Origin of the sequence: Halomonas alkalisoli, from assembly GCF_021412585.1 — a bacterium.
Lineage (GTDB): Bacteria > Pseudomonadota > Gammaproteobacteria > Pseudomonadales > Halomonadaceae > Halomonas > Halomonas alkalisoli.
The window spans coordinates 1-57671 of sequence record NZ_JAKCMI010000047.1; the positions used below are offsets into that span (position 1 = coordinate 1).

Annotated in this window: 54 protein-coding genes and 2 pseudogenes (1 of these 56 running past the window's edge); 7 read left to right on the forward strand and 49 right to left on the reverse strand. The window is 56.3% G+C overall.

The features are described from left to right. The 4 genes from LY622_RS22080 to LY622_RS22095 form a co-directional block, all read left to right on the forward strand. On the forward strand, positions 1 to 327 hold a 327-nt coding region (locus tag LY622_RS22080), incomplete at its 5' end, for an integrase core domain-containing protein (RefSeq protein WP_234289114.1). Positions 328 to 1190: 863 nt separating this feature from the next. Then, on the forward strand, positions 1191 to 1874 hold the full coding sequence (locus LY622_RS22085; RefSeq protein ID WP_234292893.1) for a sulfite exporter TauE/SafE family protein: 684 nt from the start codon (positions 1191 to 1193) through the stop codon (positions 1872 to 1874). Between the two features lie 84 nt (positions 1875 to 1958). Continuing rightward, positions 1959 to 3284: a short-chain fatty acid transporter gene (locus LY622_RS22090; RefSeq protein ID WP_234292895.1), complete on the forward strand. Its 1326-nt coding sequence runs from the start codon at positions 1959 to 1961 to the stop codon at positions 3282 to 3284. Between the two features lie 47 nt (positions 3285 to 3331). Continuing rightward, positions 3332 to 4741: an amidase gene (locus tag LY622_RS22095; protein ID WP_234292896.1), complete on the forward strand. Its 1410-nt coding sequence runs from the start codon at positions 3332 to 3334 to the stop codon at positions 4739 to 4741. 90 nt (positions 4742 to 4831) lie between these two features. Here LY622_RS22095 and LY622_RS22100 read toward each other — a convergent pair whose 3' ends face one another. The 4 genes and pseudogenes from LY622_RS22100 to istA all read right to left on the reverse strand — a co-directional run. Beyond that, positions 4832 to 6145 (reverse strand): helix-turn-helix domain-containing protein, encoded by a 1314-nt coding sequence (locus LY622_RS22100; RefSeq protein ID WP_234292898.1) that lies wholly within the window; start codon positions 6143 to 6145, stop codon positions 4832 to 4834. Positions 6146 to 6485: 340 nt separating this feature from the next. Next, positions 6486 to 6764: pseudogene (locus LY622_RS22105) on the reverse strand (IS3 family transposase); the annotation flags it as partial. A 16-nt stretch (positions 6765 to 6780) separates the two neighbouring features. After that, on the reverse strand, positions 6781 to 7860 hold the full coding sequence (locus LY622_RS22110) for an IS110 family RNA-guided transposase (protein ID WP_234292900.1): 1080 nt from the start codon (positions 7858 to 7860) through the stop codon (positions 6781 to 6783). Between the two features lie 282 nt (positions 7861 to 8142). After that, positions 8143 to 9188: pseudogene (gene istA, locus LY622_RS22115) on the reverse strand (IS21 family transposase); the annotation flags it as partial. 1113 nt (positions 9189 to 10301) lie between these two features. Between istA and LY622_RS22120 the strand changes: the two are divergent. Beyond that, positions 10302 to 10553, forward strand: a complete 252-nt coding sequence (locus tag LY622_RS22120; protein ID WP_234292902.1) for a hypothetical protein — start codon at positions 10302 to 10304, stop codon at positions 10551 to 10553. Positions 10554 to 10669: 116 nt separating this feature from the next. Further along, positions 10670 to 11317 carry a hypothetical protein gene (locus LY622_RS22125; protein WP_234292903.1) on the forward strand — a complete coding sequence of 216 codons (648 nt, stop codon included), beginning with the start codon at positions 10670 to 10672 and terminating at the stop codon, positions 11315 to 11317. 203 nt (positions 11318 to 11520) lie between these two features. Here the strand turns inward: LY622_RS22125 and LY622_RS22130 are convergent, their stop codons facing one another. The 11 genes from LY622_RS22130 to LY622_RS22180 form a co-directional block, all read right to left on the reverse strand. Then, complete coding sequence (locus LY622_RS22130) at positions 11521 to 12783, reverse strand: reverse transcriptase domain-containing protein (protein WP_234292905.1); 1263 nt, start codon at positions 12781 to 12783, stop codon at positions 11521 to 11523. Between the two features lie 913 nt (positions 12784 to 13696). Continuing rightward, the gene (locus tag LY622_RS22135; protein WP_234292908.1) at positions 13697 to 15040 is read right to left on the reverse strand and encodes a GIY-YIG nuclease family protein; all 1344 of its coding nucleotides are present in this window, start codon (positions 15038 to 15040) and stop codon (positions 13697 to 13699) included. Next, positions 15037 to 17118 (reverse strand): DEAD/DEAH box helicase, encoded by a 2082-nt coding sequence (locus tag LY622_RS22140; RefSeq protein WP_234292910.1) that lies wholly within the window; start codon positions 17116 to 17118, stop codon positions 15037 to 15039. The genes LY622_RS22135 and LY622_RS22140 overlap by 4 nt, the downstream gene beginning before the upstream one ends. Before the next feature lie 3 nt (positions 17119 to 17121). Next, positions 17122 to 19860, reverse strand: a complete 2739-nt coding sequence (locus LY622_RS22145) for a DNA methyltransferase (protein WP_234292912.1) — start codon at positions 19858 to 19860, stop codon at positions 17122 to 17124. Between the two features lie 171 nt (positions 19861 to 20031). Then, entirely contained in the window at positions 20032 to 22125 is a 2094-nt protein-coding gene (locus tag LY622_RS22150; protein ID WP_234292914.1) for a DUF262 and DUF1524 domain-containing protein, read from the reverse strand. A gap of 179 nt (positions 22126 to 22304) precedes the next feature. Further along, a complete protein-coding gene (locus tag LY622_RS22155; RefSeq protein WP_234292915.1) occupies positions 22305 to 22718 on the reverse strand; it encodes a hypothetical protein in 414 nt (137 codons plus the stop codon). Between the two features lie 64 nt (positions 22719 to 22782). Further along, on the reverse strand, positions 22783 to 24942 hold the full coding sequence (locus LY622_RS22160) for a hypothetical protein (protein ID WP_234292917.1): 2160 nt from the start codon (positions 24940 to 24942) through the stop codon (positions 22783 to 22785). After that, positions 24939 to 26537 carry a site-specific integrase gene (locus LY622_RS22165; RefSeq protein ID WP_234292919.1) on the reverse strand — a complete coding sequence of 533 codons (1599 nt, stop codon included), beginning with the start codon at positions 26535 to 26537 and terminating at the stop codon, positions 24939 to 24941. The genes LY622_RS22160 and LY622_RS22165 overlap by 4 nt, the downstream gene beginning before the upstream one ends. Continuing rightward, the gene (locus tag LY622_RS22170; protein WP_234292921.1) at positions 26534 to 27856 is read right to left on the reverse strand and encodes a site-specific integrase; all 1323 of its coding nucleotides are present in this window, start codon (positions 27854 to 27856) and stop codon (positions 26534 to 26536) included. Before LY622_RS22170 ends, LY622_RS22165 begins: the two co-directional genes overlap by 4 nt. A 137-nt stretch (positions 27857 to 27993) precedes the next feature. Continuing rightward, positions 27994 to 28602, reverse strand: coding sequence for a single-stranded DNA-binding protein (gene ssb / locus LY622_RS22175; RefSeq protein ID WP_234292923.1), 609 nt, complete (start codon positions 28600 to 28602; stop codon positions 27994 to 27996). 79 nt (positions 28603 to 28681) lie between these two features. Next, positions 28682 to 30073: an MFS transporter gene (locus LY622_RS22180; protein ID WP_234292925.1), complete on the reverse strand. Its 1392-nt coding sequence runs from the start codon at positions 30071 to 30073 to the stop codon at positions 28682 to 28684. Between the two features lie 162 nt (positions 30074 to 30235). On the opposite strand from LY622_RS22180, the gene uvrA reads away from it, so the two are divergent. Then, positions 30236 to 33097, forward strand: coding sequence for an excinuclease ABC subunit UvrA (gene uvrA, locus LY622_RS22185; RefSeq protein ID WP_234292927.1), 2862 nt, complete (start codon positions 30236 to 30238; stop codon positions 33095 to 33097). 374 nt (positions 33098 to 33471) lie between these two features. On the opposite strand, the gene rplQ is transcribed toward uvrA, so the two are convergent. The 34 genes from rplQ to rpoB all read right to left on the reverse strand — a co-directional run. Next, positions 33472 to 33867 carry a 50S ribosomal protein L17 gene (gene rplQ / locus LY622_RS22190; RefSeq protein ID WP_066443693.1) on the reverse strand — a complete coding sequence of 132 codons (396 nt, stop codon included), beginning with the start codon at positions 33865 to 33867 and terminating at the stop codon, positions 33472 to 33474. A gap of 39 nt (positions 33868 to 33906) precedes the next feature. Beyond that, positions 33907 to 34905 carry a DNA-directed RNA polymerase subunit alpha gene (locus LY622_RS22195; RefSeq protein WP_043518283.1) on the reverse strand — a complete coding sequence of 333 codons (999 nt, stop codon included), beginning with the start codon at positions 34903 to 34905 and terminating at the stop codon, positions 33907 to 33909. A gap of 82 nt (positions 34906 to 34987) precedes the next feature. Further along, positions 34988 to 35608, reverse strand: a complete 621-nt coding sequence (gene rpsD, locus LY622_RS22200) for a 30S ribosomal protein S4 (protein WP_043518281.1) — start codon at positions 35606 to 35608, stop codon at positions 34988 to 34990. Between the two features lie 12 nt (positions 35609 to 35620). Further along, positions 35621 to 36007: a 30S ribosomal protein S11 gene (gene rpsK / locus LY622_RS22205; protein WP_043518279.1), complete on the reverse strand. Its 387-nt coding sequence runs from the start codon at positions 36005 to 36007 to the stop codon at positions 35621 to 35623. Between the two features lie 39 nt (positions 36008 to 36046). After that, a complete protein-coding gene (gene rpsM / locus LY622_RS22210; RefSeq protein ID WP_234281040.1) occupies positions 36047 to 36403 on the reverse strand; it encodes a 30S ribosomal protein S13 in 357 nt (118 codons plus the stop codon). A 121-nt stretch (positions 36404 to 36524) separates the two neighbouring features. Beyond that, positions 36525 to 36638, reverse strand: a complete 114-nt coding sequence (gene rpmJ, locus LY622_RS22215; protein ID WP_009099023.1) for a 50S ribosomal protein L36 — start codon at positions 36636 to 36638, stop codon at positions 36525 to 36527. 51 nt (positions 36639 to 36689) lie between these two features. After that, positions 36690 to 38021, reverse strand: a complete 1332-nt coding sequence (gene secY / locus LY622_RS22220; protein WP_234292929.1) for a preprotein translocase subunit SecY — start codon at positions 38019 to 38021, stop codon at positions 36690 to 36692. After that, the gene (gene rplO / locus LY622_RS22225; RefSeq protein ID WP_234281038.1) at positions 38022 to 38456 is read right to left on the reverse strand and encodes a 50S ribosomal protein L15; all 435 of its coding nucleotides are present in this window, start codon (positions 38454 to 38456) and stop codon (positions 38022 to 38024) included. It abuts the gene before it with no gap. Positions 38457 to 38459: 3 nt separating this feature from the next. Further along, complete coding sequence (gene rpmD, locus LY622_RS22230; RefSeq protein ID WP_066452141.1) at positions 38460 to 38642, reverse strand: 50S ribosomal protein L30; 183 nt, start codon at positions 38640 to 38642, stop codon at positions 38460 to 38462. Positions 38643 to 38647: 5 nt separating this feature from the next. After that, positions 38648 to 39148 carry a 30S ribosomal protein S5 gene (gene rpsE / locus LY622_RS22235; RefSeq protein ID WP_066443679.1) on the reverse strand — a complete coding sequence of 167 codons (501 nt, stop codon included), beginning with the start codon at positions 39146 to 39148 and terminating at the stop codon, positions 38648 to 38650. An 11-nt stretch (positions 39149 to 39159) separates the two neighbouring features. Continuing rightward, positions 39160 to 39510: a 50S ribosomal protein L18 gene (gene rplR, locus LY622_RS22240; protein WP_066443671.1), complete on the reverse strand. Its 351-nt coding sequence runs from the start codon at positions 39508 to 39510 to the stop codon at positions 39160 to 39162. A 9-nt stretch (positions 39511 to 39519) separates the two neighbouring features. Continuing rightward, entirely contained in the window at positions 39520 to 40050 is a 531-nt protein-coding gene (rplF, locus tag LY622_RS22245; RefSeq protein ID WP_234281037.1) for a 50S ribosomal protein L6, read from the reverse strand. Between the two features lie 9 nt (positions 40051 to 40059). Further along, positions 40060 to 40452, reverse strand: coding sequence for a 30S ribosomal protein S8 (gene rpsH, locus LY622_RS22250; protein WP_066443667.1), 393 nt, complete (start codon positions 40450 to 40452; stop codon positions 40060 to 40062). A 32-nt stretch (positions 40453 to 40484) separates the two neighbouring features. Next, on the reverse strand, positions 40485 to 40790 hold the full coding sequence (gene rpsN, locus LY622_RS22255) for a 30S ribosomal protein S14 (RefSeq protein WP_066443658.1): 306 nt from the start codon (positions 40788 to 40790) through the stop codon (positions 40485 to 40487). Positions 40791 to 40800: 10 nt separating this feature from the next. Then, positions 40801 to 41340, reverse strand: a complete 540-nt coding sequence (rplE, locus tag LY622_RS22260; protein WP_234281035.1) for a 50S ribosomal protein L5 — start codon at positions 41338 to 41340, stop codon at positions 40801 to 40803. 18 nt (positions 41341 to 41358) lie between these two features. Continuing rightward, complete coding sequence (rplX, locus tag LY622_RS22265) at positions 41359 to 41676, reverse strand: 50S ribosomal protein L24 (protein ID WP_234281034.1); 318 nt, start codon at positions 41674 to 41676, stop codon at positions 41359 to 41361. 14 nt (positions 41677 to 41690) lie between these two features. Further along, complete coding sequence (gene rplN, locus LY622_RS22270; protein ID WP_008959163.1) at positions 41691 to 42062, reverse strand: 50S ribosomal protein L14; 372 nt, start codon at positions 42060 to 42062, stop codon at positions 41691 to 41693. Between the two features lie 39 nt (positions 42063 to 42101). Further along, complete coding sequence (gene rpsQ, locus LY622_RS22275; protein ID WP_234281033.1) at positions 42102 to 42362, reverse strand: 30S ribosomal protein S17; 261 nt, start codon at positions 42360 to 42362, stop codon at positions 42102 to 42104. Position 42363: 1 nt separating this feature from the next. Next, entirely contained in the window at positions 42364 to 42555 is a 192-nt protein-coding gene (gene rpmC, locus LY622_RS22280; RefSeq protein ID WP_066443645.1) for a 50S ribosomal protein L29, read from the reverse strand. Then, positions 42555 to 42968: a 50S ribosomal protein L16 gene (gene rplP / locus LY622_RS22285; RefSeq protein ID WP_066443642.1), complete on the reverse strand. Its 414-nt coding sequence runs from the start codon at positions 42966 to 42968 to the stop codon at positions 42555 to 42557. Before rplP ends, rpmC begins: the two co-directional genes overlap by 1 nt. A gap of 15 nt (positions 42969 to 42983) precedes the next feature. Next, positions 42984 to 43682: a 30S ribosomal protein S3 gene (gene rpsC, locus LY622_RS22290; RefSeq protein WP_066443639.1), complete on the reverse strand. Its 699-nt coding sequence runs from the start codon at positions 43680 to 43682 to the stop codon at positions 42984 to 42986. An 11-nt stretch (positions 43683 to 43693) separates the two neighbouring features. Continuing rightward, complete coding sequence (gene rplV, locus LY622_RS22295) at positions 43694 to 44026, reverse strand: 50S ribosomal protein L22 (protein WP_018917732.1); 333 nt, start codon at positions 44024 to 44026, stop codon at positions 43694 to 43696. 18 nt (positions 44027 to 44044) lie between these two features. Continuing rightward, a complete protein-coding gene (gene rpsS / locus LY622_RS22300) occupies positions 44045 to 44320 on the reverse strand; it encodes a 30S ribosomal protein S19 (RefSeq protein WP_008959165.1) in 276 nt (91 codons plus the stop codon). Between the two features lie 33 nt (positions 44321 to 44353). Beyond that, positions 44354 to 45184 carry a 50S ribosomal protein L2 gene (rplB, locus tag LY622_RS22305; RefSeq protein ID WP_234281032.1) on the reverse strand — a complete coding sequence of 277 codons (831 nt, stop codon included), beginning with the start codon at positions 45182 to 45184 and terminating at the stop codon, positions 44354 to 44356. A 17-nt stretch (positions 45185 to 45201) separates the two neighbouring features. Further along, positions 45202 to 45498 (reverse strand): 50S ribosomal protein L23, encoded by a 297-nt coding sequence (rplW, locus tag LY622_RS22310; RefSeq protein ID WP_066443635.1) that lies wholly within the window; start codon positions 45496 to 45498, stop codon positions 45202 to 45204. Next, positions 45495 to 46100, reverse strand: coding sequence for a 50S ribosomal protein L4 (gene rplD, locus LY622_RS22315; protein ID WP_043518300.1), 606 nt, complete (start codon positions 46098 to 46100; stop codon positions 45495 to 45497). Before rplD ends, rplW begins: the two co-directional genes overlap by 4 nt. Before the next feature lie 14 nt (positions 46101 to 46114). After that, complete coding sequence (gene rplC, locus LY622_RS22320) at positions 46115 to 46753, reverse strand: 50S ribosomal protein L3 (RefSeq protein ID WP_066443633.1); 639 nt, start codon at positions 46751 to 46753, stop codon at positions 46115 to 46117. 162 nt (positions 46754 to 46915) lie between these two features. Beyond that, on the reverse strand, positions 46916 to 47227 hold the full coding sequence (gene rpsJ, locus LY622_RS22325; RefSeq protein ID WP_016419080.1) for a 30S ribosomal protein S10: 312 nt from the start codon (positions 47225 to 47227) through the stop codon (positions 46916 to 46918). A gap of 164 nt (positions 47228 to 47391) precedes the next feature. Continuing rightward, the gene (tuf, locus tag LY622_RS22330; protein ID WP_066443631.1) at positions 47392 to 48585 is read right to left on the reverse strand and encodes an elongation factor Tu; all 1194 of its coding nucleotides are present in this window, start codon (positions 48583 to 48585) and stop codon (positions 47392 to 47394) included. A 32-nt stretch (positions 48586 to 48617) separates the two neighbouring features. Next, positions 48618 to 50738, reverse strand: coding sequence for an elongation factor G (fusA, locus tag LY622_RS22335; protein ID WP_234292932.1), 2121 nt, complete (start codon positions 50736 to 50738; stop codon positions 48618 to 48620). A 42-nt stretch (positions 50739 to 50780) separates the two neighbouring features. After that, the gene (rpsG, locus tag LY622_RS22340; protein ID WP_114480494.1) at positions 50781 to 51251 is read right to left on the reverse strand and encodes a 30S ribosomal protein S7; all 471 of its coding nucleotides are present in this window, start codon (positions 51249 to 51251) and stop codon (positions 50781 to 50783) included. 125 nt (positions 51252 to 51376) lie between these two features. Further along, positions 51377 to 51751, reverse strand: a complete 375-nt coding sequence (rpsL, locus tag LY622_RS22345) for a 30S ribosomal protein S12 (protein ID WP_010626462.1) — start codon at positions 51749 to 51751, stop codon at positions 51377 to 51379. Positions 51752 to 51899: 148 nt separating this feature from the next. Further along, on the reverse strand, positions 51900 to 56120 hold the full coding sequence (gene rpoC / locus LY622_RS22350; RefSeq protein ID WP_234292933.1) for a DNA-directed RNA polymerase subunit beta': 4221 nt from the start codon (positions 56118 to 56120) through the stop codon (positions 51900 to 51902). Positions 56121 to 56131: 11 nt separating this feature from the next. Beyond that, on the reverse strand, positions 56132 to 57671 hold the 3' portion of the coding sequence (gene rpoB / locus LY622_RS22355; RefSeq protein WP_234281029.1) for a DNA-directed RNA polymerase subunit beta. The gene runs 2540 nt beyond the window's last position; only the last 1540 of its 4080 coding nucleotides appear in the window; its start codon lies off the right edge, out of view; it ends in the stop codon at positions 56132 to 56134.

Here is a 57671-nt window from a genome sequence, read left to right on the forward strand (position 1 = left end):
GAGGCCTTCACAAGCCGGAATCCAGCACCTGACCTGCTGTTCCATACGGATCGCGGCATCGAGTACCGGGCTCACAAGACCCAGGCGCTGCTGAATCATCACCGGGTACGGCACAGCATGAACCGCCCGGGACAATGCACTGATAATGCCGAAGTGGAGTCGTTCTTCAAAACGCTGAAGGGAGAATTGCTGCACGCCACCAGCTTCATGACGTTGCGTCAGTTACGAAAACATATCAGGGGCTATATTGATGGCTACTATAACAGCCATCGGCTGCACAGTGGCCTTGGTTACCGGACTCCGATAGAGTTCGAGGAGATTAACTGATGGGGCGTGTCCACTGTTCTGGGGGAAGTCCACCAGACCAAACCCCAAACTGATGTGAGATATCGTTATGAAGATCTCTGTCACCATCGATGATGATCTGTAACAACAATTCCTGAAGGTAGCTGAGCGGGGACTGGAAAACCCGTCAGACCTCATTCGGAAGGCCATGCAGACATATGTCCGCGTGCAGTCGGCGCGACAACTTGCTGACATGGATGGTAAGGCGCCAGACATGGAGAAAATCCCGCGTCGAGGCGAGGATAGCCATGAAAAATAGGGGGACATTGCCGGATAACTTTGCTGCCACCTCCGCGCCTGGTGCCCTAGACTTTGCCCTCAAGAGCCTCTCGTGCTTATTCACCTCTTGTGATTGATGTACATGTTAATGGCCAAGTAAAGTGACCCAGTAGGGGGTGGGTCCATTTTATTGACCGCTGGTGACTACGTGGAAGCGCCGGTGGGATTTATTCAGCGTTTCCTTAGTGCTCAGCCTGGGCAAACGAGATTTACTGTATAGGAACCCCTAAAAAACGATGGAAAGAAGACCTGGCACGATAATGACGGTGGAAATTATCGAGTTCAGTGAAGTTTGTGTTTAAGTTTTACAAACACTTGTTCGTTACTTTGCTTAATGAGTCTAGCACATGTGTTCATGTAGACGGGAACTGACACTGAAAGCGGAATAGAAAAGAAAGGTTTATTTACCAAACTAATATGCAAGGAGATAAAAGTTAGTTTAAAATATACTTATGGTCCACATAGGGACATTGTCCGATACGTGCAAAGCCTTTATCTTCACCTAAAACCATATTGTATTGGCAACCATAATGATACCGATCGTTCTTTCCTGTGTAATAATTCTCATGGCTTCCACATTGCAAGCAGCAACAGGCTTTGGCTTTTCAGTTCTGGCCACACCACTTCTTTTTTTAATTTTTGAGCCTCATCAAGCCATACAAATTAACATAATAATCTCGCTGATAATATCTTTTACACTGTACCCTGAGCTTAAGAAAAATGTAGATAAGCGCCTGCTTGGCAACCTTATAAAGGGTGCCATAATCGGGACTCCAATCGGGGTTGTACTAATCTTTATGCTCAATGAGGAGATGCTCAAAATATTTGCCGGGGTAGTTATCCTTTCACTTACCTCTGCTGTATTGCTCAAGCTCAACATTCAGCAAAAAGAATCTCGCGACATGATGTCCGGTATGTCCTCGGGTGCATTAACCACAAGCTTAGGCATGCCTGGCCCACCGTTGCTTCTATACTTTTCCAGCACAAACCTAAACAAACACACATTAAGAAGCACGACACTAGTATATTTTATATTTATCTATCTTTTAGGTCTAATAGCTCATGTTTCTACTATTGGTAGCAGCTGGAGCACCTGGATGATTGCAGCAGCACTGACCCCAATGGCATTTGCCGGAATTCTGGCTGGCCGCGTAGCATTCAAGCTGATTAGTCAAAAAACTTTCAAGATGATAAATATTTCTATCTTATTAGCAACAGGAGTATCGCTTATTGCTACATCCTTAAAATGAACCATGTAGAGCACGCATACGCACGATTCAACAACAACACCTATCCGCATCATACAACTACCTTAGTAACAATGAGGCATTACAATGAGAATGATAGCGAACGTTTTCACTCGAGTGGCTGAGAGATATTTACCGGACGCATTTATATTTGTCTTCTTCTTGACCTTCGTTGTATTTATCCTTGGTTTACTTAAAGGATATCAGCCTAATCAGGTATTAGACTTTTGGGGAGATGGCTTCTTTGATATATTGACGTTTACAGCTCAGGCAACCTTGATGCTTGTCACAGGATTTGCACTGGCGCACACCCCAATTGTCAACAAGATGCTAGTCGCTTTTGCCAGAATTCCCAGAAATGAAGTTCAGGTCATCGCCCTAACGACGTTGGTAATGATGGTATGCAGCTGGTTTTCATGGGGCTTCGGTCTAATTGCAGGTGCCATTGTTGCTAGGGAGATGGGCATTGTACACAGGGGTAAGATCCATTACCCTCTAGTAGTTGCCGCCTCCTATGCTGGTTTTATTGTATGGCATGCGGGATACGGTGGCGCTATCCCCACCCTGATCGCAACCGAGGGGCATTTCCTCGAAGGCACCATGGGTGTCATTCCAGTTTCACAAACAATTTTTTCCTTTAACACACTTATCATCTTACTTGCCCTGGTTCTTATCATTCCATTAACAATGGTTATGATGCGTCCACGTGCGAATGAAGCTAGAAGGGACATTCCCGAAAGTGAGGTCAGCTTTGAAGAGAAAAGTCACGTCCCCCTAGTTGATAAGAAATCGCTGACACCTGCTGAGATGATTGAAAACGCAAGGTTTGTTCCCCTGCTACTGGGCATTGTCGGTTGCGTTTGGCTGGTCCAATATTTTGCTACCGGCGGTAGCATAAATCTCAATATCGTAATCATGACATTTTTTGCACTTGGCCTGCTATTCACCCACAGCACTAAGGAATATATTACATATTTTACAGGTGGAGCAAAATCATCTTACGGAATAATTATGCAGTTTCCATTCTATGCAGGAATTATGGGTATCATGATTCATACTGGCTTGGCCGCTGATATTGCATCAATGTTCGTTGCGATTGCTAACGAAAACACTCTACCATTCTGGGGTTTCATTAGTGCAGGTATAGTGAATATGTTTGTTCCCTCAGGGGGTGGCCAATGGGCTGTGCAGGGTCCTATCATGGCCGAAGCGGCGTCACAGCTCAATGCAGATATGTCCAGAGTTGCAATGGGAGTTGCATGGGGTGATGCATGGACAAATATGCTTCAACCCTTTTGGACTCTTCCCCTCCTTGCTATTGCTGGTCTTGGCATTAGAGACATCATGGGCTATACCGCTGTGGTTCTTATCGTGAGTGGTTTCGTGATCGGAGCCGGCCTACTGTTTATTTAAAATATACTGGGAGCCCGACATCGGGCTTCCATATCTGGAGGTTGCTTATGAAATATGGAATTACCGACCTTAGCGTCGTAGAACTTGGTAAACTGATTAAGGAAAAATCTGTTTCTTGTTGTGAAGTTACTGAGGAATTTTTGAGTCGCATAGAAAAAACAAACCCAACGATAAATGCATTTTGTGATGTGTTTTATGACGATGCACTGTTGGAGGCAAAGCTAGCTGATGATGCCATTTCTAACGGTAGTTATCTGACCCCTTTGCACGGAATTCCAATTGGTTTAAAAGATTTAACGCCAATCTCAGGAAGGACAACAACATTTGGCTCTAGACTTTTCAAGACACACAAACCATTAAAAGATGCCATCCTGGTGGAACGCCTCAAGAAATGTGGAGCCATTATTGTCGGAAAGACCAATACCCCTGAGTTTGGGCACAAGGGGATTACTGACAACCTTGTCTTTGGAAAAACAAGAAACCCATGGGATATAAACAAAATTGCCGGGGGTTCTAGTGGCGGTTCAGCCGCCGCTGTAGCAGCAAAGATGGTACCGATAGCTGAAGGAAGCGATGGTGCAGGTTCGATCAGGATTCCCGCAGCCATGTGTGGTGTTGTTGGATTCAAACCTAGTTTCGGCAGAGTCCCAGATGTAGCAGGTCCTTTTTCGAGCACAACCCCTTTTTTTCATAATGGCCCTATTACCCGAACCGTAAGTGACAGCTTAACCTTCTACCGGGCTATTTGCGGAGAGGACTATAGAGATCCATTTTCAATTCCAACACAACGCAATCCACAAAATAAATCATTTAAATCTTTTAAAGGCATCAAGATTGCTTATAGTAAAAGGCTAGATTACTTTCAAGTTTCAGCAGACGTTTCAAAGTGCATTGAAAACTCTATCTCACGACTTACTAGACTTGGGTGTCAGGTTGAAGAAGTAGACCTTGGTTTCGGGTTGGAGGTAGAAGAATGTTTCATGGATTTATGGCGTTTTAAGCTTGCTAGCACCTATGGAGATCTTAGTGAGAGCGAACTTGAACTTTTAGACCCTACAGTCAATCAGCTGATAATTGAAGGAAATAAAATCACTCCAATGGTATACGGGAAGGCAATTATGACTAGGGAAAGAGTATGGAATATTGTCTCCAATCTTTTTCTAGATTATGACTTCCTAGTGTGCCCGACTACTTCTGTACCTGCTTTTGACATCAATAACGGGGCACCCAATGATATTAATGGTGTTAAAATAAACCCACTGATTGGTTGGTTCCTTACATACCCATTTAATTTATCTGGTAACCCAGCTATTTCGTTACCGTCTGGGATGACAAAGTCTGGCCTTCCTGTCGGAATGCAAGTAATAGGAAAGCGTCTAGATGATGATAGGGTTTTAAGATTTGCCGAATTGTTTGAAAAAGAAACCCAATGGGAAACTTGCGATTATAATATTTAAACACCCTGGCAGCTTTTTAGCTGCCAGGTTTTTATATGACGCAAATACCTCGAGGCTTTACACAGCATCTAATAGGACCATGACTGGTACTTACATCCTCAATGAGTATACCCTTCTAGGCCTTCCTTTTCCTATCGGCTGCTCTTGTCCGATCATAACTGCGCATCCAGCAAGCTCTAAGCAACTAATAATTCGCCTTGCACTCCGAGTTGTAATTTGCAACCTCCGTGAAATGTCATTTGCTGTAAAACTGAACTCCTCTCCCCTTGTTGAAAAAGAGACGATTTTATTTATTGTACCAACACCTAGACCTGTTTTTTTTGATAAATCAATAATATACTCACTATCTGTTCTATATGCATAGTCTTTTTTTTCCCACCGCCCCACAGGACCTATTAAATTTCCATCAACACCCATAACATGACATGAAGACTTACCATATTTAATTGAAGTACTTAGGGCCTGTTTAGCTTTTTTCTTAGCATAGTTAATAGACCTGCCGTAGCCAACACCCCAGAATGAACTTATACCACATTTATTGTAAATGATATATCCCATATCGAATTCATCAAAATTCTTTGTGGCCCGATCAATATTTATCTTCCTACATGTAATATGGAGTGAATCCTGGCCTTCGCTCCAATGTGCTTCCCCCTGAATTTTATCAACAAAACGGTTTACTAACTTCCGGAGCGTACCATGAGCTAGATGATGGACGCCCTTGCTAGATTCACCATGATTTATTTTCTCAAATATAACCTGCAATACTGCCACTTCACCTTGGCCAGCCACCTCCGCCTCGTGAACAAGTATAGCTCTTTGAATTCCGTTCCTAATTGATGACTTGGCTGGCACCATTCTCTTTATCGGTGCGCCTAACGTCCTCAACCTCTCATATACTGAGTAAATACTGGTCATCGAAAAGTCGATTTTCCCTCTTTTCCAAAGACTATAATGAAACATTACCACTTCATCAAGGTTATCTCTGTAGTGGCATTCCCAAGAAAATATTTGCTCCGTTCTTATTTCAAGCTCCTTTAGACACTCTTTTATATCTGACTCTGCCGGATGGTCAATGCTAAATCTCAACCCCTTGGCAATCGAAGAAAGATCCACACTATAGAGAAGCGCTTTATAAATTGACACTTCAGTATACTCCACATATAGAATAGGAGCCTCTACTTTAATCCATTTTCGCTCAATGTGATCCTTAAGAATATTGTAAGCCAAAGGTCCGCCAAGTAATATAACATCAAAATCATTTGACTGTACCAAATCAATTACATCTTTCGGTCTATGATAAGTATCAATATTTATTATTACATTTTCGAACAACTGTGAAACACTATTGACCATATCAACAATATCTGGCGTAACAAGACACAGCAAGTTTATTTTGGCCATATGAAGCTCATTCCTAAGGTAACCACTAGTTACTATATTCTCAACTATAATCAACTAATCTGCTGCCGATCAATTCATCTCCTATACACCATAGGGCCATTAACAGCCAGTTCGGAAGATCAATAGTCGATGTCTGGTATATCTTATTGTGGCTTGTAATTTCTAAAAATTCCATTCCCAGATATGCCAGATTCAACATACAATACCAGCTGCCACCGAGTACAAAGCAACAGGTGCCTAGCGCGAAGCGGCTGCGCAGCTGCGCCTGCTTCTTGGCCACCCCCTCATAGCGAACATTCTGGTAGCCTGATCTTACCCAGCATTGGTGGACACCGATCCAAGCGATCATTCGGGCCTCTAAGGCCTCCGGGCTGATCATCCCAATTGCACTGTGCCGGCGCTGCCGGTTGTAGTCCATCCCTATGTACTCGAACACTTGCCGCCGCATGGCATCCCGGGTCTCGTATCGCTCACCATGGATCGCCTACACATTGAGACTGTGGAAGAAGCTCTCGGCACAGGCATTGTCGTAGCAGTTCCCCTTTGCACTCATGCTGCACCGGAGATGGTGCCGGGTCAGCAGCGACTGGTACAACGTCGAGCAATATTGGCTGCCACGGACGCCCTTCTAAGCGTCAAGTGGCAATTTGCGCCTGGTTGATCTCTCGGTGACGATGGCGCAGCACATAGTATACCTCTCGGGCGATATAGCGTTTCAGGCAGCGAAGCGCTTCCAATTTGGAGTGCCCCTCCGCCACTCGACGGGAGACATACCTTTGGGTTGTCGCCTCCAGACGGAGTCGCCCGATGGCGATGATATGCAGCGCACTATTGGCGGCTCGGTCGCCACCCCGATTGAGCCGGTGGCGCTGCGTCTTGCCTAAGGAGGCTGGTATCGGGCTGACGCCACATAGCGCCGCAAAACTCGCTTCTGAACTCAGACGATCCGGATTGTCCCCCGCCGTGATCAGCAACTGGGCAGCCGATTCATAGCCCACCGCCGTTCGCGACACCAGCTCTGGTGCCAGCTCATCGACGATGGCCTTGATCATGACATCAAGATCGGCCACCTCGTCATGCAGCTCCAAGTAGCGGCGGGCAAGGGATTTCAAAGCGATGCGGTAGGCCATTGTGACGTCCCGATATCCACTCATGTCAGGGCGCCATGCGGCCAGCGTTCGGATCAGCTTCATCCGCGACAGGTTGCGCAACTGATCGCGCAGATCCTCTGGTGCGGAGATCACCTGGGTCTGGATCATCTGAAGCGCCACACGGCGAGCTGCCACGGCGGTTTTCCGGCAGACCTTGAGTACGCGCAAGGCCTCGATCATGCCATCACGGGTCTTTGGGGTGACGGTACGGACGCCCGCATAGGCTGCGTGGGCGGCGTTCTCCGCATCAATGGTATCGTTCTTACCACGCTTGCGGCGGACGGTCTTGTCGGGGGTAGTGACCTCCAGGACAGTGATGCCGGTGCGCTGCAAGTAACGCAGCACCCCAGCCCCATAGGTCCCGGTGCACTCGACGCCGATTCGGCTGACTTTACCGAAGCTTCGCATCCAGGCGAGCATGGTCTTGTAGCCATGCCGGGTGGTCGGAAAGCTGGCGGTACCAAGCACGCGGTCATGAGCATCCACGACAGCGGCCACATGTAGATCCTTGTGGGTGTCGACGCCACCGACAATGTCAGGGCGGTCACTGTGCTGCTGAGTCATGACGGCTCTCCAGGCTATCAGTTCAAGGTGGCTTCACCGAGTGCGATAGCCTGGACACGACAGTAACGAGACAGGCAGCGAGCGTCAGGCCCTTCTTGTGTCACATGCATCGACGAGGTGAGCCCTCGCCGCCAGGTGTTCCCGGGTCACCGACAGGTCCGAGGAAAGACACACTACCCGGTCGATCAGAGTGGGGGGCAGGAGACCCGAGAACCCTCACGGCACCAGGTCTTTCAGCATAGGTCGATCGCTGTGTGAGTCAGGTCAACCCTGAAACACCCGGCATCTCTCAGTATTACTGTCGCTATGCACGATGACTCCCTTGGGCATCTTATGGCGCCACAGGGCCATCTTCAGTGCATCGCCGACCAGGTCGGCGGTCATCCGCTCACTCATCGCCCAGCCGACCTGGCGCAGGTCATGATAGCGGGTATCGAAGTCCGTTGCCGGCAGAGTCTGGAGGGCCTCCACCTCGGTGGTAAAGCACTCTGCCGGGGTCTGGCGGAACTGCCGTAGCGGTCGCTGATCGGCCACCCGTTCCAGCCATTGCTAGAGCAGTTGGTTGAGATGGGCACAACTCTCAAACTGCCGGTAGCGCTGGAAGAAGTACTGCTTCACGTAGCCCACCATGCGCTCGGTCTTGCCCTTGGTGCGTGGACGCTGCGGGGGCACGTCTTGGGTGCGAAGCCGTAGTGATTGGCCAGTTGCAGGAAGCCGGCGTTGAAGATCACCCGGTGGTCGCGGTCATGCTTGACCACCGCGGCCTTCTGGTTATCGACCAGCACCGTGCGCGGCACGCCGCCGAAGTAGCGAAAGGCCTGCACCAGCGCCTCATAGGTGTGTTCGGCGTCCTGGCTGGGGGCCGCCCAGGCATGGAATCGCCGTGAATAGCCCAGCGTATTGACCGCAAAATTGACCTTGCAGCGCTCACCGGCCACTACGGTCTCGATCTCGCCCCAGTCGTGTTGCAGTTGAAAGCCGGGCTGGGTCTCGAAGCGCACGGTCTGCTTGCTGGGTCGCAGGGCCCGCTTGGGCTGGACGTACATCCGCACCATGGTGCTGCCACCGGTATAGCCCTGCTCGCGGATCAACTGGAAGATCACCGCAGCGTTCCAGACGTTATCGGCCAACAGCTGATCGATGATCGGCTTGTAGGGATCCAGCTTACTCGCTCGCGGCTTGGCCGGTCATCCCGTTGGCGCCGCCTCGCGGGCCAGGTGGCGCCGCACCGTGCATGCACAACAGCCGATCTGATGAGCGATGTCCACGAGGTGAGCGCCTCGCTGGCGAAGTTGCTTTATCATGAGAAAGTCCTCTCGGCTCAGCATGGTGAGATCTCTTGTAGGCTTCGTCACCAACAAGAGAAGGCCATGCGGGTCGGGGGGACAATCTGTTTTGATGATCTACGGTCTTATAGCTCCGGCGCTGACACCCGTCAACGTCAGTAAAGGTTGTCCAGTTTTCATCAATTCCGATTGTCCGGCATTCATCAGTCTGTACTCAGCCGAACAGGGTCAGGAGCGATGTGGTGTAGGCAACGCACCTGGCTTGGTAAGGCGAGAAGCTGTGCTTCGTGGCGAGCTGGGCGGGCGCCACCGGGATAGAGCCGTGGATCCTCCCTACCCCACGGCCCTATTTTCGCCTTCCGGCAACCATAATGCGCCACGGAGTGCCTCCATTCGCAGATGGGCGCTGGGGCAATGTGGTGTAAGCAACGCACCGGGAGCGCGAGGCAAAGAGCGAGCCATCATGCCACACTGGCCGGGCTCCACCGGGATAGAGCCGTGGATTCTCCCTACCCCACTGCCCAACTTTCGGCTTGCAGTGACCAAAATGCGCCATGGAATACGAAGACGCACCGCAGGGCTCTGGGGCAATGCGGTGTAGGCAATGCACACGGCGGGTGAGGCAGGAGGCAGGAGGCAGGAGGCAGGAGGCAGGAGGCAGGAGGCAGGAGGCAGGCCATCGTGCCGTGTTTCGCGGCACCCAACGGAATTGGGCAGCGGATCCTCCCTACCCCACGACCGAACTAGCAGCTGCCGACAGCAGACCCCTCCATGGCGTACCTCTACACGCAGATTAAGTAGTGGATTCTACCTACCTGTAGAGTCCCGGATGATACGCGCCGAGGCTAGATGCTGGCAAAGTCACTTTTTTCTTGAGTCAGGAATGACCAAGTCTGACCGCTGATAGCTGGCTGCCTGCCTCCCTTACCTCATACTCTCCCTCTCCCAATATAGTTCGATACACAGCTATACATTGCTTTCACCACTATTTCCCTACCACCCCTAATGGAATGCAATATCGCTTGGAAGTCGAAACATAGCCAATACCAGAGCCATCCACCACCTCATCATGACTTTTTAATCATCACACTCAAACTAGTGTTGACTAACTACAAATCGCACAGATATCATATCCTCACAAGACGAGCGAGACACATGCAACTTCAAGAAAGAATAGAAAATGTCATCATTGACAGTCTTTCCGAGCTTGGCATCGATATGCCAATGCCAACCATGTCAGGAAGTGAGGCAAAATCATTTTTGATATCTCTGCTGCACTCCGACTGTAGGGACAATGATTATTGCTCCACGCAAGAGACTGCCTCAATACACAAAGCACTCATTGATCTCGTTAACGCAAGAAATAATTCTGAGATCAATTTTCATAGGAAGCACATGTTTTATTGACATGCTTCCTGCTGCTTAGCCAGATCTCTAAATATGGCAACAAATCCCCCACTACTAACCCATTAACTCTATAACGCAAGTTCTGCACGATTCACTAATGTCACAAGGAGACACTAATGCGCCTTACCAATATCAAATTCGAAGATATGACTGAAGATGTGGAATTCGAGAACCCTTTTTACATCATTTATGCTGATATCTATGACGGCAGAAAACAAATTGGAAGAGTTGAAGCCGACATATTTCGACATTTTTCAAATGAATTAGAATGGCACAGTGATGCCGAATACAGCCATGTGTGCACATGGAGAATGGATCCTGAAACTAGACTCATACTCTCTGACGATATCGATCAAGATTTTATCTGGTCTTCAGAAATCCTCCTCGAGCTTGAGCAACATATTGATGATAAGCTGAACTTGCCTCTCTTGAAGGTATATGCAATCGACCCAGAAATTTATTTTGAACCTGACTGGCACTCCGGATTCGGCTCTTTCTCTGTTCGCGTTCAACGATTTAACAACAGCATAGAAATCAATGGTGTAGATTATGAAATATCACAAGAAGGTCTACATTTTACGGGTGACAACGATGATTCCTATAGAGAAGCACTTGACACCATAAAATCTCATTATGTTTTTTCAGATGAAAAAATGGAGAGCATCAAGCATGAGATCGACAGACAACTAGCAAGCAAACTCAAAGATGGGTATGGCATCAAAAAACTTGAGGATGCTCTTGCTTACCGATCTTCTACGGCCTGAAGCGCAGAGCTAGAATGGTTGATGGCAATAAAATAAGAATCCCCCGACAAAGCCGGGGGGTTACCTTGTTCATTCACAGGAGATACTTCCTTGACATATACCTAAGCTAGCTCATTGAACCATACTGCTGGGTTAATCAAGGCACGTCAAAAACAACCAACGAAGAGGTGAAGATCGCTCCTTGATTTGACCTCCCGGGATCATCACTCCTTAGGAAACACAATGTTTGAAGTTGAAACACCATATATTAAATAAAACTTATCTCTATTCTTTGTGATCTTAGAAAGCCTCGCATGAACCCGATCAAGCTCAAGCGACACCTTCTTATCCACGGCTTCAAAGAAAAATTTATTATTACAAAATCTGTAGCTCATCGCCCACCCAGTGACAGTCCTCCTAATATCTTCAAGGAACTCCGGGTAAGTCATCGGCATTGAAGACCCGCCAACATCCAAAATATCTAAACTCAAAATGAATCGATTGCACTTACTGTTTATATTCTCCAACAACCGGCCCCTGCTAGACGCTGATGGTGACACACTACCATTAGTTATAGAGCACCCAAGAAACTCAAACCCTCCACTATTAACATCCCCCGACGAATACTTCTCTTTCTTTTTATCATCTTGCGAGTACAATTCAAGACCAACTTTCTTCAACTGCTTAATTGCAAGGTCAACAGATCGATGTAGCTCGTCTCGAGACTTAGCCAAAATCAGAATATCATCAAGATACCTTAGGCACTCACAACCTTTATGCTGAATCATTGAGCTATCAAAATCATACAAGTATATATTGGCCATAAGCGGAGATAGTGGCGACCCTTGGCTTATACCCTCTTTTTCATCAGGAAACATCGACAGGGCATCATTTGTTAATGCACTAGAATTTTCAAGCGACACTTCCATTGCTTGTTTGAAGAATTTCACGAAATACTCGTCATCTACTGATGACTCGATGAACCTATCGATTCTACACTTCTTAACTTTTGTAAAAAAACTCGGTATGTCTGACCTGTAGTAATGAACAAAACCACCTTTGAATAGCTCTCTCACTTTATTTATTGCAGCGCTAACTCCACCAAATTCACCAACAGAGTAATCCTTTGGTATCGCACCATAGCTAGAAGGAGTCTTTAAAACATTTTGGATCGCTGGCACATGAGATTGGAGCACATTCAAAATTGCCCTATGAACCACCCTGTCTTCTAATGTGGAGATCACTAGTGGTCGGGAACCACCACTGCCTTTCTGGATGAGAACACCCTTCTGCTTTGAGAACTTAAAGCTCTTTCCGCTCAAGCGAGACTGCAAACTACGAATGGCAGTGCTTGTATTTTCTTCAAACCTATCGAACCCTAGCGGCTTTTCACCGGGCCCTTTTGCTTGGATATTGCTCCTAACACTTTTCCAAGCTGCTTCTAAATTTCGTGTCTTACAAAACTCTTGGTACAGATTAATGCTCATATGCACCCTTCTGGGGTTCGGGGTCTTCCGGTCACTCACCCCGACCACAGCAATTGCTTGCGCTCCCCGGTGCCGCTCGTATCGCGGGACGCAATGCCAGCGACTATCCGGCCAGAGACCTCGATAGAGGCTCCGGTCGCCTGCAATCCTCGGTCACCGATCCGATCTTGCGACTCGGTCACCACGAGCATTGTGGCGAAGAGTACAGCCATACCGATAGCGCGTGTAACTGCCGCTACCAGGTTGGCACGTTTTTGCATGCCATTACGACATCCATCTGCACGAGTCTACCCTCCCAGAAAGCCTGCCAAGAAATGGCGAGACTACCTTTTTAAGGCTCAACGTCAAGCCAAGCCATGAAGAGCGAATGCAGACGGCTAGTGCCGCTGCTGCCAAGGCGCAGTAGGCATGCCGGCTGTCGCAGCCCGACCCATATTTAAGCCCTATCACCGCCCGGAAGCCCCGAAATAAAGGAAGAGCAACGGTCATGTCAAAGCCTGTGGTCGGGAACTGCTTGCGCTCCCCGGTGCCGCTCGTATCGCGGGACGCAATGCCAGCGACTATCCGGCCAGAGACCTCGATAGAGGCTCCGGTCGCCTGCAATCCTCGGTCACCGATCCGATCTTGCGACTCGGTCACCACGAGCATTGTGGCGAAGATACACGCAGTTACCATCCCATGTCCCAGCGGGAAAAGCAATATGCGGCACCCGATCGCAGGTATACGCATGCCCTCGTACCGCCCCTTGGTAGGTATGCTGCTCATAAGCTCAACGGACTTATTTCGCCCGGAGTAGTGGCTAGATTCCACGACGATACTGCGTCACGGTCACTACTGGAATAGCTTTCTATGCCTTATGGTATCTTCGAGAAGATCATCGCCAGCCTAAAAGAATGAAGAACATTCATACTTATCACTTTTTTTTCTTGATCAACCTACCAGTCGTGTTATCCATCCGATACTGCGCGATCGTGCCATCCACAATGCGCTTAACGATCTCGCGCGCAGCCTCCAACTCGACATCAAACCACTCACGCGGCCGGTAGTTGCCCCCGTCACGGCTGTGCAGCAAAACGTTCACGCGCTGGTGATGGAGCATGGCGTGAACAAGGCGCTCGAAGCGTCGAGGATCGAGGTTGTAGCAGTCAAAGGACGCCACGACCTGCACCGGCGCTTCGAGGTAAGTCTGCTGCCGCTCTGCCCCGGTAATACGCTTTTCCAGCTCCTTTTCCGTGTAGCCGATCTTGTGCAGGTTGCGGATGCTTCGTAGCGCCGGGTCTTGGCTGAGTGAGCGAAGGATATAGATCACACCCGTTCGCTTGTCGTGATGCGTGATGCCCTGCATCGAGTCGAAGGTGCTGTCGGGGCGGAGAATGCGCCGCCCGGTCTCATCCTTGTAGAGGGCTCTGGCCAGTGAGCGGAGCAGCAGGTTGGACTCGGTGCCATTGTCGAACACGACCCGTAGACGCGGATTGAACTTGCGCCCTGCGCCGACGCTCTCCTCCCCTACCTGATCGGCGATACACAGCATGCCGTTGAGCACGAACATGTCGCCTTCGTCGATCTGCGACTCCATCTGAAACGGCACCGCCTCGGCATCGCCTTCACGCAGCTCCTCGCGAACCACGTCGAACAGCCCCTCGAAACGGTAAAAGTCATCACAGTGGGTGCGCTGAGCGATCTCATCCGGCATGTCCCGGTCGCTGCTCTCGGGCACATGGGTCAGGTCGAAGATCGACTCAACGCTCTCGTCACCACCACCGAGCAGACCGAGCGTGTCGCTGCCCCAGATGTCATCCAGGGAGGTGACGCTATCCGGTGAGACCGTGGCTTTCTCGGGCGCGGACGAGGTGGCCTCGGAGACGGCGCGAATGTCTCCTCCCTTCCCTGCTCCATCTGCCGTGACAGGCTGATCCTTATCGCCTTCTCCTTGCCCCTCAGCATCGCCCGTAAAGACCTCCAGAAGGCCGAGCGTGTCCCAGGCAGCCAATCCCTCTACCTTGGCAGGATCACTTCTCAGAGCGGCTAACTGGACGGCTAACGTGGCTTCGTTGATATCTTCAACGTCCTTCTGGGGCTCACGCCCATGCTGGGTCACGAATGCTTCGATGCCCTGAAGCGTAGCGACCAGCCGCTGATCGGCACTCGGTGCGGATGGACTGGGCGGTGCCAGCTTCAAAAGCCCCAGTTCATCGGATTCAGTAAAGATGTCGTCCAAAGTGCGCCGCTTTGGCAGCTCTCGGCGAGTTCGGATCATGCCGACGCTCCCCTCATCTTCTCCCGCTTCTTCTGCTGGATGTAGGCCAGCGCTTCGGCGTAGCGCACCTCCATATGGTCATCGCTGTGAATCGAGGGCGGATGCCCCTTCTCCTTGGCGAAGGCGACGATCTTGGGCCACAGCACCACCGCCTCTTCCTCGCTCATTTGGGTGCGATTACTGACCACGGTATCCTGAATTGTCTTGAGGACCGGTGCCGTCAACGCCTTGGAGAGGATCTCGTAGGCCCCCTGGAAGGGGTTGATCTGGTTGATCAGGTCGATGTTGAGATGCTCGATGTTGACGAACTTCTCGCCGATCTTGAGGAACTGGCGATTGCCCTTGGGCTCGTTGTCACCGGACTCTCCACCAAGATCGCGTCCATCCGGGGCAGCACCTGGATCGACAGGCATGCTGTTCTCATCGGTGCCGTCGACCTGGCCGGGCTCATGGATCACGGCACCCTCGGGGAGATCCTCCTCGTTGAACAGGCCTCCTGTGGAACGAGCCCCCATGGTGGTGAGAACGGTCTCCCGCAGCACCTCTCTCTCGCTCTCATCAAGGTCAGGATGCAGCCGCTCAATGACCTTCGGCAGCTCCACCTCGTTGATGACTTCGGGTTCGGTAGTATCCGTCACCGCAGCAGCGGCCACTTCGGGCTTCTGGAGCAGTGCGGCGATGATGTCTTCCTGACCACCGGATTCCAGAATGCCCATCACCTTGTCGGAGACAGGTGACTGAGTGTCTTCAATGATCACGGTGCCCGGTTCGGCCTTCTCGCCCTCACGCATCCTGGAGCGAGGTTTGAACGACACGCTAGGGGCAAGCACCTGCTCCATCAGCAGCGAGACCGTAATCGCCTTGAGCAGGTTGTTGACGCTGACCTTCACGTCCTCGTCGTCGGCGTCTGGCTGTGCGATCAGGTTGGTGAACTGGGCGTGTGTCTTGCCCTCACTGTCACGGGTCGCACGCCCGATGATCTGGACGATCTCGGTCATCGAGTTGCGATAGCCGATGGTCAGCACATGCTCGCAGAAGGGCCAGTCGAAGCCCTCCTTCGCCATGCCCAGGGCGATGATCACGTCGACATCCTCGGGACGCTCGACATTACGTAGATACTCTTGGACGTCCCGGCGGATCGGCGTATCGGTCACCAAATCGGCGACTTTGAGCAGGTGGCCCGAGGGATGACGAACAGTCACGATGCCAGTGCAGCTGTCCTGCACCTCGACGTCACCGAGCGCATCGAGAATATGGTCTACCTCGCCGTATTTGTCCTGGGTGCTCTCGCCGCTGTTGACGTTGGGAATGTGGACGATGGTCTTCTTGTCAGGGTCCAGCACCTCGCGGATCGCGCTGAGGTAGCGGCCTTGGTAGAAGTGATAACCGATGCCCAAGGACTTTAGATAACGGTAGCCGTTGAGCTGCTCGTAGTAGGTGTAGGTCACCTTGTCGAAACGGGCTTCATCGTCAGGCAGCAGGATCGGTGCGGCATCGCCACGGAAGTAGCTGCCGGTCATAGCGACGATGTGGGCGGTGGACCCTTCCATCAGGCTGTCGATCAACCCACCCAGGCGGTTGGCTTCGTCGACGGACACATGGTGGAACTCGTCGATGGCCACTAGGCAGTTGTCGAAGTCGGAGGACTTCAGCTTAGAGAAGGCGTAGCGCAGCGTGGCATGGGTACAAACCAATGTACGGTCGCTGGGATCGGCTAAGAAGCGACAGAAGGCGTCCACCTTGCCTGTGTCGTTACCAGCCCGGCACAGGTCGTTGCGATCCTCGACATGCCAGTCCCAGTGGAAGCCATGCGAGGTAAGATCGGTATCCTTGAACGACGCCCCGATGGACATCTCGGGAACTGCCACGATGGCCTTGCGCAGGCCCAGGCGGTTGAGCTTGTGGAGGGCAAGAAACATAAGCGCCCGAGACTTGCCGGAGGCTGGCGGCGCCTTGAGCAGCAGATACTGGCTATCACGCTTCTCGTAGGCTCGAGCCTGCATCTCACGCATTCCCAGCTCGTTGCTGCTGGCACTCATGCCAGTGCGGGCGTATTCGACCTTGATCAGCTCTGCCATGCCCTAGCCCTCCGTCGTGGCGACTTTGCGAGATGTTGTTCCACCAACCTTGGCCGCTTTCTCGGCCTTAATCAGCTCTTCGTAGCGGGCCAGAAGATACTCTTGACGCTCGGCGGTATCGCGGAACGGACGGTCGCGGTAGAGCTTCTCCACAGCGCGATCCAGTGCTTGATGGGCCTCCAGCAAGTTCTCGGGCATTTTGTCGGGGTCGTAGAGCTGCGCCATCGTGTTTTCAGGATGGGTAGCACGGGCAAGGATCACCGCACGGCCCAGCTTCTCGATTTCTTGACGCTGATGCTCGGATGCTTCGGGCCATGGGAAGGTGTTGTAAACCAACGATGCCGAGTAACGGTAATCGCTTTTCAGACGCCCACCTACCAGTCGCAGCCAATCCATGTGCATCTGAGTGGAGAGAATGGCGAAATCGTAGAGAGTTCCACCTGGAATCATCTGTACCAGGTCTGTAGTGACGACAGTATGATCGAACATCCCAACCGGGGCGTAATTACGCCTTTCAGAAGTTACCCTGGGAACCAATAAATAGGTTCCTTGACGAGGATGTCGGTTTTGACCAAAAAGATGAGGTGTGCCGGCAATTCGTCGGGTGTCGGCCTTTTTGCTAGCGGCGCGCATTTTACGAACTAGCTCAACACGCTCACGAACGGCAGGCACTGCATCAATCACTTCTTGTCCCGCATCCACCAACCACAAGCACCAGCGTTCGTGGCCTTGCAAGAACTCTTTCGAACCCATTAAGCGCTTGATCCAAGAACCAATTTGAGGATCTTCCGAAATCAAGGCCTCTTTTTCCTCCACGCTTAAAATTAAATTTCCTCCATCAACAGGTTTGCTGCCGTTAACCATAGAGCTGGAGCAAAATAAAGGGCGGTTCCGGCTCGCGACAACTGTATTTGAACCTTCAAGAAGAAATGGACTGATATTCCTTACCACTCGCATCCGCCACTCGGCATCTAGTTTCTGGAATAGAAACTTCTCGTTTGGATTTTTTGTTAGCCCAATTATGACGACATGGACACCAGCGTTGGCTTGTGCGCTATTTTTCCAATTGAAGGTTTGGTAAGCAAAGCTGATCTCGACACCAAGCTCTAAGACGAAGGGCCACAGCATTGCCACCTGCTCACCCTGGCAAATTGAGTTAGTCGAAACAAACGCTAAACTTCCATGTGCTCGGATATAGTGCGCACCTTTCCAAAAAAAGCTAGCCACATAGTCAAGATAGCGATGTTTCTTGAAGCCATAGAAGACCTTATCCATATCTTCGTTCTGCTCATCAGAACGGTAGCTAGCACCGCGATAAGGTGGGTTACCGCACACATAGGTCTCGACAGACTCGTCATTAGGGCATACGGTATTCCAACTTAACTGGAGACTATTTCCAAGGATAAGATGTGCTGAATCTTTGAGCGGCAGCATTGGTTCGGAACGACCAAACTCTTCTGCAAAAAGCGTATTCATCTGATGTTCAGCAAGCCACAGTGAAAGTTGCGCCACTTCATGTGCAAAGTCAGCAATTTCAATGCCATAAAACTGGCTGAGACGAATCCCACTCATGAACATCTCTTGCTGTCCGGACACCTCCTGCAAAGCTCGGAACACCGCCATCTCCAACCGGCGAAGCTCCTTGTAGGAGATGATCAGGAAGTTACCCGACCCCATCGCCGGATCGAACACACGAATCCGCGTTAGCCGCTCCAGCAAGGCCTCCAACTTCTTTCGGTTGCCCATTGACTTACGCAGCTCATCGTAGAGCTTGTCAAGGAATAGGGGACGAATCACCTTCAAGATGTTGGGCACGGAGGTGTAGTGCTGCCCCATGGCATCACGACTATCCTCATCCACAACAGCCTGGAACATCGAGCCGAAGATATCCGGATTAACGGCCTCCCACGCGAGCTGACCGCACTCGATCATCATCCGCCGACCCTTGCCGCGAATCTCGGGCACCAGAAGGTCGTCACGGAACAGGCCACCGTTGACGTAAGGGAACTGGGAGATATGAGCAGGCAAGTCTGCCGGTCGCTCGTCCTCCGGCTGGTTCATCACTCGGAAAAGCTGGGCAAGCAACTCCGACAGACCCTCCCCGTTCTCACCGCTGGCCTCGGTGATCACATTGGTGAAGGCATTATTGGGGAAGATCCCGGTGTCATCGGCGAAGTAGCAGAAGAGCAGGCGAGTCAGGAAGACGTTGAGCCCATGCATCTGCTCTGGCGTGCTGAACTCGTTGACCTCCTTCAGACGATCGAACAGCCGACCCATCTTGGCAGCCGCCTTGAGGTCAGCGGACGCCTCCTCGAAGTGCTTCGTGCGCTCCAGGCCGGCCATCGGGGCGAAGAACAAGTATTGTGTGGCCAGCTCGCTGAACCCGACCTCCAGACGCTCAGTCGTTTTGGTATCCAGCGCCGTCAGTTCACGGTAATCAGTCACCACCAGGAAGCGGCACTTGTGCCGAGCAGGCTCGTCCTCGTCAGCAAGCACCTGCAACGCCTCGTGGATGCTCTCCCCCTGCCGCACCGGCATAAAGTAGAGCCAGTTCTTCAGTGCGACGTGACCCTCGTCCTTGCGGCCGGCGACGTTGCGCTGCCCGCCGTTGCGGACCTGTGTGATGGTTGCCTTGGGGAACCCGTAGGCGTCGAGGAAGGCGTAGACGAACTCATCTGCATCGGCATCTGGCCGCGTCGCGGCAGTGAGGATGTCCATGCAATAGGTCTGGTCGAAGGCCATGCGCCCTGTGCTCCCTCCGTGATGGCTCTGGTGGAGCCTGTGACTCGTTATCCCATGAAGCCTACTTAGCTTGAACAAAGATGTCACGAATCAAAGACCCCGCTGACAAAGAAAGGCTGGATAAAAGCCCTAAAAACACCTCAGCTCAGGGGAGCTTTTGTATTATTCTGACTAATCCATTTGCTCCTCCAGAGCTTGCCTTACTAACCCAATCACATAGGGTAGATCGCTCTCTGAAGCCAACCCAACTTCAACCTCCCCATTTCCCCATCTGCCAAGGCCTGCAACATCCCGTCCTAGCCCACGAGGATCCTCAAGGTTAGTGGCAGAAATATTCAAAGAGAGTAATAATCGCTTAGATTTCGGAATCACATCAACAAAGTTTGTCTCAGCCTTGAAAGCAATGTATAGCTTCTTAACGTCTTGATAGACACACGGATCAAGGGCCAAAACCTCTTCGGAAAATTTATCGAAAAGTTCACGTAACGGCCCTACTGCTAATTGGGCATGATCCTCAAGGGCATATTCAGCACTTTCAGTCTGGGCGGGGCTACGGTAGGCGTCCAGAATGTCATCCCCAAGAGCAGGCATCTGCCACACTGATAGAGCCGACTCCGACAGACGAGCTGCACGCTTCTGTATCTCCTCTTGATTCCATGCTTCAAGATGCCGAAGGTCACTATTTAGATGCAGCGGACTATGCGCAAAGCCGATTGGTTTACTGTCTATATCCGTTGCATCCCGCTTATGCAGAAAAGGTTTATCTGAGTACGAGCTGTTATAAGCGGTCAAGGTCAGGTTGCCCAATGTATGCAGGTAGCTCTCCTGAATACTTTGCCATTCGGGCCCCAGTTCTTGTTGCCACTCACGTGACAGCTTAGGATTCTGAGGCATCACATGCTCAACAGTGAATTCGTCGATAAGCACAGTTTCTTTACGACCGTGGTTTTCCAGTCGACGCAGCCAATACCGCAGATTGCGAAAGTGGTAAAGATCTCGCTCACGCAAGGACGTTTGGAATTCACTATTGCTTGGAAAGCGACGATATGACGGCAACAACATAAAGGCTGCCTTAACGCTTTCTAAGTAACGATCCTTTCGCAAGCTATGCGTAAAACGTGCAAATGTCCGGTTCAAAGAATTCGTGGGGATTCCACAGACCGCACGCCGAAAGACGTAACTCTCAATCAACCTTACGATCTTTTCCAGCTCCCAAGTGGAAAGCAGCTGGTTTTGCTTGTAGTCATGGTAGACCTCAAGCAACAGAGGATAGGCAACGTCGACCTTCAGCTCCCTCAAATCTTTGAATGCCTTCTTTAGGTTGGGCTCTGATTCCTTACCCAAGGCCATTGCGCAATAGTGGTTGGCATAGGTATGCACCTCCTTGACCAGGTCACGAATAGAGCCATCGTAACCTGCCGCGTACTTCTTGAAAGCAGCATATACCTTGTTGATATTAGGGATGTCGTTGGTGACCGCCGTAAGGTAGTGGCGCATGAAACTGTCGAAGTGACGGGCATACGCCGCTTGACCGAAGCCATCCTCCATAGCCCGCCAGTAGTGCGTGTACAGAGACTCCTGCTCACTAGGCTCCTGGCCCATTAAGACAAAATTTCGGATGAGGTCGGCCTGGCTAAGGTCCAAACCAGTGGAGTTCATGCTCTCGAAGACAAGCTGAGGGTTGTCTCGTTGCCGTTCCAAGGCAACCGCTACGATCTCCAGCTTGGAGAGGCCTAAATATACGGCATCTAAATGTTCAGGGTTGTTTTCGAACCACTCCTTGAAGAACTCATAGTTCGCAATCACACGAGAGCTGTGCGGATCCGGCATTGGCAGATCATCGATGAGGGAGATCAGTGTAGGCCGATCAATATCTGACAAAACGACCTTGTAAAGCATCTCGCCAGTTTCATTGGGATTGATCAAGAAGCGTCGACGTAGTGCATCAGCCTGATTGGCTGCCTGGCCGTCAACAAGGTGGCGGTAAAGCGCCAAGAGCATCAGCGTAACCGTGGTCAGGCGCTGTTGCCCATCGATCACCATGAGTGGCTCTTGCTTCACGAGAATCGACTGAGCACGCTCAACGTATACGATGGTACCCAGGAAATGGGTGGAGGCCTGCTCATTAATGCCCACGGCCAAGACATCATTGAGCAACTGGCGACACTGGGCCTCGCCCCACGCGTAATTCCGCTGGTAAATAGGGATACGGAACTGCCGTGGTTTCTCCAGCACCTCCATCAGATTGGCTTCAGATGCTTTCATGTGCCCTCCTTTTGCGATACCTTGAAATCTACAGCCTTTCGACAGGAGCTGCCACTGATCTCAACCTAATCGACCTCTTGCCTGGAGGAACACTTCGCGAATGGTCAGGGCACGAGCATTCAGGGATACATAGATATCTGCTGCCAGCCTCCTCATTTATCTTAAGCCACGTCCAAAACTCACTTTGGCGGAAGAGGTTGATCAAAAAACGCAACCTTCTCTTGACTGGCTCGTTCCGACAGCGCCTTTACCGCTTCCTGCCTATCAACAGGTCTTTTTAGGTTGCTAATATTTACCTTTTCATAATATGCATTATATAGCATTTGAATAATTTTCTCTTGCAACATGGAGTTTTCTTTTTTCAATGAGCCAACTTCCGCTTTCAGCTTTTTAACTTGCTCCCTTGCCTCATTTAAAAGCTGATCGTCCACATCTTTTACAGCGCTATTATCTTTTTGATCCCTATAGCGCTCTCTCGCAGCCTCTACCCGTTGCTTTACCTCAGGGTAGTCTTTCATCAAGTTATAGATCGTTCCCTTGCTTAACTTATTAAAGTTTAGCACCTTTGCAACATGAGCCACAAAGGCTTCCATGCTGAATTTTCCCTCCCAGTGATCAATCTCCCTCTTTAGGACCTCAACATCCTTACTCGTGAACTTAGACATTAGAAATACCTATCAAACTAAGAATTGAGTCTGATCCGATAATATCTTGATCCCGAGGCTCACGATCCACGCCACGAGATATCAAGACCCTTTCAACGGGGTCTGGGTCATGCTCAGGCGGAATTGAAACAATCGCTCCATCTGGAACACTCTCATCCTCCAGGATACGAACCACAGTCTCTGCGGTTGTCAACCCAACTGCAAGCTCTTGGATTTTCTTCGATACCTCCTGAAAGTCTTGCCTATGCTTCTCCTCCCAGATATCAGCACCATGTACCTCGCTCTCTACTGCTTTTTTGGCCCTCTCAAACTGGAGTTTTAAAAAGTCTCGATGTTGCTTGAGATTTTCAAGTTTCTTCTCATCCCCTTTCACACACTTATGCTCTTTACATGTTAAACACTGGTGGGCCTTAAGACATGGGCTTTGGGCCCAGTCAGTCGTACAAAACCCATACAAAGTAGATTGCGCAGCACCCACCATCAGTTTGCCTAAGTCAATGAATGCAACTGGTTGGTTCATCCTAACTAGTTCAATGGCAGAAGGACGTTTTTTTAAATTGGCGAGAGCAACAGCGGGGTCAGAACTAAACTCTGGCACCATTACAGTCTTTGATGGCTCACGAATCTCTTCCTTTGTCCGCAAGTCATAGTGCGCGTTTTGTTTAATATCTACACGAGCAGCCCAATGTGCTATGGTCCAATCATCCATACCTGCCCGCTCAGCTACAGTAGACAACCAAACACGAATCTGATGTGAAGTTAATTTTATGTTTTCACCATCATCATTCACCTTGCCCATCCGCTCAAAGATAGAAGGAACTTTTGCAGTGTTCGTAACACGGCCACGTAATTGATCGTTGAGACGGTTGACATCTAAGGTGGCCCAAGAGAAATGGGAGACACTCTTTTGCTTATTAAACTGCTTGTCACAGTGAATAATCAAAGAATCCCATAATGGCTTATCTGAATCACCTGCTTTTGGCTGCTCCATCTCACCCTTAGAAAAACGTTCGCCGAAGTACCTACGTTGAACTTCCTGAGCAAGAGTTTTATAGGTAACATGCCCATTGGCATCTAAGCACTTGTTCACCCATGGGCCGACCTTCCTCCAAGCTGTAGGGCTGTCAACCTTACATTTATCAGACATCGCAATTCCCATTGCCGCACTGACCTGATGCGACGACAAACGCTGACTACGAGGATAATCTTTCGAAGTCAAGCATCCCTCATGATGAAAAAACTCTCCTGGATTGTCATACGCAAATCTAGCAGCCTTCCGTGCTGGCTCACCAATATTAATTAAGCGCCTCACGGCCTCTCGAACAGACGGCTCTAGCAGCTTAGGCACAACTTTCGAGTAAGCACCATAGCCTTTCTTACCATGCCACCTAACGTATAAATTTCCATCACGCTCTATCAAGCAATCAGTCGTAAGTGATGAAAGCTCACCTGCTCGGCTCGGTGCAAACATTAGCATTACAATCACGGAAGACCAAAACACATCCTCTTCAGCCTCTGCCTGTGCAAAACAGTCCGCCAGCGATGTGATTTCATGAAGAGTAGGCAAACGCTTCTCTTGCCACTTAACAGATTCAGAATCCGTCCTAATAGCCTTTGCAAGGGGTTTACGGTGCGGGCTTTTCCATTCAGGCAATCCGGGCACAAAACCTTTATCCCTTATGAATGAATAAATTGATACAAGAGCACCACCCACTTTATATCTAACATCTGGATTGTCGTAGCGAGACATCAAAGCCTTACTTGCTTTTTGCTGTACCACACCATCGACATTTAGTATGTCTGGGATTCCACCGAGACGCTCGTCCAAGAGGGCATCATGAAGGATCTTGAACGCATACATAGGAAAGTTTCCTATTGATGTCGTCTCCCTTATTGTCTGGTTATATCTTACATACGCTTTAACTTGAGAAAGAAACGGCTCCAGGAATGCGTCTTCATCTTTTGGGTAGCTGGGATTTGCCACTCCATGTCGAGTAAACGCAGCAGCACGCTTCCCGGTTCTAGTATGCTTCCAAACCAAATCTTCCCAATTATATATTGCCAACTCATCACGGCAATGGCGTATAAACTCACCTATATTCTGTTGTGCAGACAACTCCGCTTTAGGGACAAAGTGCGCGATAGTGTTCATTGACACTCTCCTTCCTTTCCATCCCTATTCGCAAGCTCACCTTTTCTTATTTCGCAAAGCTCTATCACCTTACGTATTGCCAGTACTAGGCGGTCACTTGAGTGAATAACAAGCTCGCTGCATCCTGCTTCCACCATCTGCTTGCGGCTTTGGAGCACCTCCTCCAGCGCCTCCTCATGAGGAGCATCCACCCATGGTTGAAAACGGCGGCATGTATAACAAGACCTCCAACCGCTTGGGCAAAAATCATAGCTCCCACAGGTACCGACATTTTCCATGCTATTCACTTTGATACGAGCCCTTACATCATCACCACGAACAGCATCATCTTCACTATCTACCAGTGTACCTGCCAGGGCTTGTGCAATAACAGTCAGAGGACCCTCCATCAACTCATTAATCCGGTCCGCTATTTCCGGCGATGTCTCTATATAATGGTTAACGTTCTGGCTGTCACGATGACCTAGGGCATACGCAAGGGCTATACCCGTCAGGCCCATCTTGGCGCAATTTGTGCCATAAGTGTAACGAAAGCGACGCGAAGAAAGTGTAAGCGGCTCTCCCGTGACTTCGGAAATGAGCGGGCACTGGCTAGTATACTCGTAACTGAGCAAGGACCTAAAGGCATGATCAGTCATGTGGAAATAGCTGGGCCTAGCCTTATGTTCTTCCATGAAAAGATGCTTTGAAGCCCCAGTTTTTTTGATAAATCGCTTAATCATAACCCAGCTTGGGAATAGCGGCATCTCTCGAGCTTCACTTTTTGTCAATGGCTTATCGAGGAAAGAGTTTATCTTGTCGATATTCTTATCTCTCAAGTTTGACACAACCAAATAAAGTGGTCTGTTAATCGGCTTGTCGAGAAGCTCTGAACGATAAGACTTAGACCTGCGCTCCTTTGCCATCGGCACTCTTAAAACAAAATTATCAGACACATTATTGTTTTGTTCATCTCGTGACACCAATATATCTTTAGATCTCAGCTTTCTCAGCTGTATAGAACGCTGCCCGGTTGTGGCTAGCAAGTATATTGCAGCATGTGTGTCATAGCTGATTTCTTTTTCACGCAATGCATCAGTTGCCCATTCCAAAATCCATCCCAACTCTGTCGATGTGTATGGTCCACTATATGGGCACCATGTTCTAACAGCTTTTCCTTTTATGTTCCCACGTACTTTTTGCTCTTCCAGCCAGTCGACTACAGCTTCATCTACTCCATCAAAACCCCATTGCTCCCAGTTATAAAGCAGCCCGCGTAATGTACCAAATCGGTACTCATTTTCATGTCCTAGACTTTCTCGCCAAGCTGCTAAGGAAGATATCGATACCTTATCAACACCTTGATCCCTAAGATAGGCTCCAAAGTAATTCTTTAAGTTTTTAACATGATCTACCGAGTGAGTCTCAAGATAACGAGCCAAGCACTTCTTTAACTCTTGCTTATACGGGAAGTTAACAAACGGCTCGCTATTGAAGCTCACGCTCGTTCCTGCATCGATCATCCACTGATCAGAAGACAAGTCAAACTCATATCCATATTTAGTAAAACATAGGCTTGAATTGAAAGCAGCTTTTTCAACTCGGCTAATAGTCACTGGTCACCTCCAATAATCGACATGTCAACATACTCCATCAACTCATCGACACCTTCCATAGTGACCTTATCGACCGCCTCTTTCACATACCTTTTAAGATAAGGTGCCGCACTGCTTTCTCTTGTCCACCCCATTACATCCATCAGAGCACTCTCGCGCTCTCGCTCACTTATAATCTTCATACCTAACTCAGGATTTGCTTTTGCCTGCGCATTATGAGCATCAACTTTCTTATTCCAAATATAAGCGAAAGCATGCCGAAACCCATGGGTTTTCAATCCATGAAACATTTTAAGATCTACTTTCTTGATGCGGCCAACAGCGTTATTCCAATTCACTAGTGATACAGGCTTTCCCCAGTGGTCATCCTTTCTGTGGTTTACAAAGAGCCAATTATGCTTCCGTGATGGTGTGGCGGCTCTTCGATCCTGCATCATATAATCTTCAATCTCTGCTGCCAGCCTCTCACTAATATAAATAGAACGCTCAGTCGTTTTTTGCGCGGGAGGCACGTTGCGCTCATCTATATGAGCATCATTTTTTGATGGCTTTCTGATATGAATCATCGGGGGAGAAGCAAGCAAGTCTAAGTGCCGTGAGTCTGTTCTCAGGCACAACAGCTCACCTATTCGCATCCCTGTTGCAAGGAGAACTTTGAACATCAGGGCATTGCGCTTTCGTGTAATTCCTCGAAAAGGAACCTTCGGGTTATCAGGATTCGACAGCTCTATGAGCTTCAGGAAGACTTTCGGGTGGGGAGCAATACTGAAAGGGTCTAATGCACCACGACTGCTGCTTGTCTTCGGCGTAAGAGCCACTAGGCGATAACGCATCTCATCAATGCATCTACGTACATTATTATTATGTAAGCGATTAGCATTTATGGTTTCAGCCACAAATACTAAAAACTTTGTGATATCACGTAGCCTCTGCACGCAAGTATCGACATCGACTCGTGGTGGCTGCTCGGCTTTTATCAATGATACTAAATTTTTTTTCCTCCTTGGCTTACCCCTATTCTTCTGAAATGTAGAATACCTTTTTATATCAACCCAGCAATACCAACGAAGGTCATTGCACGTCTTATCATCTAAGAACAAGCCTTTCTCAAATTCTGTTATGAAATCACGGCCAGTTTCACGCTCAAAGTCACGTAGATGCCTCAACCGGCTTGTAATGTTTCGAAGCGTATTGAAGGTTGACGCTGGTCTGCATTTGACCGTGATGTAGGCGGTGACCCAAAAATCGGGCACCCCATCCTCATCGAGTAGCGTGGGGAGAGTTTCACCGTGAGAGAGCTTGAGGTTCTTGGTATGCATGAGCTTTTTCTAGTCATTTTTATTAAGTATACATACTCCCCCCTGCATTTCAACAGTTTTTGTTGAGCGTCAAAAAGAAAACCCTGCAAAAGCAGGGCTTTATAAGGCATTCTGGGCATTTATGAGATAAGTTGTCCTTAGAACGGGATCTCGTCGTCGAAATCGTCGAAGCTGCCCGGATCAGGGGCACCATAGTTGCCCTGCTGCTGACCACCCTGCTGTTGGCCGCCTTGCTGCTGACCGGGCTGCTGCTGGCCGGCCTGCTGCGGTGCCGCCGCCGGGGCTGGCCGCGACTGGGGCTGCCCACCGCCATAACCGCCCTGCTGCTGCGGGGCGTTGCCGTAACCACCCTGCTGGGGCGCCTGGGTCTGCGCGCCGAAGCCCGCACCCTGGCCGGGGGCATCCCCGCCACGGGTATCGAGCATCTGCATGTCGTTGACCACGATCTCGGTGGTATAGCGATCCTGACCGTCCTGGCCCTGCCACTTGCGCGTCTGCAGGCGGCCTTCGAGGTAGACCCTTGATCCTTTCTTCAGGTACTGCTGGGCGATCTCGGCCAGTCGGTTGAAGAGCACCACCGAATGCCACTCGGTACGCTCCTGCTTCTGGCCGCTCTGCTTGTCGGTCCACGTGTCGGTAGTGGCGACGCGCAGGTTGGCGACGGGACTGCCGGAAGGCATGAAGCGGACCTCGGGGTCCTGCCCCAGGTTGCCGATGAGAATGACCTTGTTGACGCCACGGGCCATGCTGGACTCCCTATTGGTTGTATACACTCGTTGTCATGAATTCCCGGCGGTGCCCTGTCGGCACCTGCCGAACTGCTGGTCAGTTACCGCGGTCCTGGTCCGGCCGAACCAGACGGGCCAGGGCGTCCCTGTCGAGACGCCGCCGGTCCACCTTAAGATAGGCCAGCCGCTCCTCGGGTACGACCAGTACGTCTTCAACGCCGGCCACCTCGGCGAAGCTCGCCATCAGGGTATCCAGTGCATCGTCCTGCTGGTCTTCATCCAGCTCGATCACTTCGCTCGTGAGGTGGGGTGGCGCCGGCATGCCCAGCATCAGCAGCCACCATATGCCGGCCAGCAGGGCGCTGCCAACGAAGACCGCAGGCAGCCCCCACTGCTGGGCCAGAAAGCCACCCAGCAAGCCACCCAGAAAGGCGCCCAGGAACTGGCTGGTGGAGTAGACGCCCATGGCCGTGCCCTTGGCCCCTGCCGGGGCCAGCTTGCTGAGCATCGACGGCAGCGTCGCCTCGAGTAGATTGAAGGCCGTGAAGAACAGCAGCAGCCAGGCGAACAGCGCCCAGGCGCCGGTACCGATACCGGCCAATCCCGCCAGGCTGACGGCAATGGCCCCGATCGCCAGCAGGCACATGCCCTTCATGCGCTGGCGCTTCTCGGCCAGCACCACCAGCGGCACCATGCAGAGAAAGGCCAGCAGCATGATGCCCAGGTAGGTCAGGCCGTGCCGCTCGACGCCGATGCCCGCCTCGAGCAGACGAAAGGGCACCGCGACGAAGATCGCCATCAGTACCAGGTGCAGGGCGAAGATCGACAGGTCGAGACGCCACAGGTCGGCCCGGGTGAGTATGGCCTTCAGCTGCTGACGGTCGATACCCACATCGCGATGGCGCATGCGGCGGGGCGCCGGCGGCACCAGCTTCCACAGCACCAGGATCCCCACGGCAGCCAGCATGGCGGTAAACCAGAACACCGACGACAGCCCGAAGGACGCCGCCAGCCAGGGGCCGAGCACCATGGCCACCGCGAAGGCCACGCCGATGGAGAGCCCGATGGTGGCCATGGCGGCCGTACGCACCTGCTCCCGAGTCTGGTCCGCCAGCAGCGCCATGATCGCCGCGGCAACGGCACCGCTACCCTGAAGGCAGCGGCCCAGGATCACGCCACCGATGGTATCCGCACCGGCTGCCACCACGCTGCCGAGCAGGAACAGCAGCAGTCCGCCGGCAATCACCGGCTTGCGACCGATACGATCGGAGAGCAGGCCGAAGGGAATCTGCAGTATCGCCTGGGTCAGCCCGTAGACCCCCAGGGCCAGCCCTATCAGTAGTGGCGTGGCGCCGGCCAGCTCATCGGCATAGAGCGCCAGCACCGGCAAGACCATGAACAGCCCCAGCATCCGGGTGGCATACAGGCTCGCCAGGCCGGTGATGGCCCGCCGTTCGGTGGCTAGCAGCAGTCCAGAGACCTTGCGCATAGAGTGACGAGAATCCATGGGTAGGCGGGCTCGAGGCCCTTAGGTGAACCGCCTATTCTATCGGTTCCGGACCACACAGGAAACGTCCCCGCCACAGCCGCTTTGCTGCCCGGTGTACCGCGGACGTATAATCGAGGTTTTGCCGTGCGTCACGAGGTGGGAATGGACAGAATACTGGTCAGGGGTGCCCGCACTCACAACCTCAAGCAGATCGACGTCGACCTGCCCCGGGACAGCTTGATCGTGGTCACAGGGCTCTCCGGCTCCGGCAAGTCATCGCTGGCGTTCGATACGCTCTATGCCGAAGGCCAGCGCCGCTACGTCGAGTCGCTCTCCACCTACGCCCGCCAGTTCCTGTCGATGATGGAAAAGCCCGACGTGGACCATATCGAAGGCCTGTCGCCGGCGATCTCCATCGAGCAGAAGTCCACCTCGCACAACCCGCGCTCCACCGTGGGCACCATCACCGAAATCTACGACTACCTGCGCCTGCTGTTCGCCCGGGCCGGCACACCGCGCTGCCCGGAGCACGGCGAGGAGCTCGAGGCGAGCACCATATCGCAGATGGTCGACCAGGTACTCGCGCTGCCAGAAGGCAGCAAGCTGATGCTGCTGGCCCCGGTGGTCAAGGGGCGCAAGGGCGAGCATCTGCAGCTGATTGCCGAGCTCCGCGCCCAGGGCTTCGTGCGCGCCCTGATCGACGGCCAGGTGCTCGAACTCGACGACATCGCCCCGCTGGACAAGAACAAGAAGCATGACATCAGCGTGGTGGTCGACCGCATCAAGGTTCGCGAGGGTCTTCAGCAGCGGCTGGCGGAATCCTTCGAGACGGCGCTGGGCCTGTCCGACGGCATCGCCATGGTCCACTTCATGGACGGCGAGGCCGACGACATCATCTTCTCGGCGCGCTTCGCCTGCCCGGTATGTGGCTACGCCATCGCCGAACTCGAGCCCCGGATGTTCTCGTTCAACAACCCGGCCGGCGCCTGCCCCAGCTGCGACGGCCTGGGTGTACAGCAGATCTTCGATCCCCACAAGCTGATCAGCCACCCGGAGCTGTCGCTGGCCGAGGGGGTGATCAAGGGCTGGGACCGACGCAGCGTCTACTACTTCAGCCAGCTGCAGGCGGTGGCCAGCCACTACCGCTTTGCCCTGGAGACGCCCTGGCAGGAGCTGGCCCGCCATGAGCGGGACGTGATCCTGCATGGCAGCGGCAGCGACGAGATCGCCTTCAGCTACGTCAACGACCGCGGCCGCAAGGTCACCCGGGAGCACCCATTCGAGGGGGTACTCCCCAACATGCAGCGCCGCTACCGCGAGACGGAATCGAGCATGGTCCGCGAGGAGCTGGCGCGCTATATCGCCGACCAACCCTGTCCCAGCTGCCACGGCTCACGCCTGCGCCTCGAGTCGCGCCACGTCTTCATCGACGAACGCACCCTGCCCCAGATCGTCGAGCTGCCCATCGGCGAGGCCTGGGACTACTTCCGCCAGCTGACGCTGCCCGGTCGCCGCGGCGAGATCGCCGAAAAGATCATCAACGAGATCCATGCCCGGCTGGAGTTCCTGGTCAACGTGGGGCTCGACTATCTCAACCTGGAGCGCAGCGCCGACACCCTCTCGGGTGGCGAAGCCCAGCGTATCCGCCTGGCGAGCCAGATCGGCGCCGGCCTGGTCGGCGTCATGTACATCCTCGACGAGCCCTCCATCGGCCTGCACCAGCGCGACAACGACCGCCTGCTCAAGACGCTGATTCACCTGCGCGACCTGGGCAACACCGTGATCGTGGTGGAGCACGACGAGGATGCCATCCGCGCCGCCGACCACGTGCTGGATATCGGCCCCGGCGCCGGTGTGCACGGCGGGCGGATCGTCGCCCAGGGCACCCCCGAGGATGTCATGGCCAGCCCCGACTCACTGACCGGCCAGTACCTCTCCGGCAAGCGCCGCATCGAGATACCGCCCTGGCGCATCCCCGGCAACCCCGAGAAGCAGCTGCGACTGACCGGTGCCAGCGGCAACAACCTGCACGATGTGACCCTCACCCTGCCACTGGGGCTCTTCATCTGCGTCACCGGCGTCTCCGGGTCGGGCAAGTCGACGCTGATCAACTCGACGCTGATGCCCATTGCCGCCAGGGAGCTGAATCGCGCCACCACCTTGACGCCTTCCGCCTATGAGTCGATCGAGGGACTCGACCAGCTCGACAAGGTGATCGACATCGACCAGAGCCCCATCGGACGCACCCCGCGCTCCAACCCGGCCACCTACACCGGCATCTTCACGCCGATCCGCGAACTCTTCGCCGGCACCCAGGAATCTCGCTCACGGGGCTACAAGCCCGGGCGCTTCTCGTTCAACGTCAAGGGTGGCCGCTGCGAGGCGTGCCAGGGCGAGGGGATGATCAAGGTCGAGATGCACTTCCTGCCGGACATCTACGTCCCCTGCGACGTCTGCAAGGGCAAGCGCTACAACCGCGAGACCCTGGAGATCCACTACAAGGGCAAGAGCATCCACGAAGTGCTGGAGATGACCGTCGAGGAGGCGCTGGAGTTCTTCAGCCCGGTGCCGGCCATCGCCCGCCGCCTGCAGACACTGCTCGACGTGGGGCTCTCCTACATCCGCCTGGGGCAGAGCGCCACCACCCTCTCCGGCGGCGAGGCCCAGCGCGTCAAGCTGGCCCGGGAGCTGGCCAAGCGCGATACTGGCAAGACGCTCTACATCCTCGACGAACCCACCACCGGGCTGCACTTCGAGGATATCCGCCAGCTGCTGACCGTTCTCCACCGCCTGCGCGACCACGGCAACACCATCGTGGTCATCGAGCACAACCTCGACGTGATCAAGACCGCCGACTGGATCGTCGACCTCGGGCCCGAGGGCGGCTCCGGCGGCGGACGCATCATCGCCGAGGGCACCCCTGAGCAGGTGGTGAAGATCGAGGCCTCCCATACCGGGCGCTTCCTCAAGCCCATGCTGGAACGAACCAAGGCCCAGCAGGCCGAGCCGAAAGCCACGGCGTAGGCTGGAAATATGAGAGTGCGCAAAAAAAGGATCTTCACACTTTGGCGTGAAATGGCAAGGGAAGTCATGGCCACGCTGTAGGAGTATCTTCAGATCACGACTGGAGGCCGAAGGACTCCCGGCGGCGTTACCGATGGTCGCGGTTATTGCCAGCGCGGCAGCCGCCGCCGGGCGCCTATCGGCGCCAGTCGCGATGGGAACCAGCGCTCCAACAAGGAGCGCCTGCGTCGCTGTCGTCGAGCCCCCTTCCGCAATGCAGCCTATGCAGAGCAGGTTCACGCCAAAATGCGATGAACCCAAAAAAACCGGCTCCCAAGGGAGCCGGTTTTTGCATTGCTGCTACAGCGTTGCCGGGCCAGGCCCGAAGCCGAGGATCACTCCTCGACGGCAACTTCTTCCTCGGACTCGACGATCGGACGATCGACCAGCTCGACGAAGGCCATCGGCGCGTTGTCGCCGGTGCGGAAACCGCACTTGAGAATACGGACGTAACCGCCCGGACGCTCGGCGTAACGCGGGCCCAGCTCATTGAAGAGCTTGCCGACCGCTTCCTTCGAGCGGGTACGGCTGAAGGCCAGACGACGGTTGGCGACGCTGTCCTGCTTGGCCAGGGTGATCAGCGGCTCGATGACGCGACGCAGCTCCTTGGCCTTGGGCAGGGTTGTCTTGATCACTTCATGTTCGACCAGCGAGACGGACATGTTCTTGAACATGGCCTGGCGGTGCGAGCTGGTACGATTCAGGTGACGACCACTCTTACGATGACGCATGGTTGCTATTCCTTACCAAACTGGGACTCGAGTCGACGCTCACGCAGAGGCCTTGTCGTCCTTCAGGCTTGCCGGAGGCCAATTCTCCAAACGCATGCCCAGGGACAGACCGCGTGCTGCCAACACGTCCTTGATTTCGTTCAAAGACTTCTTGCCGAGGTTCGGCGTCTTCAACAGCTCGACTTCGGTGCGCTGAATCAGATCGCCGATGTAGTAGATATTCTCGGCCTTCAGACAGTTGGCGCTGCGGACGGTCAGCTCGAGATCGTCTACGGGGCGCAGCAGGATGGGATCGATGTGATCCTCTTCCTCCTCGACTTCCTGTTCCTTGTCGGCTTCCAGGTCGACGAACGCTGCCAGCTGCTCCTGCAGGATGGTGGCGCTGCGACGGATCGCTTCCTCGGGGTCCAGGGTGCCGTCGGTCTCAAGATCGATGATCAGCTTGTCGAGATCGGTACGCTGCTCGACACGGGCGGCATCGACCGCATAGGAGACACGGCGCACGGGGCTGAAGGTGGCATCCAGCTGCAGGCGGCCGATGGCACGGGACTCATCGTCGGCGCCGACACGGGCATCCGCCGGCTCGTAGCCGCGACCACGGGCAATCTTCAGCTGCATCTTGAGCTCGGCGCCCTCGTTCACGTGGGCGATGACGTGGTCGGGATTGACGATCTCGACGTCATGGTCAAGAACGATGTCACCCGCTGTCACCACGGCCGGGCCCTGCTTGTTCAGCGAGAGCACCGCCTCGTCACGACTGTGCATGCGGATGGCCACGTCCTTGAGGTTCAGGAGGATCTCGATGACATCTTCCTGAACACCCTCGATCGCGCTGTACTCATGCTCAACACCCGAGATCTCGACTTCCACCACGGCGCAGCCGGGCATGGACGAGAGCAGAATGCGACGCAGCGCATTGCCCAGGGTGTGGCCAAAGCCACGCTCGAAGGGCTCGAGTACGATCTTCGCGTGATGAGCGCTGATCTCTTCGACCTTGATATCGCGCGGACGGAGAAACTCTGTCACTGAACGCTGCATAACTACACCTTTGAGGCTGCCTAACGGTTACTCGGTACTCGTTGCCGGCCCCGAGGGGCCGGCACGACGCGGTCAGCGACGCTTACTTCGAGTACAGCTCGACGATCAGGTTTTCGTTGATGTCGGCAGACAGGTCGCCGCGTTCCGGGATAGCCTTGAAGGTGCCTTCCATCTTCTTCGCGTCCACCTCGATCCAGACCACCTCACCGCGATTGGCGGCGATGGAGAGCGCACTCTGGATGCGCGCCTGGTTCTTGGCTTTCTCGCGAATGGAGACCACGTCACCGGGCTTGACCTGGTAGGACGCCACGTTGACGGTGCGGCCGTTGACGGCGATGGCCTTGTGGCTCACCAGCTGACGTGCTTCAGAGCGGGTGGAACCAAAGCCCATACGGTAGACGACGTTGTCCAGTCGGGTTTCGAGCAGCTGCAGAAGGACTTCGCCAGTAGCGCCGGAGCGACGGGCGGCTTCCTTGTAGTAGCTGCGGAACTGCTTTTCGAGTACGCCATACATGCGACGCACTTTCTGCTTCTCGCGAAGCTGCAAGCCGTAGTCTGAAAGACGTTGACGGCGCTGGCCGTGTACACCCGGGATCTGCTCGGATTTACACTTCTTCTCGAAGGGAGTCACACCGCTCTTCAGAAAGAGGTCGGTGCCTTCACGACGAGACAGTTTGCACTTCGGTCCAATATAACGAGCCATGAATCTGTCTCCTTAAACGCGGCGTTTCTTCGGCGGACGGCAGCCATTGTGGGGAATGGGCGTCGCGTCGGTGATGCTCTGCACGCGGAAGCCGGCAGCGCTCAGAGCGCGCACGGCGGATTCACGGCCAGGACCGGGGCCCTTGACCAGCACGTCGACGTTTTTCACACCATACTCGGCTGCAGCAGTTGCTGCACGTTCGCTTGCCACTTGAGCAGCGAACGGGGTGCTCTTGCGAGAACCACGAAAACCCGAACCACCGGCAGTCGCCCAAGAGAGAGCGTTGCCCTGGCGGTCTGTGATCGTCACGATCGTGTTGTTAAAAGAGGCGTGGATATGCGCGATGGCATCCACTACCTGCTTTTTAACCTTTTTACGGTTGCTACGCGGGTTAGCCATGTTGATGTCGTTTCCTGTCTTTACGCCAGAACGTGCGTGTTACTTGCGAATCGGCTTGCGCGGTCCCTTGCGGGTACGCGCATTGGTCTTGGTACGCTGACCACGCAGCGGAAGACCGCGACGATGACGCAGACCACGATAGCAACCCAGGTCCATGAGACGCTTGATATTGAGCGTCACATCACGACGAAGGTCGCCTTCTACGGTGTACTTGCCGACTTCACTACGCAGGGCATCCACTTCTTCAGAGGAGAGCTCCTGAATCTTTGCAGTCGGCGCGATGCCGGTGGCGACACAAATCTGCTGTGCACGCGTGCGGCCAATCCCGAAGATATAGGTCAGCGAGATCGCCGCATGCTTGTTGTCCGGGATATTGACGCCTGCAATACGGGCCATCAGCTTACTCCGAAATTTGAGCGGCTTGCTCGTTTAGTCACTACAAAAGGCGCAACAGCATACCCCTTTACCCGATGAAGGGCAAGGGGCATGCCGGCACCGCTTTCAACACACGCCAGAATCAACCCTGGCGCTGCTTGTGCCGCGGCTCGATGCAGATGACGCGAACGGCGCCATTGCGACGAATGATCTTGCAGTTACGGCACATTTTCTTTACGGAAGCTCGAACTTTCATCGTTCCTTACTCCAAAATCGGCTCGTGGCGCAGGAGCTCCGGCGATGCGCATCAGCGCATGATGCCGCCGCTGCCATAGCCCTTCAGGTTGGACTTCTTCATCACCGAGTCATACTGGTGCGACATGAGGTGCGACTGCACCTGGGCCATGAAGTCCATGATCACCACGACAATGATCAGCAGCGCGGTACCGCCGAAGAAGAACGGCACGTTCCAGGCCACGATCAGGAACTGGGGCATCAGGGAAACCGCAGCGATGTACATGGCACCGAACAGGGTCAAACGCGTCATGACCTTGTCGACATAGCGAGCAGTCTGTTCACCAGGGCGTATGCCCGGCAGGAAGGCGCCCGACTTCTTGAGATTGTCGGCGACATCCTTGGGGTTGAAGACCAGCGCTGTGTAAAAGAAGCAGAAGAATATCACCGCCGCGCCGAAAAGCAAGATATACAGTGGCTGACCAGGACCGAGGGCCTGGGAAGCGCGCTGCAACCACTCCATGCCGTCGCCGGCTCCAACCCACTGCCCCAGTGACGCGGGGAACAGCAGGATGCTGGAGGCGAAGATGGCCGGAATGACGCCCGCCATGTTCACCTTGAGCGGCAGGTAGCTGCTCTGGCCGGCATACATCTTGTTGCCGACCTGACGACGCGGGTAGTTCACCGTGATTCGGCGCTGGCCGCGCTCGATGAACACCACGAAAGCCACGGTGGCGACACCCAGTACGGAGAGTGCCAGCAGCGGCAGCACGTTCCAGGCACCTTCGTTGCGAGCCAGCTCGAAGGCCTGCCCCACGGCACCCGGAAGCCCGGCGACGATACCGGCGAAGATCAGCAGCGAGATACCATTGCCGATCCCCTTCTCGGTGATCTGCTCACCCAGCCACATCAGGAACACCGCACCGGTCACGAAACTGACAATGGCGGTGAAGTAGAAACTGAAGTCTGCCGTGTAGGCAATGCCCTGGCTCGCCAGCCCCACCGACATGCCGGTGGCCTGGACGAAGGCCAGCACCACCGTGCCGTAGCGGGTGTACTGGCTGATCTTGCGGCGGCCGGCCTCGCCTTCCTTCTTGAGCTGTTCAAGATGGGGCGAGACCGCGGTCAAGAGCTGCATGATGATCGACGCCGAGATGTACGGCATGATCCCCAGCGCCATGATGCTCATGCGCTCCAGCGCACCACCCGAGAACATGTTGAACATGCCCAGGATGGTACCCTGCTGCTCCCTGAACATGGCAGCAAGCTGGTCAGGATTGATACCGGGCACGGGGATATGGGCACCAATACGGTACACCACGATGGCGAGGAGCACGAAGCGCAGACGCGCCCACAGTTCACTCAGACCGCTGCCCATCGCCGGCATGTTTCCTGACTTGGCCATTTAGTCCTCTACCTTGCCACCGGCGGCTTCGATTGCGGCACGGGCACCCTTGGTGACCTTGATGCCGCGCACGGTAACCGCCTTGTTGACGTCGCCGGAAAGGATGATTTTCGCATGCAGCGTGGCATCCTTGAGCACGTTGGCTTCCTTGAGGGTCGCCATGGTGACTTCATCACCCGCGACCTTCGCCAGCTCGCTCAGACGCACCTCTTCGGAGACCAGCGACTTCGCGGAGGTAAAGCCGAACTTGGGCAGGCGCCGCTGCAGCGGCATCTGGCCGCCCTCGAAGCCGGGCTTCACGCTGCCACCGCTACGGGACTTCTGGCCCTTGTGGCCACGGCCACCGGTCTTGCCCAGACCGGAGCCGATGCCACGACCGACACGCTTTTCGGCGTGCTTGGAACCCGGTGCCGGGCTCAGGCTATTGAGTTTCATGGATTACTCTCCCTCAACACGCACAAGGTAATTAACCTTGTGGATCATGCCGCGAACGGCTGGGGTGTCTTCCAGTTCAACCGTATGACCAATGCGACGCAGACCCAGGCCCTTCATGGTGGCCTTGTGCTTGGGCAGTGTGCCGATGGTACTGCGGGTCTGGGTAACCTTGAGTGTTGCTGCCATGGTATTTACCCCGTAATCGCGTCGACAGACAGGCCGCGCTTGGCGGCGATGTCGTCCGGCGACTGCATGGAAGCGAGGCCCTTGACGGTTGCCCGCACCACGTTCACCGGATTGGTGGAGCCGTAGCACTTGGCCAGGACGTCATGGACGCCTGCCAGCTCGAGCACGGAGCGCATGGCACCGCCAGCGATGATCCCGGTACCTTCGGAGGCCGGCTGCATGTACACCTTGGAGGCGCCGTGACGGGCCTTGACCGGGTACTGCAGGGTATGGCCCTTCAGGCTAACCTTGACCATGTTGCGGCGCGCCTGGTCCATGGCCTTCTGGATCGCGACCGGCACTTCACGCGCCTTGCCACGACCGAAGCCCACACGACCATTGCCGTCGCCGACGACGGTCAAGGCGGTAAAGCCGAAGATCCGGCCACCCTTGACCACCTTGGCGACACGGTTGACCTGTACGAGCTTTTCCTGCAGGTCGCCGGTGTTCTGTTCGTTCTTCGCCATCGTAAAACCCTTTAGAATTCCAGGCCGCCTTCACGTGCGGCGTCGGCCAGGGCCTTGACACGGCCGTGGTACTTGAAGCCGGCACGATCGAAGGCTACCTGGGTGATGCCTGCCTGCTTGGCACGTTCGGCAATCAGCGCACCCACCTTGGCGGCGGCGTCCGAGTTACCGGTCGCACCCTCGCGCAGGTCCTTGTCCAGCGTGGAAGCGCTGGCCAGCACCTTGCCACCATCCGGCGAGATAATCTGCGCATAGATGTGACGCGGGGTACGGTTGACGCACAGGCGATACACGCCCAGCTCGCGGATCTTGGCGCGAGCGCGGCGGGCACGACGGAGACGAGATTCTTTCTTCGCGTTCATAACCCTGCCTTACTTCTTCTTGGCTTCTTTGCGACGCACCTGCTCGTCGGCGTACCGTACACCCTTGCCCTTGTAGGGTTCCGGGGGACGGAAGGCGCGGATTTCCGCAGCGACCTGGCCGAGCTTCTGCTTGTCCGCGCTTTTCAGCACGATCACGGTGTTCTTCGGCGTTTCCGCTGAGACACCATCAGGCAGTGTGTAGTCGACCGGGTGCGAGAAGCCCAGTGTCAGGTTGAGCGTCTGGCCCTTGGCCTGGGCACGATAGCCGACGCCGATGATTTCCAGGGACTTGGTGAAGCCCTCGGAGACGCCGGTGACCAGGTTCTGGACCAGTGCGCGTGTGGTGCCGGCCATGGCCCAGGACTTGGCGGTCTTGCTCGGGTTGAAGGTCAGCTGACCCTCTTCCTGAGCGACGACCACGTCCTGGTGAACGGTCATGGACAGCGTGCCCTGGCTGCCCTTGACGGTCAGCTGGTCGCCATCAAGCTTGATGTCGACGCCGGCAGGCACTTTAACCGGATATTTGGCTACGCGGGACATTCCAAACTCCTAGAATACGGTGCAGATGACTTCGCCACCGACGCCCGCCTGGCGAGCGGCACGGTCGGTCATCACGCCCCGGGAGGTGGTGACGATCGCGACACCCATGCCATCCGCCACCTTGGGCAGTGCAGACTTGCCCTTGTACTGGCGCAGAGACGGCTTGGAAACCCGCTGCAGGTGCTCGATGACCGGCCTTCCCTCGAAGTACTTGAGGGTTACGGTCAGCTCGGGCTTGGTGCCTTCAGCCACCGCGAAGTCGGTGATATAGCCCTCTTCCTTCAATACGCGGGCCACCTCGACCTTGAGCTTCGAAGACGGCATGGTGACCGTCTCCTTGGTGGCCATCTGCGCATTGCGGATACGAGTGAACATATCCGCCAGAGTGTCTTGCATGCTCATTTACGTTGCGCTCCTGATGATTCCGTGGCGGCTTACCAACTGGACTTCTTCAGCCCAGGGACTTCGCCACGCATAGCGGCTTCACGCAGCTTGTTGCGGCCCAAGCCGAACTTGTTGTAGTAGCCGTGCGGACGACCGGTGATGCGGCAGCGGTTACGCTGACGTACCGGGCTCGAGTCACGCGGCAACTGCTGCAGCTTGAGCGTTGCGTCGAAGCGCTCTTCTTCAGAAGTGTTCACGTTCTGGATGATCGCCTTGAGCTCGGCGCGCCGGGCCGCATACTTCGCGACCAGCTTGGTGCGCTTGAGCTCACGCTCTACCATGCTCTTCTTTGCCATGATCCAACCCTTATTTCTTGAACGGGAAGTTCAGCGCGCTCAGCAGCGCACGACCTTCGTCGTCGGTGTTGGCAGTGGTGGTGATGGTGACATCCAGACCACGAATCCGGTCGATCTTATCATACTCGATCTCCGGGAAGATGATCTGCTCACGCACACCCATGGAGTAGTTGCCGCGACCGTCGAAGGACTTCGGGTTGAGACCACGGAAGTCACGCACGCGGGGTATCGCGATGTTGACCAGGCGATCGAGGAATTCCCACATGCGCTCACTGCGCAGGGTCACCTTGATGCCGATCGGCCAGCCTTCGCGCACCTTGAAGCCCGCAATGGACTTCCGTGCCTTGGTCACCAACGGCTTCTGACCGGAGAGCTTCTCCAGGTCGCCGACGGCATTCTCGATCAGCTTCTTGTCGCTGGTCGCGTCGCCGATGCCCATATTCAGAGTCACCTTGGTGATCCGCGGCACCTGCATCACGTTGGCGTAGCTGAACTGCTCTTTGAGCTGAGCCACCACCTCGTTCTGATAACGTTCTTTCAAGTTCGCCATTTTGCTACCCGACTCGCGTTAGGCGTCGATCTGCGTCTGCGTCGACTTGTAGATACGTACCTTGGTACCGTCTTCCTGAACCTGGAAGCCGACGCGATCCGCCTTACCGGTCTCCGAGTTGAAGATCGCCACGTTGGACGCGTGAATCGGAGCCTCGCGCTCGACGATACCGCCCTGCTTGCCCGCCATAGGATTGGGCTTGGTGTGACGCTTGATCATGTTCACACCGGACACCACAAAGCGTTCCTCTCCGAGGACGCGCTTTACCGTGCCACGCTTGCCCTTATCCTTGCCGGCGATGACGATCACTTCATCGTCACGTTTGATCTTTTGCATATCCGCCTCGCTCCTTACAGCACTTCGGGCGCCAGGGAAATGATCTTCATGAACTTCTCGTTGCGAAGCTCACGTGTCACCGGTCCGAAGATACGGGTACCGATCGGCTGTTCGTTGGTGTTGTTCAACAGAACTGCCGCATTTCCATCGAAGCGGATCAGCGAGCCGTCGGGACGACGGACACCGCTGCGGGTGCGAACCACAACCGCCTTGAGGACCTGGCCTTTCTTGACCTTGCCACGCGGAATGGCTTCCTTCACCGTGACCTTGATGATGTCACCCACGCGAGCGTAGCGACGGTGTGAACCGCCAAGCACCTTGATGCACTGCACCCGGCGCGCTCCGCTGTTGTCGGCGACATCCAGCATTGTCTGAGTCTGAATCATCGGTTTTCTCCAAACCTAATCTGACTGCTCTCGCCGAGCTCAGCCTTTGGCGTGCTCGACCACCTCGACCAGGGACCAGGCTTTCTTCCTGGACAGCGGACGGCATTCCTGGATGGAAACCGTGTCGCCGACCTTCGCCTGATTTGTCTCGTCGTGGGCGTGCAGCTTGGTGGAGCGCTTGACGTACTTGCCATAGATCGGGTGCCGTTCACGGCGCTCGATCATGACGACGATGGACTTCTCCATCTTGTCGCTCACCACCTTGCCGGTGAGCGTACGAGCTTTCTTTTCTTCGGCCATCTCAGTCACCTGCCTTCTCGTTGAGCACAGTCTTGACGCGGGCGATATCCCGACGGACCTGCTTGAGCAGATGAGTCTGGCTCAGTTGGCCAGTGGCCTTCTGCATGCGCAGGTTGAACTGCTCGCGGAGGAGTTCGAAGAGCTGCTCACGCAGTTCGTCTACTGACTTTTCACGAATTTCCTGGGCTTTCATCACATCACCGTCCGTTTCACAAAGGTGGTGGATATGGGCATCTTCTGGGCCGCCAGGGAGAAGGCTTCACGAGCCAGCTCTTCCGACACCCCTTCGATTTCATACAGGACCCGGCCAGGCTGGATCTGTGCGACCCAGTACTCGACGGAGCCCTTGCCCTTGCCCATACGAACTTCGAGCGGCTTCTTGGAAATCGGCTTGTCAGGGAATATGCGGATCCAGATCTTGCCGCCACGCTTGACGTGACGAGTGATCGCACGACGGCCGGCTTCGATCTGGCGCGCCGTGATACGGCCGCGACCGGTTGCCTTCAGGCCATATTCCCCGAAGCTGATCTTGCTTCCGCGATGCGCCAGGCCACGGTTGCGGCCCTTCATCATCTTGCGGAATTTCATGCGCTTGGGTTGTAACATCGACTCGCTCTCCCCTTACCTGGAACCTTTCTTCTTGGAGGGCGCGGCCTGCGGCTGTTTAGCCTTGGCGCGGACCTCTTCGATGCCCCCGAGGATTTCACCCTTGAAGACCCAAACCTTGACACCGATGATGCCGTAAGTGGTTTTTGCTTCGTAGGTGGCGTAGTCGATGTCCGCACGCAGGGTGTGAAGCGGCACGCGGCCTTCGCGGTACCATTCGGTACGTGCGATTTCCGCACCACCGAGGCGACCCGACAGCATCACCTTGATACCACCGGCACCCAGGCGCATGGCGTTCTGCACGGAACGCTTCATGGCACGACGGAACATGACGCGACGCTCGAGCTGGCCGGCGATGTTCTGCGCGACGAGCTTGGCATCCAGTTCCGGCTTGCGGACTTCTTCGATGTTGACGTGCACGGGCACGCCCATCATCGCCGTGACGTCGCGACGCAGACGATCAACGTCTTCACCCTTCTTGCCAATCACGATGCCCGGACGGGCGGTGTGAATGGTAATGCGGGCGTTGTTCGCCGGACGCTCGATGTGGATGCGACTCACGGACGCATTCTTCAGTCGCTCCTCGAGGAAACGACGCACTTCGAGATCATTATTCAGCTTGTCGGCGTAGGCACCGCGCTCGGCATACCACACCGAGGAGTGATCCTTGACGATACCCAGCCGAATACCTGTCGGATGTACTTTCTGACCCATCTGGTCGACTCCTACTTCTCGGCTACCTTGACGGTGATGTGGCAGGTGCGCTTCAAAATGCGATCCGCACGGCCCTTGGCACGCGGCTTGATGCGCTTGAGCGTCATGCCCTCATCGACGCAGATGGTCGAGACACGCAGCTCGTCGATATCCATACCGTTGTTTTCTTCCGCATTCGCGATGGCGGACTGAAGCACCTTCTTGACCAGCTTGGCAGCCTTCTTCGGTGAGAAGGTCAGCAGGTCAATTGCTTCGGCGACCGGTTTACCGCGCACCTGGTCAGCCACCAAACGGGCCTTCTGGGCGGATAAACGAGCGCCACGCAGCTTAGCTGTGACTTCCATCTCTCAATCCTCTCTGGCTTACCGTTTGGCTTTCTTGTCCGCCGCATGCCCGCGATACGTGCGGGTGGCAGCGAATTCGCCCAGCTTGTGGCCAACCATTTCCTCGGAGACGTGCACCGGGACGTGTTGGCGACCGTTATGGACAGCAATGGTGAGCCCGACCATATTCGGCAGGATCATGGAGCGACGCGACCAGGTCTTGATCGGTTTGCGGTCGCTCTTCTCCACTGCAGCCTCAACCTTCTTCAACAGATGAAGGTCAATGAAGGGACCTTTCTTCAGTGAACGTGGCACAGCCGTTACCTCTTAATGTCTTGGCGTATGGTCTCAGCCCCGTGCCTTGCGGCGACGGATGATGAGCTTGTCGGTGCGCTTGTTCTTGCGCGTCTTGTGGCCCTTGGTGGGAACGCCCCACGGGGACACCGGGTGACGACCACCGCTGGTGCGGCCTTCGCCGCCGCCGTGCGGGTGATCCACCGGGTTCATGGCCACACCGCGAACGGTCGGACGCACGCCTCTCCAGCGCTTCGCACCGGCCTTGCCAAGTTGACGCAGGCTGTGCTCGGAGTTGCTCACTTCCCCCAAGGTCGCGCGGCACTCTGCCAGCACCTTGCGCATCTCGCCGGAGCGCAGACGCAGGGTGGCATAGTTACCTTCACGAGCGACCAGCTGGGCGCTGGTGCCGGCGCTGCGCGCGATCTGGGCACCCTTGCCGGGCTTCAGTTCGATGCAGTGCACGGTGGAACCCAGCGGGATGTTACGCAGCGGCAGGGTGTTACCCTTCCTGATCGCCGCGTTGACACCAGACTCGAGACGGTCGCCGGCCTTCACGCCCTTGGGCGCGATGATGTAGCGACGCTCGCCGTCCAGATACTTCAGCAGCGCGATGTGGGCGCTGCGGTTCGGGTCGTATTCCAGGCGCTCGACGACGGCGGGAACGCCATCCTTGGTGCGCTTGAAGTCCACGAGCCGATAATGCTGACGGTGACCACCGCCCACGTGACGGGTGGTGATGCGGCCGTTGTTGTTACGTCCACCGGAGCGCGACTGCTTCTCGAGCAGCGGTGCATAGGGCTTGCCCTTGTGCAGATCCTCGCTGACGACCTTGACGACGTGGCGACGACCGGCGGATGTGGGTTTTGTCTTGACGATTGCCATGATCCGTACTCCTGCCCTTATTCGGCGCCAGTGAAGTCTTCGAGCGTCTCACCGGCGGCCAGGGACACATAAGCCTTGCGGTAGCCCTGGCGACGGCCCAGACCATTCGCGGAGCGCTTGGTCTTGCCCTTGACGTTCAATACCTGGACGCGATCGACCTTCTTGCCGAACAGGACCTGAACGGCCTGCTTGATTTCCGGCTTGGTCGCGTCACTGGCCACCTTGAACACGTACTGGTTGTTCTCAGCGGCGAAAGCGGCCTTCTCGGTCACGTGCGGACCAAGCAGAACCTTGAATACGCGTTCCTGGTTCATGCCAGCTTCTCCTCGAATTTACGCAGAGCAGAGACGGTGACCAGCACCTTGTCGAAGGCGATCAGGCTCACCGGGTCGGCAGCAGCCACATCCACCACATCCACGTTGGGAATGTTGCGGGCGGCCAGATAGAGCTTCTCGTCGACTTCCTCGGTGACGATCAGCACTTTCTCGAGGTTCAGCTCCTTGAGCTTGGCCACCAACTCCTTGGTCCGGGGCGCCTCGACGGTGATCTCGTCGATCGCCACCAGACGCTCCTGGCGAACCAGCTCGGAGAGAATCGCGCGCATGGCCGCACGGTACATCTTGCGGTTGACCTTGTGGGAGTGATCCTGCGGGCGAGCCGCAAAGGTCACACCACCGCTACGCCACAGGGGCGAGCGAATGGTACCGGCACGAGCACGACCGGTGCCCTTCTGGCGCCACGGCTTCTTGCCACCGCCACGCACGTCGGAACGGTTCTTCTGGGCACGGGTTCCCTGACGACCACCGGCCAGATAGGCGGTGACGACCTGGTGAACCAGCGCCTCGTTGAATTCTTTGCCAAAGGTGGCGTCGGCGACTTCGACAGTGCCCGCGCCTGCAGCTAGATTCAGATTCATCGGTTCTATCCCCTTCAGCCAGCCTTGACGGCGCTGCGAACAATGACGTCGCTGCCGGTAGCACCGGGTACGGCGCCCTTGACCAGCAGCAGGTTGCGTTCGGCGTCGACACGGACAATTTCCAGGCTCTGCACGGTGCAGCGGACATTGCCCATCTGGCCGGCCATCTTCTTGCCTTTGAAGACACGACCCGGGGTCTGACACATGCCGATGGAACCCGGCGCGCGGTGCGACAGTGAGTTGCCGTGGGTGGCATCCTGGGTACGGAAGTTCCAGCGCTTGACGGCGCCCTGGAAGCCCTTGCCCTTGGAGGTACCGGTCACATCAACCATCTGACCAGCTTCGAAGAGGGATACGGTGAGTTCGCCGCCCACTGCCGGAGCCTCATCGCCTTCTGCAAGGCGGAACTCCATCAGCGCACGACCGGCCTCGACACCTGCCTTGGCATATTGACCTGCCTGGGCCTTGGTGAGGTGCTTGGCCTTGCGGGAGCCGGTTGTGACCTGAATCGCTGCGTAGCCGTCGGCTTCGACAGACTTGACGCTGGTGACGCGATTCGGCTCAACCTCGATCACGGTTACGGGCACAGAGGCGCCATCTTCGGTAAAGACACGGGTCATACCGGCCTTTCTACCGACTAAACCGATAGTCATTCTCAGTCTCCTTTAGTGTACGGGGCTATCACCCGCTATGGCTGCCCTTTCCAGAGCATTCCACTAGCACGTTGTATGACGCCATCCCGGCGTGGCGGCTGCTGCTCATGCTAGCTCTTCAAAAGAGGCGATGAGCGCTGGGCCGCGGGGTGTCTAGTGTAGTCAGTCGAGCTTGATCTGAACGTCCACGCCAGCGGCGAGGTCGAGCTTCATCAGGGCATCGACAGTCTTCTCGGTCGGCTCGACGATATCGAGCACACGCTTGTGAGTGCGAATCTCATACTGATCGCGCGCGTCCTTGTTGACGTGCGGAGAGATCAGGATGGTGTAGCGCTCACGATTGGTCGGCAGCGGGATCGGCCCACGTACCTGAGCACCGGTACGCTTGGCGGTTTCAACGATCTCCGCGGCGGACTGGTCGATCAGGCGATGGTCGAAAGCTTTCAACCGAATGCGAATCTTCTGGTTCTGCATTTGCCCTAAACTCCAATGGATGTCGACGGCGTCGGCCGTCTACCCACGCATTCAAAGGATGCGCATTATAGGCACGTCGCGTGCGAGAGTCAAACACTCTGCCCGCGGTGCGCAGAAAGGGGGCTCCAACCGGAGCCCCCTTCGATCATTCCAGCGAAAACCGCTTACTGGATGATCTTGGCCACGACGCCAGCGCCGACGGTACGGCCGCCTTCGCGGATGGCGAAGCGCAGGCCGTCATCCATGGCGATCGGAGCGATCAGGGTGACAACCATCTTGACGTTGTCGCCCGGCATGACCATCTCGACGCCTTCCGGCAGTTCACAGGTACCGGTCACGTCAGTGGTACGGAAGTAGAACTGCGGACGGTAGCCCTTGAAGAACGGCGTGTGACGACCACCCTCTTCCTTGGACAGCACGTAGACTTCGGCTTCGAAGACGGTGTGCGGATTGATGGAGCCCGGCTTGGCCAGAACCTGACCACGCTCGACGTCATCACGCTTGGTGCCACGCAGCAGGGCGCCGACGTTCTCACCGGCACGACCTTCGTCGAGCAGCTTGCGGAACATCTCGACGCCGGTCACGACGGTCTTGGTGGTGTCGCGGATACCGACGATCTCGACTTCCTCGCCAGCCTTGACGATGCCACGCTCGATACGGCCGGTGACCACGGTGCCACGACCGGAGATGGAGAAGACATCCTCGATCGGCATCAGGAACGGCTGGTCGATGGCGCGCTCCGGCTCCGGGATATAGTCGTCCAGGGCCTTGATCAGGTTGGCAACGGCGGTGGTACCCATGCCGTTGTCGTCCTTGCCTTCCAGCGCCATCAGGGCAGAGCCGGTGATGATCGGGGTGTCGTCGCCCGGGAAGTCGTACTCGCTCAGCAGCTCGCGAACTTCCATCTCGACCAGCTCGAGCAGCTCTTCGTCATCGACCATGTCGGCCTTGTTCAGGAACACGACGATGTACGGCACGCCGACCTGACGCGAGAGCAGGATGTGCTCGCGAGTCTGCGGCATGGGGCCGTCGGCGGCGGAACAGACCAGGATAGCGCCGTCCATCTGGGCAGCACCGGTGATCATGTTCTTGACGTAGTCGGCGTGTCCCGGGCAGTCGACGTGAGCGTAGTGACGCTGCTCGGACTGGTACTCGACGTGGGAGGTGGCGATGGTGATGCCGCGCTCACGCTCTTCCGGTGCGTTGTCGATGGTGTCGAATTCACGCCAGTCGCCGCCGAACACCTCGGCAGAAACGCGAGTCAGGGCCGCAGTCAGAGTGGTCTTGCCGTGGTCGACGTGACCGATGGTGCCGACGTTGACGTGCGGTTTGGAACGTTCGAATTTTTCCTTAGCCACTTCGATAACCTCTTTACGTTAGCTAAAACGGTTTAACCTTTCTGGTTGATGACGGCTTCTACGATGCTGGAGGGCGCCTCGTCGTACTTCGAGAACTCCATAGTGTAGCTCGCACGACCCTGGGACTGAGAACGCAGATCGGTTGCGTAACCGAACATCTCGCCCAGCGGCACCGTCGCGCGGATGATCTTGCCGGAGGAAGAGTCATCCATGCCCTGCACCAGACCGCGACGACGGTTCAGGTCGCCCATGACGTCACCCATGAATTCCTCGGGGGTCACGACCTCGACCTTCATCACCGGTTCCAGCAGCACGGCTTTGGCCTTGCGGGCCCCTTCCTTGACAGCCATGGAAGAGGCAACCTTGAACGCGTTCTCGTTCGAGTCCACGTCATGGTAGGAGCCATCGTACAGCGTGACCTTGACGTCGATCATCGGGTAACCCGCGATGACGCCGTTCTGCAGCTGCTCAAAGGCCCCTTTCTCGACGGCACCCACGTACTCCTTGGGCACCACACCGCCGACGATCTCGGAAGCGAACTTGAAGTGCATGTCTTCGTCTTCGCCCTTGTCCGCCTCGGTCAGCGGCTCGATACGCAGCCAGACGTGGCCATACTGGCCGCGACCGCCAGACTGACGCACGAACTTGCCTTCCTGCTCGACGCTGCCGCGAATGGTTTCGCGGTAGGCGACCTGGGGCTTGCCGATATTGGCCTCGACCTTGAACTCGCGACGCATGCGGTCGACGATGATATCGAGGTGCAGCTCGCCCATGCCGGAGATGATGGTCTGCCCGGTTTCCTCGTCGGTCTTGACGCGGAAGGAGGGATCTTCCTGGGCCAGCTTGCCCAGTGCGACGCCCATCTTCTCCTGGTCGGTCTTGGTCTTCGGCTCCACGGCCACGGAGATCACCGGATCCGGGAACTCCATGCGCTCCAGCACGATCTTGTCGTTCAGATCGCACAGGGTATCGCCCGTGGTGACGTCCTTCAGGCCGATACAGGCAGCGATGTCACCAGCCAGAACTTCCTTGATCTCTTCGCGCGAGTTGGCGTGCATCTGCACGATACGACCCACGCGCTCTTTCTTCTGCTTGACCGAGTTGTAGACGCTGTCGCCGGAGTTCAGCACCCCGGAATAGACGCGAATGAAGGTCAGGGTACCGACGAACGGATCGGTGGCGATCTTGAACGCCAGCGCGGCGAAGGGAGCACTGTCATCCGCCTCGCGGGTGGCGATGGTGCCATCCCTGTCGTCCAGCTCACCCTCGATGGCCTTGACCTCGGTGGGTGACGGCATGTACTCGATGACGCCATCGAGCACGGCCTGCACGCCCTTGTTCTTGAACGCCGAGCCGCAGGTCACGAGCACGATCTCGTTGGCCAGGGTGCGGCGACGCAGGCCGGCCTTGATCTCTTCGATGGTCAGCTCACCACCCTCGAGATACTTGTCCATCAGCTCTTCGGATGCCTCGGCGGCCGCCTCGACCATCTCTTCGCGGTACTTCTCGGCGGTCTCCTGAAGCTCGGCAGGAATATCGACGAGGTCATAGCTCATGCCCTGGTCGGCTTCATTCCAGACGATGGCCTTCATGGTGATCAGGTCGACGACACCCTTGAAGTCTTCCTCGGTGCCCCAGTTGATCTGGATCGGCACGGCATTGGCGCCGAGACGCTCCTTGAGCTGGTCGACCACCATGAAGAAGTCGGCGCCGGTGCGGTCCATCTTGTTGACGAACACCATGCGCGGGACTTCGTACTTGTTGGCCTGGCGCCAGACGGTCTCGGTCTGGGGCTGGACGCCGGACGAGCCGCACAGCACCACGACGGCACCGTCGAGCACGCGCAGGGAACGCTCGACTTCGATGGTGAAGTCAACGTGTCCCGGCGTGTCGATGATGTTGATGCGGTGCTCATCGAACTGCTTGTTCATGCCCTGCCAGAAGCAGGTGGTCGCCGCGGAGGTGATGGTGATACCACGCTCCTGCTCCTGCTCCATCCAGTCCATGGTGGCTGCGCCATCATGGACCTCACCGACCTTGTGGGACAGGCCGGTGTAGAACAGCACGCGCTCGGTCGTGGTGGTCTTGCCGGCATCGACGTGAGCGACGATGCCGATATTACGGTAGCGTTTTAGTGGAGTCTTGCGAGCCACGGTGGAACTCCCCGTTGGTTGGCGATGCGTTTAGAAGCGCACTTAGAAGCGGTAGTGCGAGAACGCCTTGTTGGCCTCGGCCATGCGATGCACGTCTTCACGCTTCTTGACCGCGGAGCCCTTGCCCTCGGCGGCGTCGAGCATCTCGCCAGCGAGACGCTGCACCATGGTCTTCTCGCCGCGCTTGCGCGCCGCATCCACCAGCCAACGCATGGCCAGCGCCTGGCGACGCGAGGGGCGAACTTCTACCGGAACCTGATAGGTCGCACCACCGACGCGGCGGGACTTGACCTCGACCATCGGCTGGATGGCTTCCAGCGCGCGATCGAAGATCTCCAGCGGCTCTTCCTTGCTACGCTCGGCAACCTTGTCCAGCGCACCGTAGACGATGTGCTCGGCCACAGACTTCTTGCCGCTGTACATCAGGTGGTTCATGAACTTCGCCAGGCGCTCACTTCCGAACTTGGGATCCGGCAGGATTTCGCGCTTGGCTACTACTCTTCTTCTAGGCATGACAAGCCCTCTATCGAAGGGTCTTTCAGGCAAACCCGGAACTCCCGCACGCTCTTTTCGAACTCGCGACGCCCGGCCTTACTCTTATCAGACCGAAATTGATTCTGGATGCGTACCGAGGCCGATCAGGACTTGGGACGCTTGGTGCCGTACTTGGAACGGCCCTGCTTGCGGTTCTGCACGCCGGAAGTGTCCAGGGCGCCGCGAACGGTGTGATAGCGCACACCCGGCAAATCCTTGACACGGCCGCCGCGGATCAGCACGACAGAGTGTTCCTGAAGGTTGTGTCCTTCACCACCGATGTAGGACGACACCTCGAACCCGTTGGTCAGGCGCACGCGGCAGACCTTACGCAGGGCCGAGTTCGGCTTCTTCGGGGTGGTGGTGTAGACGCGGGTGCAGACACCGCGCTTCTGCGGACAGGCCTGCAGCGCCGGCACGTCGCTCTTGGCGGCGGGGCGCTTGCGCGGCTTGCGCACGAGCTGATTGATCGTTGCCATGTTGTGTAGCTGACTCCAATGGTTGCCTTGCCTTTCAGCGGGCGCGGGCACACCCACCCCACTGTTAAAGGCTGCGCATTCTAATGTCTAGCGGGGTCGGGCGTCAAGCCGGGAGCACCGCTCACGGCCTGACGCCTTCGCACGCCGTCTACAGGTCGTCGTCGTCCGAGTCCAGCGCGGTGAGCTGAGCGCCCAGCTCCTGCTCGACATCGAAGGCTGACGGGTGGAGCAGACGCTCGGTATCTTCACGCCGGCGGCGACGCTCCTGGTGATGAGCCAGACCGGTTCCTGCCGGAATCAGTCGGCCGACCACCACGTTCTCCTTCAGGCCGCGCAGGTAGTCGCGCTTGCCGGTAACCGCCGCCTCGGTCAGCACCCGCGTGGTCTCCTGGAAGGAGGCCGCGGAGATGAACGACTCGGTGGCCAGGCTGGCCTTGGTGATACCCAGCAGCACGCGCTGGTACTTGGCCGGGAACTTCTCTGCCTTCTCCAGGCGAGCATTCTGCTCCAGCACCCGCACCAGCTCGACCTGGTCACCCGGGATGAAGTCGGAATCGCCGGAATCGGTGATCTCGACCTTGCGCAGCATCTGACGCACGATCACTTCGATGTGCTTGTCGTTGATGCCCACGCCCTGGAGGCGGTAGACCTCCTGGATCTCGGCGGTGATGTACTTGGCCAGCTCCGCCACCCCCAGCAGCCGCAGGATATCGTGCGGGTTGCTCGGGCCATCGGAGATCACCTCGCCCTTCTCGACGCTCTCGCCCTCGAAGACGGCGATCTGGCGCCACTTCGGGATCAGCGCCTCGAACGGATCGCTGCCGTCCTCGGGGGAGATCGTCAGGCGACGCTTGCCCTTGGTCTCCTTGCCGAAGCTGATGACGCCGCTGACCTCGGCGAGGATCGCCGGCTCCTTCGGCTTGCGCGCCTCGAACAGGTCGGCCACGCGGGGCAGACCACCGGTGATGTCCTTGTTGCCGGACGCCTCCACCGGGATACGGGCGACGATCTCGCCGATACCGATCGCCGCACCGTTCTCCACCGAGACGATCGACTTGCCCGGCAGCAGGTACTGGACGGGCGTGTTCGAACCGGTGACGCTGATCGGTTCGCCGGCCTCGTCGGTGAGCAGGATCATCGGGCGCTTTTCGCGACCGGCCTGGGGACGGGCGGCGGACTCGATCACCTCGATGGAGGAGAGGCCGGTCATCTCATCCACGCTGCGGTGAATGGTCATGCCCTCGTCCATGTCGGCGTAATGCACCTTGCCCTCGACCTCGGCAATGATCGGGTGGGTGTGCGGATCCCACTTGGCCACGGCCTGGCCGGCATCCACGGCGTCGCCATCCTTGACGGAAAGCTCGGCACCGTAGGGCAGCTTGTAGTACTCGCGCTCACGGCCATGGTCGTCGGCGACGGCCAGGGCGCTGGAGCGGGAGACCACCACCAGCTTGCCGTCGGCGCGCTCGACGAACTTCATGTTGTGCAGGCGTACGCGACCGCCGTGCTTGACCTGGACGCTGTCCACCGCCGAGGCACGCGATGCCGCGCCACCGATGTGGAAGGTCCGCATGGTCAGCTGGGTGCCGGGTTCACCGATCGACTGGGCGGCGATGACACCCACCGACTCGCCGATGTTGACCTGATGGCCACGGGCCAGATCGCGGCCGTAGCAGCAGGCGCAGACGCCGTGCGCGGACTCGCAGGTGATGGCGCTGCGCACCACGATCTCGTCGACGCCCATGGTGTCGAGATGCTCGCACCAGGCTTCGTCGAGCAGGGTGCCCTTCTCGATCAGCACCTCGTCGGTGGCCGGATCGATGACATCCTGGGCCACCACGCGGCCAAGCACGCGCTGGGCCAGGGAGACGATGATATCGCCGCCCTCGATGACCGGGTGCAGCGTCAGGCCGCGCTCGGTGCCGCAGTCGGTCTCGGTGATCACCATGTCCTGGGCCACGTCGACCAGGCGACGGGTCAGGTAACCGGAGTTGGCGGTCTTCAGTGCCGTATCCGCCAGGCCTTTCCGCGCGCCGTGGGTCGAGATGAAGTACTGGAGTACGTTCAGGCCTTCACGGAAGTTGGCGACGATCGGCGTCTCGATGATCGAGCCGTCCGGCTTGGCCATCAGGCCACGCATACCCGCCAGCTGACGGATCTGGGCGGCACTACCCCGGGCACCGGAGTCGGCCATGATGAAGACGCTGTTGAAGGAGTCCTGCTCGACCTCGTTGCCGTCACGGTCGATCACGGTCTCCTTCTCGATCCCGCGCATCATCGCCTTGGCCACCTTGTCGTTGGCCTTGGACCAGATATCGATGACCTTGTTGTACTTCTCGCCGGCGGTGACGAGGCCCGAGGAGAACTGATCCTCGATCTCCTTCACCTCGGCCTCGGCCGCGTCGACGATCTCGACCTTGGCATCCGGGATGACGAAGTCGTTGACGCCGATGGAGGCGCCGGACCAGGTCGCCATGCGGAAACCGGTGTACATCAGCTGGTCGGCGAAGATGACCGTCGGCTTCAGGCCGGCACGACGATACACCTCGTTGAGCAGCTTGGAGATGGCCTTCTTCTTCATCGGCTGGTCGACCAGCTCGAAGGGCACGCCGTCGGGCAGGATGCGGAACAGCAGGGCACGACCGGCAGTGGTGTCGTAGATGGTACGCACCGTGCTCTGTTCCCCGGTCTCCTCGTCGACCAGCACCTCGGTGAGGCGCACCTTGACCCGGGCGTGCAGCGACACGCTCTGGGTACCGAAGGCGCGCTCGACCTCGTTGAGGCCGGAGAACACCATGCCCTCGCCCTTGGCGTTGATCTTCTCGCGGGTCATGTAGTACAGACCCAGCACCACGTCCTGGGACGGGACGATGATCGGATCGCCGTTGGCCGGTGACAGCACGTTGTTGGTGGCCATCATCAGCGCCCGCGCCTCGAGCTGGGCTTCCAGCGTCAGCGGCACGTGGACCGCCATCTGGTCACCGTCGAAGTCGGCGTTGTAGGCGGCACACACCAGCGGGTGCAGCTGGATCGCCTTGCCCTCGATCAGCAGCGGCTCGAAGGCCTGGATACCCAGACGGTGCAGGGTCGGCGCACGGTTGAGCAGCACCGGGTGTTCGCGGATGACCTCGGCGAGGATATCCCACACCTCGGGCAGCTCGCGCTCGACCATCTTCTTGGCGGCCTTGATGGTGGACGCGTGGCCCAGCGACTGCAGCTTGGAGTAGATGAACGGCTTGAACAGCTCCAGCGCCATCTTCTTGGGCAGACCGCACTGGTGCAGGCGCAGGGTCGGGCCGACGGTAATGACCGAACGGCCGGAGTAGTCGACGCGCTTGCCCAGCAGGTTCTGACGGAAACGCCCCTGCTTGCCCTTGATCATGTCGGCCAGGGACTTCAGCGGGCGCTTGTTCGAGCCGGTGATGGCCCGGCCGCGACGGCCGTTGTCCAGCAGGGCGTCGACCGCCTCCTGGAGCATGCGCTTCTCGTTGCGCACGATGATGTCCGGCGCATTGAGGTCGAGCAGACGCTTCAGGCGGTTATTGCGGTTGATCACCCGGCGATACAGGTCGTTCAGGTCGGAGGTCGCGAAGCGACCGCCGTCCAGCGGTACCAGCGGACGCAGGTCCGGCGGCAGTACCGGCAGCACCTCCATGACCATCCACGCCGGCGCGTTGCCGGAGTTGTGGAAGGCCTCCAGCAGCTTGAGCCGCTTGGAGAGCTTCTTGATCTTGGTCTCGGAGTTGGTCTGCGGGATCTCCTCGCGCAGCCGGTCGATCTCTTCCGGCAGCTCGATGTCCTTGAGCAGCGCCTGGATCGCCTCGGCGCCCATGCGGGCGTCGAAGTCGTCACCGAACTCCTCGAGGGCCTCGAAGTACTGCTCGTCGTTGAGCAGCTGGCCGCGCTCCAGGGTGGTCATGCCCGGGTCGATCACCACGAAGCTCTCGAAGTAGAGCACCCGCTCGATGTCGCGCAGGGTCATGTCCAGGAACATGCCGATGCGTGACGGCAGCGACTTCAGGAACCAGATGTGGGCAACCGGCGAGGCCAGCTCGATGTGGCCCATGCGCTCGCGACGCACCGCCGCCTTGGTCACTTCGACGCCGCACTTCTCGCAGATGATGCCGCGGTGCTTCATGCGCTTGTACTTGCCGCAGAGGCACTCGTAGTCCTTCACCGGGCCAAAGATCTTGGCGCAGAACAGGCCGTCCCGCTCCGGCTTGAAGGTACGGTAGTTGATGGTCTCGGGCTTCTTGACCTCACCGAAGGACCAGGAGCGAATCATGTCCGGCGAGGCGAGCGAGATCTTGATCGCATCGAACTCTTCGGACTGTGACTGCGATTTGAGGACTTTCACCAAATCTTTCATGGAGTCGGCTCCTAGCTCTCTAACTCGATATCGATGCCCAGCGAACGGATTTCCTTAACGAGTACGTTGAAGGATTCCGGCATGCCGGCATGCATGGTGTGGTCGCCGTCCACAATGCTCTTGTACATCTTGGTGCGACCTTCCACGTCGTCGGACTTCACCGTCAGCATCTCCTGGAGGGTGTAGGCGGCACCGTAGGCTTCCAGCGCCCAGACCTCCATCTCCCCGAAGCGCTGGCCACCGAACTGCGCCTTGCCGCCCAGCGGCTGCTGGGTGACGAGCGAGTAGGAGCCGGTGGAGCGCGCGTGCATCTTGTCGTCGACCAGGTGGTTGAGCTTCAGCATGTACATGTAGCCCACCGTGACCGGCCGGTCGAAGGCGTCGCCGGTACGTCCGTCGTACAGGGCCATCTGGCCGGAGTCCGGCAGATCCGCCAGGCGCAGCAGGTGCTTGATCTCGCTCTCATCGGCGCCGTCGAACACCGGCGAGGCCATCGGCACGCCGCTGCGCAGGTTCTTCGCCAGGGCGATCACCTCGTCGTCGCTGAGGGTGTCGAGGTCCTCGACCCGGGTACCGGTAGCCGAGTTGTAGACCTTGTCCAGGAACTCGCGGATCTCGGCCACCTGCTGGCCGCGGGCGTCGCGGAGCATGGCATCGATCTTCACGCCCAGCCCTTGAGCCGCCAGGCCCAGGTGGGTCTCGAGGATCTGACCGACGTTCATGCGCGACGGCACGCCCAGCGGGTTGAGGACGACGTCCACCGACACACCGTTGTCGTCGAAGGGCATGTCCTCGACCGGCATGATGGCGGAGATGACACCCTTGTTACCGTGACGGCCGGCCATCTTGTCACCCGGCTGGATGCGACGCTTGACCGCCATGTAGACCTTGACGATCTTCAGTACGCCCGGCGCCAGATCATCGCCCTGGGTGAGCTTGCGCTTCTTGTCCTCGAAGCGCTCCTCCATTTCCTTGCGACGGTTCTCCAGCTGCTCGTCGGCCTGGGCCAGCAGCTCGTTGAGGGACTCCTCCTGCAGGCGCAGCTTGAACCACTGCTGGCGCGGCAGCTCCTCCAGGTAGCTCTCGGAGAGCACGTCGCCCTTCTTGAGCTTGGGCCCGCCATGCACCACCTCGCCATTCAGGGTGCGCTTGAGGCGCTCGAAGGTGGCGTCCTCGGCGATGCGGTAGGTCTCCTGCAGGTCCTTGCGCACCTCGTCGAGCTGCATCTGCTCGATGGCCAGTGCACGGGAATCCTTCTCCACGCCGTCGCGGGTGAAGACCTGGACGTCGATGACCGTACCCTTCATGCCGGTCGGCGCACGTAGCGAGGTGTCCTTCACGTCGGAGGCCTTCTCGCCGAAGATCGCCCGCAGCAGCTTCTCTTCCGGCGTCAGCTGGGTCTCGCCCTTGGGCGTGACCTTGCCCACCAGGATGTCGCCCGGGCCGACTTCGGCACCGATGTAGACCACGCCCGCCTCGTCCAGCTTGGAGAGCGCCGACTCACCCACGTTGGGGATGTCGGAGGTGATCTCCTCCGGCCCCAGCTTGGTG

Bases quoted from the DNA above. Each gene is read 5' to 3' on its own strand.
- LY622_RS22085 (WP_234292893.1), top strand. From the start codon at position 1,191: ATGGCTTCCACATTGCAAGCAGCAACAGGCTTTGGCTTTTCAGTTCTG.
- LY622_RS22090 (WP_234292895.1), top strand. From the start codon at position 1,959: ATGAGAATGATAGCGAACGTTTTCACTCGAGTGGCTGAGAGATATTTA.
- LY622_RS22095 (WP_234292896.1), top strand. From the start codon at position 3,332: ATGAAATATGGAATTACCGACCTTAGCGTCGTAGAACTTGGTAAACTG.
- LY622_RS22100 (WP_234292898.1), bottom strand. From the start codon at position 6,145: ATGGCCAAAATAAACTTGCTGTGTCTTGTTACGCCAGATATTGTTGAT.
- LY622_RS22110 (WP_234292900.1), bottom strand. From the start codon at position 7,860: ATGACTCAGCAGCACAGTGACCGCCCTGACATTGTCGGTGGCGTCGAC.
- LY622_RS22120 (WP_234292902.1), top strand. From the start codon at position 10,302: ATGCAACTTCAAGAAAGAATAGAAAATGTCATCATTGACAGTCTTTCC.
- LY622_RS22125 (WP_234292903.1), top strand. From the start codon at position 10,670: ATGCGCCTTACCAATATCAAATTCGAAGATATGACTGAAGATGTGGAA.
- LY622_RS22130 (WP_234292905.1), bottom strand. From the start codon at position 12,783: ATGAGCATTAATCTGTACCAAGAGTTTTGTAAGACACGAAATTTAGAA.
- LY622_RS22135 (WP_234292908.1), bottom strand. From the start codon at position 15,040: ATGATCCGAACTCGCCGAGAGCTGCCAAAGCGGCGCACTTTGGACGAC.
- LY622_RS22140 (WP_234292910.1), bottom strand. From the start codon at position 17,118: ATGGCAGAGCTGATCAAGGTCGAATACGCCCGCACTGGCATGAGTGCC.
- LY622_RS22145 (WP_234292912.1), bottom strand. From the start codon at position 19,860: ATGGCCTTCGACCAGACCTATTGCATGGACATCCTCACTGCCGCGACG.
- LY622_RS22150 (WP_234292914.1), bottom strand. From the start codon at position 22,125: ATGAAAGCATCTGAAGCCAATCTGATGGAGGTGCTGGAGAAACCACGG.
- LY622_RS22155 (WP_234292915.1), bottom strand. From the start codon at position 22,718: ATGGAAGCCTTTGTGGCTCATGTTGCAAAGGTGCTAAACTTTAATAAG.
- LY622_RS22160 (WP_234292917.1), bottom strand. From the start codon at position 24,942: ATGAACACTATCGCGCACTTTGTCCCTAAAGCGGAGTTGTCTGCACAA.
- LY622_RS22170 (WP_234292921.1), bottom strand. From the start codon at position 27,856: ATGCATACCAAGAACCTCAAGCTCTCTCACGGTGAAACTCTCCCCACG.
- ssb (WP_234292923.1), bottom strand. From the start codon at position 28,602: ATGGCCCGTGGCGTCAACAAGGTCATTCTCATCGGCAACCTGGGGCAG.
- LY622_RS22180 (WP_234292925.1), bottom strand. From the start codon at position 30,073: ATGCGCAAGGTCTCTGGACTGCTGCTAGCCACCGAACGGCGGGCCATC.
- uvrA (WP_234292927.1), top strand. From the start codon at position 30,236: ATGGACAGAATACTGGTCAGGGGTGCCCGCACTCACAACCTCAAGCAG.
- rplQ (WP_066443693.1), bottom strand. From the start codon at position 33,867: ATGCGTCATCGTAAGAGTGGTCGTCACCTGAATCGTACCAGCTCGCAC.
- LY622_RS22195 (WP_043518283.1), bottom strand. From the start codon at position 34,905: ATGCAGCGTTCAGTGACAGAGTTTCTCCGTCCGCGCGATATCAAGGTC.
- rpsD (WP_043518281.1), bottom strand. From the start codon at position 35,608: ATGGCTCGTTATATTGGACCGAAGTGCAAACTGTCTCGTCGTGAAGGC.
- rpsK (WP_043518279.1), bottom strand. From the start codon at position 36,007: ATGGCTAACCCGCGTAGCAACCGTAAAAAGGTTAAAAAGCAGGTAGTG.
- rpsM (WP_234281040.1), bottom strand. From the start codon at position 36,403: ATGGCCCGTATTGCAGGCGTCAATATCCCGGACAACAAGCATGCGGCG.
- rpmJ (WP_009099023.1), bottom strand. From the start codon at position 36,638: ATGAAAGTTCGAGCTTCCGTAAAGAAAATGTGCCGTAACTGCAAGATC.
- secY (WP_234292929.1), bottom strand. From the start codon at position 38,021: ATGGCCAAGTCAGGAAACATGCCGGCGATGGGCAGCGGTCTGAGTGAA.
- rplO (WP_234281038.1), bottom strand. From the start codon at position 38,456: ATGAAACTCAATAGCCTGAGCCCGGCACCGGGTTCCAAGCACGCCGAA.
- rpmD (WP_066452141.1), bottom strand. From the start codon at position 38,642: ATGGCAGCAACACTCAAGGTTACCCAGACCCGCAGTACCATCGGCACA.
- rpsE (WP_066443679.1), bottom strand. From the start codon at position 39,148: ATGGCGAAGAACGAACAGAACACCGGCGACCTGCAGGAAAAGCTCGTA.
- rplR (WP_066443671.1), bottom strand. From the start codon at position 39,510: ATGAACGCGAAGAAAGAATCTCGTCTCCGTCGTGCCCGCCGCGCTCGC.
- rplF (WP_234281037.1), bottom strand. From the start codon at position 40,050: ATGTCCCGCGTAGCCAAATATCCGGTTAAAGTGCCTGCCGGCGTCGAC.
- rpsH (WP_066443667.1), bottom strand. From the start codon at position 40,452: ATGAGCATGCAAGACACTCTGGCGGATATGTTCACTCGTATCCGCAAT.
- rpsN (WP_066443658.1), bottom strand. From the start codon at position 40,790: ATGGCAAAGAAGAGCATGGTAGAGCGTGAGCTCAAGCGCACCAAGCTG.
- rplE (WP_234281035.1), bottom strand. From the start codon at position 41,340: ATGGCGAACTTGAAAGAACGTTATCAGAACGAGGTGGTGGCTCAGCTC.
- rplX (WP_234281034.1), bottom strand. From the start codon at position 41,676: ATGCAAAAGATCAAACGTGACGATGAAGTGATCGTCATCGCCGGCAAG.
- rplN (WP_008959163.1), bottom strand. From the start codon at position 42,062: ATGATTCAGACTCAGACAATGCTGGATGTCGCCGACAACAGCGGAGCG.
- rpsQ (WP_234281033.1), bottom strand. From the start codon at position 42,362: ATGGCCGAAGAAAAGAAAGCTCGTACGCTCACCGGCAAGGTGGTGAGC.
- rpmC (WP_066443645.1), bottom strand. From the start codon at position 42,555: ATGAAAGCCCAGGAAATTCGTGAAAAGTCAGTAGACGAACTGCGTGAG.
- rplP (WP_066443642.1), bottom strand. From the start codon at position 42,968: ATGTTACAACCCAAGCGCATGAAATTCCGCAAGATGATGAAGGGCCGC.
- rpsC (WP_066443639.1), bottom strand. From the start codon at position 43,682: ATGGGTCAGAAAGTACATCCGACAGGTATTCGGCTGGGTATCGTCAAG.
- rplV (WP_018917732.1), bottom strand. From the start codon at position 44,026: ATGGAAGTCACAGCTAAGCTGCGTGGCGCTCGTTTATCCGCCCAGAAG.
- rplB (WP_234281032.1), bottom strand. From the start codon at position 45,184: ATGGCAATCGTCAAGACAAAACCCACATCCGCCGGTCGTCGCCACGTC.
- rplW (WP_066443635.1), bottom strand. From the start codon at position 45,498: ATGAACCAGGAACGCGTATTCAAGGTTCTGCTTGGTCCGCACGTGACC.
- rplD (WP_043518300.1), bottom strand. From the start codon at position 46,100: ATGAATCTGAATCTAGCTGCAGGCGCGGGCACTGTCGAAGTCGCCGAC.
- rplC (WP_066443633.1), bottom strand. From the start codon at position 46,753: ATGACTATCGGTTTAGTCGGTAGAAAGGCCGGTATGACCCGTGTCTTT.
- rpsJ (WP_016419080.1), bottom strand. From the start codon at position 47,227: ATGCAGAACCAGAAGATTCGCATTCGGTTGAAAGCTTTCGACCATCGC.
- rpsG (WP_114480494.1), bottom strand. From the start codon at position 51,251: ATGCCTAGAAGAAGAGTAGTAGCCAAGCGCGAAATCCTGCCGGATCCC.
- rpsL (WP_010626462.1), bottom strand. From the start codon at position 51,751: ATGGCAACGATCAATCAGCTCGTGCGCAAGCCGCGCAAGCGCCCCGCC.
- rpoC (WP_234292933.1), bottom strand. From the start codon at position 56,120: ATGAAAGATTTGGTGAAAGTCCTCAAATCGCAGTCACAGTCCGAAGAG.